This window comes from Burkholderia sp. JKS000303 (genome assembly GCF_002563755.1).
Taxonomy (GTDB): Bacteria; Pseudomonadota; Gammaproteobacteria; order Burkholderiales; family Burkholderiaceae; genus Burkholderia; species Burkholderia anthina_B.
In genome coordinates, this window is the sequence record NZ_PDBZ01000005.1 from 1 (window position 1) to 57,671 (window position 57,671).

Genomic DNA, 57,671 nt, shown 5'->3' on the forward strand with positions numbered 1-57,671 from the left:
CCAGTGCGCGCGATAGAACAGGATCGCGACGACGGGCGCGCCGGGCGTCCAGCGCGCACGCCAGTCGTCGACGCTCGCCGAGTCGCGCGCCGGGTGATACAGCGCCGCGGCCGGCAGCGGCCGCGGCGGCTCGGGCTCGTCGCCGAAACCGAGCGTATGGAATGCAATGCTGCGCAGCAGCGCGGCGGCGTTGTGCAGCCCGCCTTCGCGCAGGTAGCGCCACCACAGCCGGCACAGGTCCGGCGTGACCGTGCTCTTCGCGACGAGGTTCGGGTCTTCCTGCAGGTCGCCCGAGAACATCGCGAGCCGTTGCCGTTGCTTCGACGCGAGCGACACGGCCTGCTCGATCCCGTACGGCCAGTACGCTTCGCCGCCGAGATGGTCGATCACGACCGTCTTCGCGTGACGCAGCACGTCGTCGACATAGAAATCGACCGACGCCGGCTGCCGCAGGAACGTGACGTTCGCGAGCCGTACGCTCGGAAAACCCGCCGGCATCGTCGGCACGACGCTCGCCAGCAGCGACAGCGTCGTGTCGGCCGAGCTCAGGATCACGATGTCGGCCGGCTGCTGGTCGATCCGGACGACGCCCTGCGTATCGTCGACGAAGCCGCCCGGCGTGGTGCGCAGCAAATGCATCGTGCGTTACGCCTGTTGCGTGTGGGCCGCGCACGCGGCGTCGAACGCGCGTTGCAGCGCGGCGGCGTCGAGATCCTCGCCGATCAGCACGAAGCGGCTCGCGCGCGTTTCGCCGTCCTGCCAGCGACGATCGAAATAGCTGTCGAAACGCCGGCCGACACCCTGGATCACGAGCCGCATCGGCGCATCGGGCAGCGCTGCGAAGCCTTTCGCGCGGTAGATCGTGTGCGTCTCGACGACGCGCTGCAGCGCGGCGATCGTCGCTTCGCGCGAACCCGCATCGCCCGACACGACGACCGAGTCGAAATCGTCGTGATGGTGGTCGTGATCGCCGTCGTCGGCCGAGCCGTGATGGTCGTGACGCAGATGGATCGTGTCCTCCGACGCCGACTCGAGCCCGAGCAGCATCGCGAGATCCAGTTCGCCGCGCGTCGCGCGCACGATCTTCACCTGCGGCGGGATGTCTTCGCGGATCGCGGCTTCGACTTCGGCGAACTGCGCGTCGCCGACGAGATCGGCCTTGTTCACGATCACGAGATCGGCCGACGACAGCTGGTCGGCGAACAGTTCGTGCAGCGGCGATTCGTGGTCGAGGTTCGGATCGGCGCGGCGCTGGGCGTCGACGGCCTGCGGATTCTCCGCGAACTGGCCGCTCGCGGCGGCCGGCCCGTCGACGACGGTCACGACCGCGTCGACCGTGAAGCTGTTGCGGATCGTCGGCCAGTTGAACGCCTGCACGAGCGGCTTCGGCAGCGCGAGGCCCGACGTTTCGATCAGCACGTGGTCGATATCGGCGCGGCGCTCGACGAGCGCCTCCATCACCGGATAGAACTCTTCCTGCACGGTGCAGCACAGGCAGCCGTTCGCGAGTTCGTACAGCTGGCCCGACGCTTCGCCCTGCGCGCCGTCCGCGTCCTCGCAGCCGATGCCGCAGCCCTTGAGGATTTCGCCGTCGATGCCGAGCTCGCCGAACTCGTTGACGATCACCGCGATGCGGCGGCCTTCGGCGTGCTGCAGGATGTGGCGCATCAGCGTGGTCTTGCCGCTGCCGAGAAAGCCCGTGACGATCGTGACGGGAAGCTTGCGTAGGGACATGGTAGATCCTGTGTCGAGAATGGAATCAGGCCGGGATCGTCGCGCCGGATGCGGCGCGGCATGTCATCTGGCGGATCGCGGGGATGTCGCGGCGCAGTCCGGACGGACGGCCGCTGAACGTGAACGGACGGAACGACGAATCGGACATGACGCTTCCTTGCGAACGGTCGACATGGTGAATGCCAACACGGCCGTCGCGGGCCCGGCTCCCGCGCCGCCTGCGGTTCGTCGCGTCGGCCCGGGCGCGCGGGCGCGGCGGGCCGATCGGCGAAGAAAGCGGGAAACGCTCGGGCGTCGGGCATGCTGCGGCCGTGGACGATGCGCCGCCTCCCCGCGACGCTGAACCCCAACGTTTCGGCCGGTATCCGGGCTGACGAACACGCCGCTTCGCCTTCCCGGATGCACGCGGCATCCAGTGGCGGTCGTCCGCATGCGGCAGGCATGCGGCGAAGCGGCGCTGCGTGGCGCTTGCGCGCGACGCGTTCGCTTACCGTTGCGGGGGCAGCACAGGTTGGCTCGACTGCGGCGCAGTCACGCTTCCTGTTTCCCGTTTAACTGCGCGCGCCGGAGGAGCGCGCGCGAGCACCAAAACGCGTGCGAGTGTAGGCGGCGGTGCGGGGAGCGTCAAGGCGAAACGGGCCGCCGCCGGGCGTTCGGCATGGCTGCGGCGGCGCCCGCAACGCCGCATCCGGCGCCCGCGCGGCGGGTTCGCGCGGATCGGTCGCTGTGCTATCGTAGCGCCGCGTTCGGTGCTCGCACGCGCATTTCCGCGCATGCAGTTAAACGGGAAACAGGGGGCGGATGTCCGCCCGGCCTGTGCTGTCCCCGCAACGGTACGCCGCCCGCGCGCCGCGCTTGCCGCGCACGCGCCCAGGCCGCCCGCGATGCCACTGCCCTTCAGCGGGCGGGAAGGCTGCGGCCTGGCAAGCGGCCAGCCCGGATACCGGCCGACGCAAGGGGCGAGCCCGATGCTCGCCGAACGCCCGATCCGCGGGGGACGGATGGGGTGCGCATTCCGCCCGCGCTCGCGCGGGCTACGCTCGATCAATCATGTCTTGCCTGTCCGTCGGCCGCCGATGTGCCGCCCGCTTTCCCCTTTCCACTGCTTCGACACGGTGCGCGCCGTGCCGCCCGCGATGAGCCGCGCATGGCTCGTCGGCGCCGGCCCCGGCGACGCCGATCTGCTGACCTTGAAGGCCGTGCGCGCGATCGCCGCGGCCGACGTGCTGCTCGTCGACGATCTCGTGAACCCCGACGTGCTGTGCCATGCGCGCGCGGATGCGCGCATCGAGCAGGTCGGCAAGCGCGGCGGCCATGCGTCGACGCCGCAGGACGCGATCGTCGCCGCGATGCTCGCGCACCTGCGCGCGGGCCGCAGCGTCGCGCGGCTCAAGGGCGGCGATCCGTTCGTGTTCGGCCGCGGCGGCGAGGAATTGCTCGCGCTCGGCGCGGCCGGGTTCCCGGTCGAAGTCGTCAACGGCATCACGGCCGGCATCGCCGCACCGACTGCGCTCGGCATTCCGGTCACGCATCGCGGCGACGCTCAGGGCGTGATCTTCGTCACCGGCCACGGCGCGGGCGCCGACGAACCCGACTGGCGCGCGCTGGCCGCCACGCGGATGACGATCGTGATCTACATGGGCATTCGCCGGCTCGACGCGATCGCGGCCGCGCTGCGCGACGGTGGCCTGGCCGGCGACACGCCGTGCGCGGCGATCGAGAACGCAACGCGTGACGGACAGCGGCATGTGCTCGCGACGCTCGATACGGTGGTCGAACGCGTCGGCGCGGCCGGTATCGGCTCGCCGGCGATCGTCGTGATCGGCCGGGTCGCCGCGCTTGCCGACGATCCGGCGGTGCGCGCGGCGCTCGGCGGCAGCGGCGCATGATGCGCGTCGCGCTCGGCGTCGGTTTCCGCGCGGGCGTGACGGCCGCACAACTCGATGCCGCGATCCGCGCGGCGCTCGCGCGTTACCCGGCCGCCGAGCCGGCCGTCGTCGCGACGCTCGCCGACAAGGCGCACGCGCGTGCGCTGCGCACGCTGTGCGCGCGGCGCGGCTGGCCGCTCGTCGCCTTCGACGCGGCGCAGCTCGCGCATTGTCCCGAACCGGCGCCGAGTGCGCCGTCGGCGGCCGCGCTTGCGCGTTTCGGCGTCGCCGGCGTGGCCGAACCCTGTGCGCAGCTCGCGGCGCCGCATGGCCGGCTGCTCGGCCCCAAATCCATCCTGGGCGGCGTGACGGTTGCACTCGCCGGCCCGCTCTGAACCCTTTGTTTCGCTTTCGACAGGACGACTCCCGATGAAGACCGATGCCGAATCCCATCAACGGATGACCGAACGCCGCCGCGCCGGCCATGAAAAGAAGCAGGCCGCCGCCACGCACGAGAAGGGCCTGCTGATCGTCAACACCGGCAACGGCAAGGGCAAGAGCACGGCCGCGTTCGGCATGGCCGTGCGCGTGCTCGGCCACGGCATGCGACTCGGCGTCGTGCAGTTCATCAAGGGCGCGCTGCACACGTCCGAGCGCGATTTCCTCGGCGCGGTCGCGGAGTGCGACTTCGTGACGATGGGTGACGGCTATACGTGGAACACGCAGAACCGCGACGCCGACATCGCGACCGCCCGCAAGGGCTGGGACGAGGCGCGCCGGATGATCGAAAGCGGCGAATACCGGATGGTGATCCTCGACGAGCTGAACACCGTGCTGAAGTACGAATACCTGCCGCTCGACGAAGTGCTCGCGACGCTCACGGCCCGGCCGGATGCGGTGCACGTCGTCGTCACCGGACGGCACGCGCCCGATGCGCTGATCGACGCGGCCGACCTCGTCACCGAAATGCGGCTCGTCAAGCATCCGTACAAGGAGCAAGGCGTGAAGGCGCAGCGCGGCGTGGAGTTCTGAGCGATGCCGGCCTGCCCCGCGCTGTTCGTCAGCGCACCCGCGTCCGGACAGGGCAAGACATCGGTGACGGCCGGCCTCGCGCGGCTGCACCGGCGGCTCGGCCGGCGCGTGCGCGTGTTCAAGACCGGGCCCGATTTTCTCGATCCGATGCTGCTCGAACGCGCGAGCGGCGTGCCCGTGCATGCGCTGGATCTCGGGATGGTCGGTGAAGCCGGCTGCCGCGCGCTGCTCGCCGAGGCCGCGCGCGACGCCGACCTGATCCTGATCGAAGGCGTGATGGGGCTGTTCGACGGCACGCCGAGCAGTGCCGATCTTGCGACGACGTTCGGCGTGCCGGTCGTCGCGGTGATTTCCGCGAAGGCGATGGCGCAAACCTTCGCGGCAATCGCGTTCGGGCTCGCGCGGTTCCGGCCCGAGGTGCCGTTTCACGGCGTGCTGGCGAACCGCGTCGGGTCGCCGCGCCACGCGGAACTGCTGCGGCAGGCGCTGCCCGACGACTTGCGCTGGCTCGGGCACGTGCCGGCCGATGCAGGCATCGCGCTGCCGGAACGGCATCTCGGGCTGCACCAGCCGGCCGACATCGACGATCTCGACGCACGGCTCGATCGCACGGCCGACGTGCTCGCGCACACCGCGCTTGCCGAGTTGCCGCCTGCCGTCACGTTCGCGGAACCGGACGTTGCCGCCCCACTGCCGCGCGCGCTCGCCGGCAAGCGAATCGCGATCGCCCGCGATGCGGCGTTCTCGTTCATCTATCCGGCCAATCTCGCGCTGCTCGATACGCTCGGCGCGCAGTTGCGGTTCTTTTCGCCGCTTGCCGACGAACCCGTGCCCGACGATTGCGATGCGCTGTTCCTGCCGGGCGGCTATCCGGAGCTGCATGCGGCGACGCTGGCGGCGAATGCCGTGACCGCGCGGACGATTCGCATGCACGCGGCGGCCGGTCGGCCGATCGTCGCGGAATGCGGCGGGATGGTGTATCTGTGCGAATCGCTGACCGACGTGGAGGGCGTCACGACGCCGATGCTCGGACTGCTGTCAGGCCAGGCGACGATGCAGCGCCGGTTCGCGGCGCTCGGCATGCAGCAACTCGATACGTGCACCGGGCCGATGCGCGGTCATACGTTTCATTATTCGCGGCTGGATACGCCGCTGGTGCCGGTTGCGACCGCCGCCCGGCCCGATGGCGAGGCTGGCAGCGGTGAAGCCGTTTATCGCGCGGGCGCGATCGTCGCGACGTACATGCACATGTACTGGCCGTCGAATCCAGATGCGGCGGCGGCGTTGTTCGGCGGGGACGCGTTCTAGTTTGGCCGATGTCGCAATTGCACCGGGACGGTGATTACAGATGCCGCTCGATATCCATGCGCTGATGCAGAATCCGGATGACATCGAGCGTGTCATCCGTTTCGCGATAGAAAACGACGTGTGAACTTACCGCGTACCGGAAATCGCCCTCGCGAACAGCGCAAGCCTGGCCGACCTTTTCTCCGTGCGCCAGTGCTTCCATCGTTGCGATCAGATCGCGGTGGTAATGGTCCGCCCGCGCGAGCGACCAATGCTCGGCGGTATAGCGCCAAATGTCTTCGAGATCGAGTTCCGCCAGCGGGGTCAGCTGAAGCTGCCGACCCTTAACCGCCATGGGATACCCGCATGCGCGTCAGGAACGCCTCGCTATCGAATGGCCTGGGCGCTCCTGAAGCCTCGCCTGCCTTCAACGCTTCTTGCAACGCACGTACCTGCGTTTCATGTGATTCGAGGAGTCGCAAACCGGCTCGGACGACATCGCTCGCAGAGCCATATCGCCCTGATTGCACTTGCGCATCGACGAATTCGGCAAAGTGGTCACCGAGGGAAACGGATGTGTTTCGCGACATGAGTCACCTCCTTTTCAGGGTATTCATCATATACCAAAGTTTGGTATATCTTGTGTTCGGCCGCCGGACAGACTCACCGATGCGCGGCCGCCAACCTCACGCCGCATTCCCCATCACACCAGAAACGTCTCGGCCAGCTTGACCCAGTACGACGCACCGGTCGGCAATGCCGCGTCGTTGAAGTCGTAGCCGGGGTTGTGCACCATGCAGCCGCCCTCCCCGTCGCCGTTGCCGATGATCAGGTAGGAGCCCGGCCGCTGTTCGAGCAGGAACGCGAAATCCTCGCTGCCGGTGAGCGGCACCATCCCGTCGATCAGGTTCGCTTCGCCGACCCACTCGCGCGCGACGCCGCGTGCGAACGCGGTCATCTCCGCATCGTTGACGAGTACCGGGTAGCGCCGCTGGTAGTCGATCGTCGCGGTCGCGCCGAACACGGCCGCCTGCGCGTGAATGACTTCCTTGATGCGCGTTTCGAGCAGGTCGCGCACCTCGGGCTTCAGCGCGCGCACGGACAGGCGCATCTGCGCGCGATCGGGAATCACGTTCGGCGCCTCGCCCGCGTGGATCGCGCCGACCGTGACGATCGCCATGTCGAGCGGCGACACGTTGCGCGACACGATCGTCTGCAGCGCGACGACGATCTGCGCGCACACGACGACCGGATCGATCGCCTTGTGCGGCACCGCGCCGTGGCCACCGCGCCCCTGCACGTCGACGATCACGGTATCCGACGACGCCATGAACGGCCCCGGCAGGAAGCCCAGCTTGCCCGTCGGGAAACCCGGCATGTTGTGCATCGCGAAGATCGCATCGCACGGAAACAGCTCGAACAGCCCGTCGTCGAGCATTTGCTTCGCGCCGCCGAGCCCTTCTTCGGCCGGCTGGAAAATCAGGTTCAGCGTGCCGGAGAAACGACGCTCGCGCGCCAGGTGCTTCGCGGCCGCGAGCAGCATCGCCGTGTGGCCGTCGTGGCCGCACGCGTGCATCTTGCCGGCGATCGTGCTCTGGTACGGCAGGCCGGTCGATTCGTGGATCGGCAGCGCGTCCATGTCGGCGCGCAGGCCGAGGCGCTGCGTGCCGTTGCCGACTTTCAACTGCGCGACGACGCCCGTGCCGCCGAGCCCGCGATGCACCGTGTAGCCCCACCCTTGCAACTGCTCGGCGACGAGGTCGCTCGTTGCGAATTCCTCGAAACCCAGCTCGGGGTGAGCATGGATGCGGTGCCGGATCTCGATCATTTCGTCGGCGAGGCCTGCGGGGATCACGCTGTGCGTCACGGTGTCGTCTCCTGTTGTCCAGTGGGGATGTGCAGGCAAGGATAGTCCGTTGAGCGACAACCGGACAGACAGAAAGTCGTCGCGGCGGCAACTGCTGGTTGCCGGTCGATCACACCGGCGCGGGACGAGGCGCGCGGCGCCCGGAAGCGCTGTCCATCCGGACGACTGCCGCATGCGGTCGGCACACTCGACACTGCATGTTCAGGCTCGATTTTTCATGCGGAGGTCATCGTTGGTTGCCGCTCGACATTCCGAAATAATTCCTTTGCATCAACAGGTTGAGAACGTTTGTTCATTTTTTGACGGTTGTACATTTTTTGTGTACGCTGACAAAACAGTGAACAAGCGATCCTCCGTGATGCCCGCGAACGCCCCTCTCCCGATATCGGAACAGCACGTGCTCGACGAGGCCTGCGCCGCGTTCGCGCGCGCGACCCGGCGCTTCAATGCGCGGCCCGTGCGCGTGCCGGCGGCGTATCGGGCGCGCGCCGGCGCAATGATCCGCTTCGACATCGCCGGGCAGACCTTCGAGATGCCGGCGGCCGTGAGCGTTGGCGTCGAATCGCTGCAGGGCGCGCTCGCGGCACTGCGTCACCGCGGCGGCACGCCCGCGCCGGGCGAACGGCCGCTGATGCTGGTCGCGCCTTATTTTTCTGCCGAACTGGCCGCCCGCCTGACCGAGCACGACATCCCGTTTCTCGATACCGCCGGCAATGCGAGCCTGATCCAGCCGGAGGCCACCGTGATGATCGCCGGCCGGCCGAAACCTGCCCGCACGCCGCGTCGTCAGGCATCGCGCGCGACGACGCCCAAGGGACTCGCCGTGATGTTCGCGCTCGCGACGCAGCCGGGCCTCGTCGCGCAGCCGTATCGCGCGATCGCCGCCGAATCGGGCGTCGCGCTCGGCACGGTCAATCTCGCGATGGACGATCTGATGGCGCGCGGCCTCGTCGCACAGCGGCGCAACGGCGAGCGGCTGCTTCCCGACTGGCCGCGTTTCGTGCAGGAATGGGTCGCGCTGTACCCGAGCCGGCTGCGCGCGAAACTGCCGGGCCGGCGGTTTGCCGCGCTTGCGCCCGACTGGTGGCGCGACTTCGATTTCGCGGCGTGCGATGCACGGCTCGGCGGCGAACCGGCAGCCGACCTGCTGATCCACGACCTGAAGCCGGCCGCGATCACCGTCTATACGCACGGCGCCGTGTCGAACCGCTTGCTGCTCGAGGCGCGCCTGCGTCCGGACGAGCACGGCGACGTCGAGCTGCTCGAAGCGTTCTGGCCGCCGTCGCCGGCACTCGACTGGCGCGAGCGGGATGTGCCGCTCGTGCCGCCGCTCCTGATCTACGCGGATCTCGTCTCGTCCGGAGACAGCCGCAATCTTGCCGCCGCCGAGCAGATCCATGACCGATACCTCGCCCACCCGCCCGCTTGAGGTCGATCCGCGCCGGCCGCTCGAGCCGGCGGCGCTCGCGCTGCTGCAGGCGGTCGGCGCGGCCTGCACCCGGCTCGACGCGGCATTCGTCGTCGCCGGCGCGACCGCGCGCGACATCCTGATGTGGCACGTCCATGGCATCCGGCCGGTGCGCGCGACGCGGGACGTCGACGTCGCGGTGTGCGCGGTGAGCTGGCCGTTTCACGCGCAGCTCGTCGATGCGCTGGTCGCGACCGGGCAATTCGCGCACGCGCCCAAGCATCAGCAAAAGCTGCTGTTCGACAGCGGCACGCAGGGGTTTCGCACGGAACTCGATCTCGTGCCGTTCGGGCCGCTCGAAACACCGCCCGGAGAAATCGCGTGGCCGCCCGGCGGTGAGTTCGTGCTGAACGTGCTGGGTTTCCAGGAGGCGGTCGATACGGCGCTGCCCGTGTCGGTCGGCGCGGGCGTCGTGGTGCCGGTGACCAGCCTGCCGGCGCTCGTGCTGCTGAAACTGCTTGCGTGGAAGGACCGGCGCGCGCGCCAGAACAGCGACGCGTACGACCTGCTGTTCCTGCTCACGCATTTTCACGACGCGGGCAATCGCGAGCGCATCTGGGACGTCGCGCCCGATCTGGTGGAACTGCATGGTTTCCAGCCGGAGCTGGCGGCGGCGGCATTGCTGGCGCGCGATGCGAAGCGGATTGCGTTGCCGCACACGTACGACGCCATTCGCACGCTGTTATCCGACGAAGCGATTTACGCGCTGCTCGGGCAGGATCTGCTGGCACGTGCGTTCGCGCTGTTGCCGGGTGAATTCAACGACGATGCGGACCGGTATCTCGACGCGTTCCGCGGCGCTTTTCTTGCCGGTCCGCCCGCCGGCCACGTGTGACGTGACGCAACCCGGCGAGATGACGACGCTGCCGCCCGTCCGGCTCAAGCTGCCCAGTCTTCGACGGACAACCCCGCGACGCGACCGAATTCACGACTGTTATGCGTCACGAGCACCGCGCCGGCGGCGATGGCATGGCCGGCGATCGACGCATCGTTTGCGCCGATCGGCGTGCCGCGGGCCGCAAGATCCACTCGAATCGCGGTCGTTGCATCAACTGCGGCCGTATCCCACGACAGCACGCCATCCAGCCGTGCGACGAAGGCCGTCACGAGGTCCGCATGCTTTGGCGACGCCTTCTTGCCCACAGCGCCGAATCGCATTTCGGCATAGGTGATCGCCGACACAACGATCCGGTGCTGCGCATTGACGCACGACTGCAGCCGGGACAACACCACGGGCGGCCGCTCGCGCATGATGAACGCGCAGATGTTCGTATCGAGCATATAGAGCGTCGTCACTGGCTCGCCTCCGTCGATGCATCGTCATCGGTGCCGGACAGGTCGAAACGGCCGGTTTCGACGACGGCCGGGCGCTCGACGAGGAAATCGGAATCAGCCAGCGGTTCGCTCGCGAATGACAGCCACGTCGGTCGTACCGGACGCAGCAGCAGCGTATCGCCCTCGCGGCGGATCTCGAGCTCGGTCACACCCTCGAATTCCATGTCCTTCGGGATGCGGATTGCCTGGTTACGGGCGTTCTTGAAAATGGAAACGGTGCGCATGAGCCACTCCACTGGAGTTCGATGCGTCCACTCTAGGCATATGCCGGCATATGTCAACGTTGGGGGGCGCGGACCGGGAAGCGTGTCCCACGCTGTGGCGAGTGTGCTGGCCATATCGTCACGACCTGTCGTGGATGAGAGGGAAATCCGTTCTTCCTCATGCGGCCCGGCTGATCCATATCCCGAACGGCCGATGCCCACCCCGTCAGGCCGCGCGACACGTCACCCGGTCGCCTCGCGCCCCCCGCCCAGTCACGGCAACCGGAAAGTGTCGAAAAACGTTTCGCGCTCCATCACGGTCAGCGCCGCGCGCTTGTGCGGGAAATCGAACTCCTTCAGCGTGTAGAACCCGAGCCGGTGCATGTACGCGATATGCCGCACGTGATCAACCCGCGGCTCGCCCACGAGCCGCTGCGTGCGCGGTTCGTCGACGAACATGTAGTGCAGCACCCCGCTCCACCACGCATGCAGCTTGCCCGCGCTCTGGAACCGCGAGTCGCCGATCAGCAGGTGCAGCCCGCGATCGTAGTCGTGCGCGTCGTAGAACGGCGCGAGACGATCCTCCTTCGCCCAGTAGAACTCGAAATAGCCGAACGGCGTGTCGTCGAAATAGCCGATCATCGGATGCATGTGCGGATCGGCGAGTCGCTCCGTCAGATACGCGGCATGCTCGTCGCGCGTGCCGCGCTGATCCCAGAAATGCGCGACGCGATCGAGGTTCATCCAGTCGCTGAAAAGCTGCGCATGCGTGTCGACGTCGACGGTGCGCAGGCTGAACGTCATCCCGACCTGCGGCATGTAGCGCGCATAGATCTCGCCGGCCGGCGACGGCGGCCGCACCGGATGCCGATGGCCGTTCGTGATCGCATAGCGCAGCGGCATCCCGCTCGATGCGCTCGCCGCCAGCCACGGCCGCGGGTTCTGCCAGAACGTCGCGCGCGACGCATTCAGGCGCAACCGGTCGCCGTCGATCCGCGCGTCGTCGATCACGCCCTCGCGCACCGCGCGGGCGACGTACGATGCAACGGCCGCCGGATCGGCGCCACCGAGTGGCACCGACACCGTCGCCGCATCGTGCCGCGTGTCCGTATTGAACAGCGCGACGAATTCCGCGAGCAGCGCGGCCGGCGGATCGTCGGGCCGCCATGCATCGAGCGTGCGCTCGATGGCAGGCGTCGCCTGCGTCTGCGCGTGTGCCGCGCCGTCGAGCGCCGCGGCCACCTCGCCTTCAACGGCCTCCGCCGCGCCGGCCGGTTTCGTCAGCGTGTATTGCATCACAGTGCTCCCGCGTCGTGGCGGTCGGCGAGGAGGTGCAGCCCCCGCTCGAGCGCCGGAAACAGGCTGCGCTGGAAGTTGTTCCAGCGCAGTTCGAGAATCGTGTCGTCCGGCGCGATCGGCGTGTCGAGCACGTCGCAGATCACTTCGCCGGAATCGATGCCGTTGTCGACGTAGTGGAACGATGCGCCCGTCATCGTCACGGGTTCGACGCGCGCGCTCGCGCCGCTCGTCCAGTCGACCCGCTCGCCGCGCGCACCGTGCAGCGCATCGAGCGTCGCCCACGCGCCGCGCCGCTGGTACGGCGAATCGTCGGCCGTGATGCCGGGGTGGATGTTCGCGATGCGCCGGTGAAAGCGCGCACCGGGCCGCACGAGCTCGTCGAGGATCACGAGCAGCCCGTCGAGCACGACCACGTCGGCGTCGAGTTCGAGCAGGCGTTCGAGCAACCGGCGCTCGAACGCCTGCTTGCCCGTCACGCGTTCGCGTGCATCGCGCGGCAGCCGGCGATACGTCGACGCAATCGTGCAGAACAGGTCGTCGACGAGCCGCCCCTGCACCGTCAGTCCTTCCGGCAGGATCCACGGGCGGCCCGGCGTGCGCGCGAACCCGTAGTCGGCGACCTTCGCGCGGTCGGCCGGCGAGCCAGCGTCGTCGTCGACGATCACGCCCTGGAGCGTATAGCGCTCGCCGAGCGGCGAATCGTTCAGCCGCTCGACGAGGAATTCGAGCGGCGCCTTCATGTAGCGCGTGCCGCCCTGGTAAGCGACCGGTTGGCCGGCGCGATCGGCCGCGCCGTTGCGCAGCGACTGGATATAGACGAGATTTTTCTTCGGCATGGAGGCGTCGTGGAAAAAGCGGACGACGGCGCCGCGGCCCGCGCGGACCGGCCCGCAGGCCGGCCGGCACGCCGCGGCGCACGGCGTCACCAGTTGTATTTCGCGGTGGCGATCACCGTGCGGTCGGTGCCGAAAATGCAGACGCTGGTCGACTGGCAACCGCTGATGTAGTGGCGGTTAAACAGGTTCGTCCCGTTCACGGCAAAACGCCAGTTGCGCATGTCGTAATGCACGCCCGCGTCGAACAGCGTGACGCTCGAGACCGACAGCGAGTTGTCGGACGCACCGGCCGACGCGCTCTGGTAGCGAACGCCGCCGCCGAGGCCAAAGCCCGCGAGCGGCCCCGTGTGCCACGTCCAGTCGGTCCACAGCGACGCCATCTGGCGCGGACGCGGAATGTCGACCGGCCAGTTGTTCAGCGAATCGTCGTTGGCCTTCACGTTCTTCACGTCCTGGTAGACGTAAGACGCGATCACCGACAGGTTGCGCGTGAGCTTGCCGGTCGCGCTCAGCTCGATCCCGCGCGAACGCACTTCACCCGTCTGGATCTGCGTCGTGCCGGCCGGATCGAGATTCGTCGGCGTCGGCGTGAGCACGTTGGTCTGGTTGATCTGGTAGATCGCCGCGTTCAGCATCATGTTCTTGCCGGGCGGCTGCCAGCGCAGGCCGGCCTCGATCTGCTTGCCGCGCGTCGGCTGCGGCAGGCCGCCGCCGTACAGGCTCACGCCGATCAGCGGGTTGAACGACGTCGCGTAGCTGACGTACGGCGACAGACCGTAGTCGCCCTCGTACGTCAGCCCGACGCGGCCCGTGAACGCCGTCACGTCGGCCTTCGACTGCGTGCCGCCCGCGCGGTCGTCCATCCGCATGTTGACCCAGTCCTCGCGCCCGCCGAGCGTCAGCGTCCAGCGGTTCCACTTGATCTGATCCTGCGCGTACAGGCCGAACGTGTTCATCGTCGTGTACGTGTTGGTCCGGTACGTGGAGTTCGGATCCGAGAACACCGACAGCGTGACCGGCGTATAGACCGGGTTGTACAGGTTCAGCGTCGGGGCGGCGGCCAGCCATTCGCTGTCGGTCGCGGTCTGGCGGTTGTACTGGAAGCCGAGCAGCAGCGTGTGCTGGAGCGGGCCCGTCGCGAAGCGGCCTTCGAGGTTGTTGTCGATGTCGAAGCGGCTGTAGTTCATCTGGAACACGCCGGCCCAGCGGTTGACGTCGGTCAGGGTGTCGTCGGCGAAGCCCGCGCCCCACACCGACCCGTTGTCGAGCGACAGGTGCATCAGGCGGGTGTTCTGGCGGAACGTCCACGCCGGCGTCAGCTTCTGCTCGAACTGGTAGCCGAGCGACCACTGCTTCTTGTGGTAGTAGTTGAAGCTGCCGTCGCCTTCGTAGATGTCCTGGTTGATCTGGCCGTTCGGGTTCGGCAGCACGGTGCCCTGCGCCGGCAGGAAGTTCGACGAGATGTCGCCCCAGTCCTGCAGGTACGTGGCGGACAGCGTCAGCGACGTATCCGCGTTCGGGCGCCAGCGGAACGACGGCGCGAGCGACACGCGCTGGTCGTTGTTCGGGCCGGTCACCGCGTTGCCGTCGCGTGCGACGCCGACGAACCGGTACGCATACTGGCCGTCCGGGTCGAGCTTGTCGCCGACGTCGATCATGAACTGCTTGCGCGCATAGTTGCCGATCTGCACGCCGGCTTCGCGCACGCGCTCGCCGTCGGCAGTCTTGGTCTGCACGTCGATGATCGCGCCCGGGTCGCCCGCGCCGTACAGCACCGAGGTCGGTCCGCGCAGCACCGAGATGCTGTCGATCATGTACGGATCGACGCGCCAGCTCGACAGGTTGAGCGTGTTCGGCACCTGCAGCCCGTTCACGTAGGCGGTCGGCGTGAAGCCGCGCAGCGCCGCGTACCAGTCGGAGCGGTTGTCCGAACCGTACGACGAGAAACCGGGCACGTAGCGCAGCGCCGCGTTCACGTCGGTCGCGCCCGTCATCTCGATCTGCTGCGCGGTGACGACGTTGATCGTCTGCGGGATTTCGTTGATCGGGGTGTCGGTCTTCGTGCCGCTGCGGCTGCGCTTCGCGACGAGCCCGACCGTACCGTCGCCTTCCGAGCCCGCGTTGACGTTGATCGCCGGCAGCGTGCCGGACGCTGCGCTGCTCGATGCATTCGCCGCACCGGCCGTCGTATTCGCCGCCGTGCCGTTCTGCGCGCTGCCGACCGACGCCGCAGCGCCTGCGCTCACGGTCGGCGCCGTCTGCGCGAATGCGTGCCCTGCGGCCGCCGTTCCGAACGCCACGCTCGCCGCGGCTGCGATCGCACGCACACGCGTGCCTGTTGCCCACTCCATCTTTCTCTGCTCCAGTTTTTTATGCGGTCTCCGACCGCGCCTTTGTCAAAGAGCGAAAGCCATCCGGCCCGCGCTCACCCCGTTTTGATGTCGTTGTTCATGTGCTGCCCGGGCCGCGCCGTCGTCATGGCCGGGCGCGATCCCGTCTTCGAGCGACGCGCAGATTTCGTCCGCGCGGCGTGCGAGAACCGACAGCAGCGTGTCGGATAAACCGTGGCTGTCTTCGCAGCAGCCTTGCAGGTAGATGCGCGGCGCGAAGTGCTCGGGCGTCGCGAGCAGGTAGTCGCGCGTGACGTCGCCGCGCGTGAGTGCGTCGCCCAGGTACGGTGCGAGCCCCTCGAGCAGCGACGAGTGCGTGTCGCGCCGGTAGCCGGTCGCGAGCACGAGCGCGTCGAAGCGTTCGACGCGCGTGGCGCCGTTCATCCGGTCGCGCAGCGTCAGCTCGATGCGACCGTCGGCGGCACGCACCGCGGCTTCGATCGCACAGTTCGCGAGCAGCGCATGGCGCGGCGTGCCGTCGATGCGCTGCAGGTACAGCATTTCGTAGATCTGCTCGATCAGCGGCCGGTCGACCACCGCGTAGTTGGTGTCGCGATAGCGCTCGAGCAGCGCGCGGCGCGCGTCGTGCGGCTGCGCGTAGACGACGTCGGTGAACGCCGGGCTGAAGATCTCGTTGACGAACGGGCTGTCGTCGGCCGGTTTCAACGCACCGGCGCGCATCACGAGGCTTGCGTCGACGTGCGGGAAGCGGCGCGCGAGGTCGATGAATACCTCGGCCGCGCTCTGCCCTGCGCCGATCACCGCGACGCGGCGGCGCTCGCCGTCCGGCGATGCGACCAGCCGGTCGATGTCGGTCAGATACGACGACGAGTGGATCACGCGGTCGCGGCCGAGCGCGGCGAACGCGTCCGGCACCGCCGGCGTGCCGCCGACGCCGACCGACAGCGCGCGCGTCACGCGCTGGCGCTCGTGGCCGGTGGCATCGCGCGACAGCACGCGCAGCGCGTCGATGCGTGCGCCGTCGCCGTGTACGGGCTCGATCGCCGTGACGGTCTCGCTGTAGTGAACGTGCTCGTCGAACGCTTCGGCGACCCAGCTCAGGTAGTCGTGGAATTCGACGCGGGTCGGATAGAAGTTCTTCAGGTTGACGAATTCGTTCAGCCGGCCCCGTTCGAACAGGTAGTTGATGAACGTATAGCGGCTCTTCGGATCGCGCATCGTGACGAGATCCTTCAGAAACGAGATCTGCATCCGGCAGTCGTCGAGCAGCATCCCGCGATGCCAGCCGAATTCCGGCTGGCGTTCGACGAAGCAATGCGCGAACGGACGCGCACCGCCGCGCTCGGCAAGACGCACGGCCAGCGCCAGATTCGACGGCCCGAAGCCGACGCCGATCAGGTCGAATACGGTTTCTCTCTGCATGTCTCTCAGCTCCCTTGTCGGTGAAACCGGCCCGTCAGACATGACGGCCGGAGAAGAACGTCTCGCGCAGCGTGCGCATCCACAACGGCTGTGCGTCGGCCAGCGCCAGACGGCGCTGCCGCGCGAAGCCATGCTGCGCGAGGAGGTCGACGACCCGCGCGCGGCCGGCCGGAACTGCGCAGCCGAGCGCTTCGGTGCGCGGATCGTCGAGAAACAGGTAATGAACGACGGACGGCAGCCAGCCCGCCACGCAATGCGGGCCGCGCCAGCGCGATTCGCCGACCAGCATCCGCAGGCCGCGGTCGTAGTCGCGCGCGCCGACATGCGGCGCGAGCGGGTCTTCCTTCAGCCAGAACGCTTCGAAATACGCGAACGGTTCGCCGTCGAAGCAGCCGACGAGCGGCGTCAGGTGCGGATCGGCATCGGGCGCCGTGCCGTCCACGCCGGGCTGCGTGCCCGGCCAGCCTTCGCGCACGCGCGGTTCGTCGAACCAGCGTGCGACGCGCGCGGCGTCCTCGCCCGGCTGCCAGCCGCGCAGCGTGAAGCGCACGCCGAGCGCCGGCAGGTCGCGGGCGTACACGTCGCCGCGCGGCGCGGGCGGCCGGCGCGGATGACGCCGGCCGTCGGTCAGCATCGGCAGCGTCGCGCACGGCAGATGCGCACCGACGCGCCACAGGTCCGCCTGTTGCGCCCAGCCTTCGCGCATGCACAGGCCGCCGTCGGCGAGCACGCCGCTCGCGCGCAGCGCATCGAGCGCGACTGCCGGCCACGCGGCCGGGTCGAGCCGGATCGCCGCGCGGCGGACGTCGTCGGAAAATGCCGCGGCGAGCGCGGCCAGCAGCGCACGGCGCTGGTCGGCCGTCGCCGCGCGATGGTTGTAGGCGACGAGGCGCAGCGTGCCGTCGTCCGCGAGTTGCGCGCGCAACACCTGCGCGCCGATGCCGTCGCCATGCGCGACGCGAATCTCCGCGTCGTCACGCGCGGCGAACAGGTCGTCCGCGAAGACGAGGCGGCACGTGTCGGGCATCGTGAAGCCGTCCGGACGCACTTCAGCCAGCATCGCGCACCTCCTGGCCCGTTTGGGTCGGCGCGGCGATGCGTGCGCCTAGCGCCGCGAGCGTCGGCGACGCGAACACGTCGGCGACCGTCAGCGGGTGACCGGCGCGGCTCGCCGCGTCAACGAAGCGCACGACGTCGAACGACGTCGCGCCGGCTTCGAACAGATCGGCGTCGGGCGCAGGCGCGGCAGTCGCGAACGTGTCCGACCACAACGCCGCGAGCGATGCAACGACGTTCGGGGCGCGCGACGATGCCGTGGCCCGAGCCGCCCTGCATGTCGGTGCGGCAGCGTTCGCCGTGTGCGCAGCGAACCGCGCATCGGGCACGCCGAGTGTCGCTTCCGGCGTACCGGCGAAACGGGCGACTTCGTCGTGATACAGCCGGACGAGCGTGTCGACGAACGCGCCGTCGAGCAGTTCGTCCGCATACGAGAACGCGGCGCTCACGCGGCCGTCCGGATGCTCGACGACGTCCAGCTCCAGCGTGAACACGACGCGATGACGCACGTCGTCGAATTCGGCGAGCGACAAACCGGCCCAGTCGCGCGCGGCCGCGCCGCTCGGGCGCAGGTAGTTGAACATCACCTGGAACAGCGGATTGGCCTGCGCCGTGCGCGGCGCGCGCAGTGCCGCGACGACGTCGGCGAACGGCACGCCGGCATGCGCATACGCGGCGAGCGCCGTGTCGCGCACCTGCGCGAGCACGTCCGTGCGGCGGGCTGCCGCGTCGATACGCGTGCGCACGACGACGGAATTGATGAAGAGCCCCAGCGCATCGCGTGCCGCGTCGCCCGTCAGTTCGCGGGTCGACGCGAGCACCCCGACCGGCTGGTCGGCCGCGCCGGTCGCGCGGAACAGCGCGGTGTTGAGCGCCGCGTGCAGCAGCATCGGCAACGTCGCATGCGCGGCCGATGCCGCGTCGCGCGCGGCGCGGATCCGCGACGCATCGAACTCGAACGCGATACGTGCCGCGCGCCATTGCGGGACAGCCGGCGCATCTGCACGCTGCGGCAGCACGCACGACGGCAGATCGGCCAACGCATCGCGCCAGTACGCGACGCGGGCCGGGTGGCATGGCGCGGGCAAGACGAGCGGGATGTTGTCCAACGCGGGCGTCGCTTCACCGCGCACGTTATCGACATAGCGAGCACGCACCGCATCGAGCCACAGCTCGATTGATTCGCCATCCGACACGATGTGATGGATCGTCACCGACAACACATGATCGTCCGCGCCGAGCCGCAGCACGCGTGCGCGCCACAGCGGCGCATCGGCGACGAGATCGAACGGTGCGAGTGCATCCGCATCGGTCAGCGCCGCCGCGCGGGCGAGCGCATCGGGCTGTGCGGACAGATCGACGACCGGCAGCGCGACAGGCGCGGCGTCTTCGATCCGCTGGCCCGGCAGCATGCCGTCGCGCGCGACGAGCCGTGCGCGCAGCGCCGGATGCGCGGCTGCCACAGCGGAAAACGCCGCACGCAGCGCAGCGACGTCGAGCGGGCCGCGCATGCGCAGCGCGACCGGAATGTTGTACGCGGCGCTGTCCGGCTGCGCGCGCCACAGGAACCAGAGGCCGAGCTGCGCGGGCGACAGCGGCCACACGCCCTGCGCATCGGGTTTGACCACCGCGACGCCCGGCGCTGCCGCACCGGCATGGGCAACGCGCGGCGCGTCGGCGACCTGCCGCGCGTATTGCGCGAGCACCGGCGCTTCGAACAGCGCACGCACCGGCACATCGCGGCCGAGCCGTTCGGCAACACGCGTCGCGACGCGCACCGCGGCCAGCGAATGGCCGCCGAGTTCGAAGAAGTGATCGCCACGGCCGACGCGCTCGACGTTCAGCACGTCGCACCAGATCGCCGCGAGCGCGGCCTCGTCGCCGTCGTGCGGCGCTTCGTATGCACGTTCGACGCGCACCGGCGCGGGCAGCCGCGCGCGGTCGACCTTGCTGTTCGCATTGCGCGGCAGCGCATCGAGCACGATCAGTTGCGCGGGCACCATGTAGTCGGGCAGCGTGCGGCGCAAATGCGCGTCGAGCGTCGCGGCTTCGACGGGTTGCGCCGCGGCCTGCGCGTCGGCGGTCAGTTCGACGTACGCGACGAGCTGCGCCTGTGCGCCCTGCCCGTGCACGACCGCACACGCTTCGCGCACCGCATCGTGTGCGGCGAGCTGGGCTTCGATTTCACCGAGTTCGATGCGCAGCCCGCGCAGCTTCACCTGATGATCGACACGCCCGATGAAGTCGAATACGCCATCCGCGCGACGCCGCACGAGGTCGCCGGTGCGGTACAGGCGCGCGCCCGGCGCGCCGTACGGATCGGGCACGAAGCGCTCGGCCGTCAGCGCCGGACGCTCCAGATAGCCTCGCGCGACGCCGATCCCCTCGCCGCCCAGATACAGTTCGCCGATCACGCCGACCGGCAGCGGATGCAGCCGTGCGTCGAGCACGTGCGCGGTGCGCGCGCCGACCAGCGTGCCGATCGGCAGGTACGCGGCGTCGCCAAGCTGGGCGAGATCGTCGTCGGGACGGAACATCCACAACGTCGGCGTGATCACGGTCTCGGTCGGGCCGTAGCCGTTGACCACCCGCACGTTCGGCATCGCGCGGCGCAGCATCGCGAACGCTTCGCGCGACGTCGCCTCGCCACCGACGGTCAGCGAACGCAGCGTCGGCGGTGCGCCGTGCGCGAGCGCCCATTCGGCGAGTTGCGCGGCGCAGCCGGGCGGCACGTAGGTCATCGTCACGCCGTCGCGGACCATCATCGCGCAGGTCTGCGCGGGCGGCCACAGCACGTCGGCCGTCACCGACACGGCGGCGCCCGACAGGTATTGCGAAAACCAGCCTTCGTGCGCGCCGTCGAAGTTGACCGACTGGAACAGCAGGAATACGTCGTGCTCGGTCGCGCCGTAGCGCTCGGCGATCGCCACGCAGTGCCGTGCGAATGCCGCGTGATCGACGATCACGCCCTTCGGCTTGCCGGTCGAACCCGACGTGTAGATCGCGTATGCCGCATGGCCGGGCAGTACGTCCGGCAGTTCAACTTGCGCGGCGTCATCGAATGCGTCGATTTCGTCCGCGCGCCAGATCCGCAGTGCCGGCAGATCGGGCAGCGACGCGGCGCTCGCACCGTCGGTCAGCACGTGCGCGATGCCCGCGTCGCCGACGATCTGTGCGAGCCGTTCGCGCGGATGGGCCGGATCGAGCGGCACGAATGCGGCGCCCGACTTCAGCACCGCGATCAGCGCGACCAGCAGGTCGACCGAACGCTGCAGCGCGACGCCGACGCGCATCTCGGGCCGCACGCCGGCCGCGACGAGATTGCGCGCGATGCGTGCGGCGCGGGCATCGACTTCGCCGCGCGTGAACGCGCGATCGATGTCGGCGACGCCGCGTGCGTCGGGCCGCGCGTTCGCGTGCGCGGCGATACGTGCATGCACCGGCACGAACGGTTCGGCCTCGGCGGCACCGGCCGGCGCGTTCCACGCGAACAGTTGCGCGAGTTCATGGGCGGGCAGCCAGTCGAGATCGCCGATCGCCATGTCGGGGCGCGCGAGCGCGTCGCCGAGCAGCGTGACGAAGCGCGCGGCGAGCCGCGCGATCGCGTCCGCGTCGAACAGGTCGAGCGCGTAGATGAAGGCGGCGTCGAACGTGCCGTCGGGCGTCGCCTCGACGGCGAGCGTCAGGTCGAATTTCGCGGACGGCGTGCCGGACGGCAACAGCGCGGCCGACGCCGCACCCAGTGCGGGCAGCGCGCGGCGCTCGCCATAGGCGGCCATCACCTGGAACAGCGGATGGTGGCTCGCGCTGCGCGGCACGCCGAGGGCGTCGACGACCTGCTCGAACGGCACGTCCTGGTGCATCTGCGCATCGACGAGCGCACGCTGCGTCCGCGCGACCAGCGACGAGAAATCGCCGTGCGCCGGCACGTCGACGTCGATCGCGAGCGTGTTGACGAAGAACCCGATCAGGCCGCCCGTCTCCGCGCGCTCGCGGTTCGCGGCCGGCACGCCGACGCAGATCCGCGCGTCGCCCGTCGCGCGGGCGAGCAACGCATCGAGCGCGGCAAGCAGCACCGCGAACGGCGTCGCACCCGACGCGGCCGCGAAGGCGCGCAGTTGCGCGCCGATACGTGCGTCGAGCGAAAACACATGGCGCGCGCCGCGCGCACTGCGCCGCGCGGGCCGTGCGGCCGCACCCGGCAGCGTGAGCACGCCGCGCTGCGGATCGAGCCGCTCGCGCCAGAATGCGAGCTGCCGGTCGCGTTCGCCGGCGTCGAGCCAGCGGCGCTGCCACAGCGCGTAGTCCGCATACTGGATCGGCAGCGGCGGGAGCGGCACCGGCTCGCTCGATGCATAGGCGCGATAGAACGCCGCGAGCTCGTCGAGCATCACCCCCGACGACCAGCCGTCCGACACGATGTGATGAACGGTCAGCGCGAGCCAGTGATGCGTCTCATCGAAGCGGATCAGGTGGGCGCGCATGAGCGGCGCCGCACCGAGATCGAACGCAATGGCTTCGGCGGCGGTCGCGACGCTGTCGGCGCGCGCGCTGCGCTGCGCGCCGGGCAGCGCTTCCAGATCGGTCTCGCGCCACGGGCAGCGCAGCGGCGCATGGATCGTCTGCGCGACGCCGTCCTCCGCTTCGTCGAAGGTCGTGCGCAGCGCTTCATGGCGCGCGATCAGTGCGTCGCAAGCCAGGCGTAGCGCGTGCGCGTCGAGCGGGCCCGTCAGCGCGAGCCGCTCGGTGATGTGATACGCGTCCGGCGCGTCGATCAGCCGCGCATGCAGCCACAGCCGCGTCTGCGCGAACGATGCGGGCACACGGTCGTGGCGCGCCGTGCGCGGCGGGATCGGCAGCACGCGAAAGTCGATGCCGGCCGCATCGAGCTTGTCGATGAAGACGGCGCGCTGCGCGTCGGGCAGTTGCGCGAAACGCGTCGCGAGCGCGAGCCAGTCGGGTTGAACCTTCGTCATCCGTCGTCCTTATTGGGTTTCCAGTTCGCCGAGCAGCGCGTCGATCGCGCTCGCCGCATCGGTCTCGCCGCGCGCCGTGCAGGCCGCATCGATCGCTTCCGCGCAGCGTGCGAGCGTGCGGGTGTCGAACAGCGTGCGCAGCGGCAGCGTGAGGCCCCAGTGCAGGTTCGCCTGCGCATGCGCCTGCGTCGCGAGCAGCGAGTGGCCGCCGAGCAGGAAGAAATCGTCGTCGCGGCCGAGCGTGTCCACGTGCAGCACGCGTTGCCAGATCGCCGCGAGCGCGCGCTCGGTGTCGGTGGCGAGTTCGACCGCTGCCGCCGCTTCACGCACCGGCGCGGGTAACGCATGACGGTCGCACTTGCCGTTCGGCGTGACCGGCAATGCGTCGAGCTCGACCAGTTGCGACGGCACCATGTACGCCGGCAGTTGCGCACGCAACGCATCGAGCAGCGCCGCGCGGTCGAGCGGACCCGCGTCGCCGCGTGCGACATAAGCGATCAGCTGCTCGTCGCGCACGATCACGACCGCGTCGTGCACGCCCGGCGCCGCACGCAGCAACGCCTCGATTTCGCCCGGTTCGATCCGCTGGCCGCGCAGCTTCACCTGCGTGTCGACGCGGCCCAAGTAGTCGAGCGCGCCGTCGGCACGACGCCGCGCGAGGTCGCCGGTGCGGTACATGCGCGCGCCCGGCACGAACGGATCGGGCACGAAGCGCTCGGCGGTCAGCCCCGGGCGGCCGAGATAGCCGCGCGCGAGGCCCGCGCCGGCCAGATACAGTTCTCCGGTCGCGCCGGACGGTACCGGCTGCCACGCAGCGTCGAGCACGTGCAGTTGCAGGTTCGCGATCGGATGGCCGATCGGCACCGCGATTGCGTTCGCGTCGTCGGGGCCGCAGGTCCAGTGCGACACGTCGATCGCGGCTTCCGTCGGCCCGTACAGGTTCACGAGCGTCGCGTTCGGCAGCAGCCGAGCGACCTTCGCGACGAGCTCGGGCGCAAGCGCCTCGCCGCTCGCGACGATCAGGCGCACGCTGTCGCATTGCGCGGCGGCCGGGAAATCGTCGAGATACGCGGCGAATGCGGCGAGCATCGACGGTACGAAGTGCAGCACCGTCACGCCGTGCGCGTGGATCGCGGCCGCGAGGCGTGCCGGATCGCGGTGGTCGCCGGGTGCCGCGATCGCGAGCTTCGCGCCGAGCGCAAGCGGCCACACGAATTCCCATACCGACACGTCGAAACCGAACGGCGTCTTGTGCAGCACGACGTCGTCGCGCGTGAGCCGGTATGCGTGCTGCATCCACGCGATCCGGTTCGCGAGTGCGCCGTGCGTGTTGCCGGCGCCTTTCGGCTTGCCGGTCGAGCCGGACGTGTAGATCAGGTATGCGAGCTGCGCATCGTCGATGTCGGTCGCGACGCCGGCGGGCAGCTCGCCCGGTTCGTCGGCGAGCAGATCGGCCACCGTCAGCAGTTGGGTCGTCGCGCCTTCGCCGAGGGCTGCCTCGACCTGCTCGCGCAGATGGGCCTGCGTGATCACGACGGCCGGGCGAGCGTCCTGCAGCAGGTACGCGACGCGCTCGGCCGGATAGTCGGGATCGATCGGCAGGTACGCGGCGCCTGCCTTCAGCACGCCGACGAGCGCCGTCACCATGTCGAACGAGCGCTCGACGCACAGCGCGACCGGCGTGTCGGGCCGCACGCCGCGCCGGCGCAATGCGGCGGCGACGCGCGACGTGCTCAGGTCGAGTTCACGATAAGTCGCGCGTTGCACGCGGCCATGCGAGTCCGCGTATTCGAGCGCGATCGCGTCCGGCGTCGCGCGTGCTGCATCGGCGAATTGCCGATGCAGCGGCTGGCGCTGCGCGTCCGGCCACGTTTGTGCGGTGTGCTGCGCGCGAGCCAACGCGTCGCGTGCCGCATCGTCCACGATCGACAGCGTGCCGAGCAGCGCATCCGGCGTGCGGGCCAGCGCGTCGAGCGCACAGGCGAAAGCGCGGTGCCAGGTTTCGACCTGCCGCGCATCGACGCGTGCGGCGTCGTAGCCATAGTCGATCGTCAGCTCGACGCCGCTTTCGATCACGAGCGTCAGCGCGAAATCGGTCGATTCGATGCTGCGCACGTCGCTCAGTGCGAGTGCGCGCGGATCGGCGTCGCGCGCCGTGTCGTCGACCGGGTAGTTCTCGAATACAACCAGCGTGTCGAACAGTGCGCCGCCGGCGCCGCGCGCCCAGCGCTGGATATCGGCCAGCGGCGTGTGCGCATGCTCCGCAGCCGCTGCGTTGTCGCGCTGCAGCGCCTGCAGCCAGTCGACCGCGCGCAGTTGCGGCGCAGGCGTCGTGATCACCGGCAGTGTGTTGATGAAAAGACCGAGCACCGTGTCGACGTCCGCGAGCGCATCGGGACGACCCGCGACGGTCGCGCCGAACGCGACGGCCGGCTGATGCGTCATGCGCTGCAACGCGAGCGCCCAGGCGCCCTGCACCAGCGTGTTCACGGTCAGCTTAAGCGCACGCGCGGTGTGCGCGACCCGTGTCAGCGCATTCGCGTCGAGCGTCGCACGCCACGTGACCATTTCGGCATCCGCACGGTCGGCCGCGCGCTCGGCGATCAGCGTCGGCGCGTCGAGGCGCGCGAGCCGGTCGGTCCAGAAACGTTCGTCCGCGTCGCGGTCGCGCGTGCCGAGCCACGCGATGAAGTCGCGATAGCGCAGCGCCGGGCGGCTCGCGAACGGCGACACCGCATCGGGGTCGCGATAGTCGCGCAGCACGTCCGCGAGCAGGCGCGCGGTGCTCCAGCCGTCCAGCAGCACATGGTGGCGCGTCCACACGACGCGCCATGCGTCGTCGGTCATGCGGATCAGCGTGAGCCGCATCAGCGGCGGCTCGCGCCAGTCGAAGCCGCGTGCGCGGTCGGCTGCGAGCCAAGCGTCGAAATCGGCGTCGAGTGTGTCGCCGTGCGTACGCCAGTCGAGCTGTTCGACCGGCATCTGCGCATGGCGATGCACGCATTGCAGCGGCGCCGCTTCGTCGGGCATCACGCTGGTGCGCAGGATGTCGTGGCGCGCGACCGACGCGGCGAACGCGGCTGCGAGCCGGTCGGCATCGAGCGCCGTCGCGGTCGCGACGAGCTGGTTCACGTAGCTTGCGTGGCCGGGCGCGAACAACGCATGGAACAGGATCCCCTGCTGCATCGGCGACAGCGGATAGACATCGTCGATCGTGCGCCAGTCGAGCGGCGCGCGCTCGATCGCGGCCTGCGTGAGACCGGCCGTCTGCGCGAGCGGGAAATCGCCCGGCGTCGCTCCGCCGCCGCGATGCGCGACACGCGATGCGCAAGCATCGGCAAGTGCGCGCAGCGCGTTCGCAAAGCGTTCGGCGAATGCGTCGATCGTCGCGCGTTCGAATTGCGGTGCGCCGTACACCCAGTGCACCTTGAGCGTGCGGGCGCCGTCGCGATCGGTATCCAGATACGCGTGAATCGCGAGCGTGTTGCCGAGCGGCCCTTGTGGGTCGCGCTCGGTGCCGGTGCCGCCGAAGCGCGGCACGAGCGTCGCGTCACGCGGCGCGTCGAACTGGCCGAGATAGTTGAACGTCACGCGCGGACGCGGTACGGCGGCCAGCGCCGCGCGCGTCGCCGCATCGCCGTAGTGCGCGAGCACGCCGAAGCCGAGCCCCTTGTGCGGCACCGCGCGCAGCGTGTCCTTGACTGCGCACAGCGTGTCGCGCGCGGTCGCGTCGACCGGCAGCGTCACCGGATAGTGGCTCGTCAGCCAGCCGATCGTGCGGCTTGCGTCCGCATCGTCGAACAGCGCCTCGCGGCCGTGTCCTTCGAGTTCGACGCGGCACGAAGCGGCGCCGTTGGCTTCCGTCAGCGCCAGCGCGAGCGCCGCGCCCAGCAGTTCGATCGTCTGCGTGCGATACGCGGCGTGCGCATCGGTCAGCGCCGCACGGGTCAGTGCCGCGTCGATCGTCTGCACGACGACGGCTGCATCGGCGTTCGTCGCCGGTGCATCGGGATGATCGGGTACGAGGTCGTCGCCCGGCGCCATCCCGGCCCAGTACGCGGTTTCGGCGGCGAACGGCGATGCCGGGTCCGTCGCGGCGCGTGCCAGGCGCGCGGCCCATGCGTCCGCACGCAGGCCCGGCTGCGACAGGCGCACCGGCGCGCGCTCGCCTGCGGCGCGATAGGCCGAGTCGAGATCGTCGAGCAGGATGCGCCACGATACGCCGTCGACGATCGCATGATGAATCGCCAGATAGAGCTGCGTCGAACCATCAGGAAGCCGTGCCGCGCATGCGCACGCGAGTGGCCCGCGGCCCAGATCAAGGCGGCGCTGCAGCGCGTCGAAGCGCGCCAGTGCGTCGGCTTCGTCGCGTGCCGCGACTTCGACGAACGGCAGCGCGTCGTACGGCTTCGCCGCCTCGCTTGCATGCCAGTTGCCGTTCGCGTCGCGCGCAAAGCGCTGCCGGAATGCGTCGTGCTGCGTGAGCAGTGCGTCGAATGCGCGTGCGAAGGCATCGGCGTCGAACGGGCCGCGCACGTCGAACGCGACCGACTGGTTCCAGTGGCCCGGATGCGGCACATCGAGCGCGAAGAAGCGCTGCTGCGCCGGTGTCAGGATTGCCGTGGCAGCCGGTGCAGCCGGCGCTGAAGTCGGCGTTGCTGCGGCCACCTCCTCCGTCTTCGCGATACGCGCGAGCTCGGCGACCGTCGGGCCGTCGAACAGTTGCTTCGGCGTGAAGCGCACGCCGCGCTTGCGAGCGCGTGCGATCACCTGCAGCACGAGGATCGAGTCGCCGCCGAGTTCGAAGAAGTTGTCGTCGCGGCCGACGCGCGGTGCTTTCAACACCGCTTGCCACACTTCCGCGAGCGCGGTTTCGACCGGGCCCTGCGGCGCGTCGCCCGACGCAACCGTCACCGGCACGACGGCCAGCTCGCGCAGCGCCGCGCGATCAATCTTGCCGTTCGCAGTGACCGGCAGGCGCGCGAGTGCGACGAATCGCGCTGGCACCATGTAGTCAGGCAACGTCGCCCCGAGGGCCGAACGCACGGCAGCTTCGTCGAATGCCGCGCCGTCGCGCATCACGACGAACGTCGCGAGCCGCAGGCGGCCGTCGTGCTCGATCGCGAGCGTTTCGGCCTGCGCGATCGGGCCCGCTGCGCGTACCGCCGCGCTCACTTCGCCCGGTTCGACGCGGTAGCCGCGAATTTTCACTTGATCGTCGATGCGCCCAAGGAAGGCGATCCGGCCGTCCGCGCGCAGACGCACACGGTCGCCGGTGCGATACAGGCGTGCGCCGGGCGTGAACGGATCGGGCACGAAGCGCTCGGCGGTCTGTGCCGGCCGGTTCAGGTAGCCGCGCGCGACGCCCGGCCCGCCCAGATACAGTTCGCCCGTCGCGCCTGCCGGCACGCATGCGCCGAACGCGTCGAGCACCAGCGCGCGCGCATTCGGCAGCGGTGCGCCGAGCGGTACGCCGCTGGCCGGATCGCGCGCGTCGGCGGCAATCGACGCGGTGTCGCACGCGATCGCGCCGACCGTCGCTTCGGTCGGACCGTAATGGTTGATCACGCGGCAGGCCGGCGCGAGCGCGGCCAGGCGCGCGACGAGCGCCCACGTCAGCGTTTCGCCGCCGGTCACGAGCGCGTGGCGCGGCAGTACGTCGGCCGGCACGCGCGCATCGAGCAGCGCCTGCAGGTGGCTCGGCACGATCTTCAACACGCCGACGTCGCGACGACGCATTTCGTCGGCGAACAGGTCCGGGTCGAACGCGCATGCGGCCGGCAGCAGATGCAGCGTGCGGCCCGCGCACAGCGCGCCGAACAGCGTCGTGTGGCCGAGGTCGGCCGCGACGGTCGACACCATCGCGAACGACGCGTCCGGTGCGAACGCGAGTTCGTCGAGCATGCCCTGCACGTAGTCGGCCAGTGCGCCGTGCGACACGACGACGCCCTTCGGCGTGCCGGTCGAGCCCGACGTATAGATCAGATAGGCGCCCTGTTCGGGATGCGGCGCGACACGTACGCCGGCCGCATGGGCGAGCGTCGCGTCCTGCGCGAGCGTATCGACGTCGAGCGGCTGCGTGGCGCTGCCGGTCGGCCACGCGGCCGTGTCCGCGACGAGCGCCCAGCGCGCACCGCAATCGGCGGCGGCCGCGGCCAGCCGTGCGGCCGGCTGCGCCGGATCGAGCAGCACAGCCAGCGCACCGGCTTTCAGCGCACCGAGCAGGCCGACGACGAAGCGGGCCGAACGCTCGACGCAGACGATCACGGGCGCCTCGGCCGTTACGCCGCGCAGTTTCAGTGCGTGTGCGATCCGGTTCGACGTGTCGTCGAGTTCGGCGAACGTCAGCGCTGCCGATGCATCGGCGAGCGCGACGCGATGCGGATAGGCAGCCGCCTGTCGCGCGAACGCGGCGACGATATCCGCATGCTCGACACGCAACGCCCGGCCGTCACGCGGCTGGCGCGATACCGGCGACGCATCGCACGGCAATGCGGCCGTCGTGCGCTGCGGTTCGTGTGCGGCGGCCGCGACCAGCGCCGCATAGCTGTCGAGCCATGCGCGCGCGGTATCCGCATCGATGCAGTCGGTCGCGTATGCGGCGACCAGTTCGATGCCGTTCGCGTCGTCGGTGAAATCCAGCGCGAAGTCGAAGCGCGCGGCAAGATCGGGGCCCGGCGTCGCCACGGCGGTCGCGCCCGGCAGCACGCTGTCGTGACGCGCATCGAACTGCTGCGCGAATTTCACGCGCAGCCATTCGTCGCCGCGCTTGACGGGCGGCTTCACCGCATCGACCACACGCTCGAACGGCACGTCCTGATGCGCGACCGCATCGAGCGCCGCCGCGCGTGCGGCATCGACGAGCGCGCGGAACGGCTGCGTCGGCGCCACGCGTACGCGCAGCGCCACGGTATTCAGGAACAGTCCGAGCAGCGCGCCGGTTTCCGGGCGCTGGCGATGCGCGACCGGCACCGCGACGACCACGTCCGTCTCGCCGGTCACGCGCGCCAGCCATGCGTCGAGCGCGGCCAGCAGCACGGTGAAGACCGTGGCCTGCGCATCGCGTGCGAGACGCCGCACGTCGGCTGCAACCGCGTCGGGCACGCGGACCGACACGCGTGCGCCCTGCAGCGTGCGCGTCGCGCCCGGCTGCCGGTCGACCGGCAGCGCCAGCGGGCCCGGCACGTCGCGCAATGCACCGCGCCAGTAGTCGAGCTGTCGTTCGCCCTCGCCGCCGGCAAGCATGTCGCGCTGCCAGTCCGCATAGTCCGCGTACTGGATCGGCAACCCGGGCAACGACGGTTCGCGGCCTTCCGCATACGCACGGTACGCGGCCGACAGTTCGTCGAACGCGCAGCGCGAGCTCCAGCCGTCGGTGATCGCGTGGTGTGCGGTCAGCAGCAGCCGGTGGCGATCGTCGGCGAGCACGAGAAGCGTCGCGCGCAGCAGCGGCCCGCCCGACAGATCGAACGGCGCGCCCGCATCGCGTTCAGCCACGCGCGTGGCTTGCGCATCGCGCGCAGCCGGCGGTTGCGTGCGCAGGTCCAGTGTGGCGATCGCAACCGGCAGGTGTGCGTGGATACGCTGTATTACGATGCCGTCGTCGTTGTCGACGAGCGTCGTGCGCCATGCTTCGTGCCGTCCGATCACGTGGTCGAGCGCGCGCTGCAGCGCGTCGCGGTCGAGCGCGCCGTCGATCGTCCAGTGTGCGGCGATGTGATAGGCGGCGCTTGCATCGCGCGTTTGCGCAAGCACCCAGAAACGTTGCTGTGCGAGCGATGCCGCGCGGTCGACGTAGTGTGCGGCCGATGTAGCGGCATCGGCCGCGGTGCGACGTGCGGAGATCGCAACCAGCGGCGCGCCCGTTTCGCGTTCCGCGCGATCGACGTGCGCAGCCAGCTCGGCAAGCGACGGATCGGCGAACAGCGTGTCGAGGCGCAGGTTCACGCGCAAAGCAGCACGAATCGCAGCCTGAAGCTGCATCGCGGCCAGCGAATCGGCACCGAGCGCGAAGAAGCGATCGGCGCGCGACGGAATGACATCGAGACCCAGCAGCGTCTGCCAGACACTGGCGATCTGTTGCTCGGTCGGCGTGTGCGGCGCGTCGCCCGCGTGTTGCGCCGTATCGCGGGCGGCGGCAATGCGCTCGCGCAGCACGGCACGATCAATCTTGCCGTTCAGCGTATACGGCAGCGCGTCGCACCGGACGAACCGGTGCGGTTGCCACGCTGCGGGCAATTGCGCGCCCACGTGCGCCTTCAGCAGCGCATCGTCGGCAGCCGCGCGTAGCGCGACGCACGCGATCAGCCGCGTCGGCCCGTTGCCGGTTTCGGCGATCACGGCCGCATCGGCAACGGCCGGATGCGTGCGCAGGCACGCGGCGATTTCCGCGGGCTCCACGCGCACACCGCGCACCTGAACCTGATCGTCGAGACGGCCGAGGTAATCGAATGCACCGTCGGCGCGCACGCGTGCAAGGTCGCCGGTGCGATATACGCGCGCACCCGGCTCGCCGTCCGCGTCGGGAATGAAGCGCTCGGCCGTCAATGCCGGACGACCGTGATAGCCGCGCGCAACACATACGCCGCCGAGTAGCAACTCGCCCGCTTCGTCGCCATCGATACGCGCGACGCGCGGGCCGATCACGCGACCGATCGGCAGCGACGCATACGCATCGTCCGCCGCGAGCGCCGGCGTTTCGCCCGGCTCGACCGGCCACAGCATCGGCGAGATCACGGCCTCGGTCGGCCCATAACCATTGATCAGGCGTACCGACGGGAACGTCTGTCGCACGAATTCGAACGCCTGCTGCGGCAGCGCTTCGCCGCCGAACGCGAGCACGCGCAATGCCGGCGGCACGCCATCGCGCGCGGCGACGGCCGCGAATTCGCGCAGATACGCCGGCGGGAACGCGGCGACGTTGACCGACTCGCGCACCATCAGCGCATGTGCGGCATCCGGCGCGAACGGCTGCGGCGGCGCAATCGTCACGTTGGCGCCGACCGCGAGCGGTGCGAGCCAGCATTCGTGCGCGGCGTCGAAATTGACCGACGCGAAATGCAGCAGGCAGTCGCCGCGCTCGATCGGCAGCGCGGCCGCAAGCGCGTCGCAGTGCGCGGCGAGCGGCCCGTGCTCGACGACGACCGCCTTCGGCGTGCCGGTCGAACCCGACGTATAGATCATGTAGGCAGCCGAGCGCGGATGCACCGGCGCGTCTTCGTGATCGTCGAAGGCTGCGGCATTCGCGCCGTCGACTGCCACGGCCGTCGCCTCGAACGCATGCTCGAACGGCGTGCCGAGCGCCGCACGGCCCGCCGCATCGACGATCCCGTGCCGCAGTTGCGCGTCCTGCACGATCCAGTCGAGGCGCGCGGCCGGATGGCGCGGATCGAGCGGCACGAATACGCCGCCCGCCTTCAGCACGGCCAGCAACGCGACGAACAGCTCGCACGAGCGTTCGACGCACACGCCGACCCGCACTTCGGCGCCGACGCCGGCCGCACGCAGCTGGCGGGCAAGCTGCGACGCACGCGCGTCGAGCGCGCCGCGCGACAGGCGCAGGTCGTTCTGGAAAGTCGCGGCGAGCGCGGGTGCGTCGGGCGCAACGCGCGCCAGGTCGCGGATTCGGTGATGCAGCGCAGTCGGGAAACTCGTCATGTGCGTGAAGTCCTTCGGTCCGGCCGCTTCGGCCAAGTCTCGGGGCCGCTTTGGGCGGCTTCACTGGTGTGACGAACGGCGCGGCCGATTTTTTACCGTTTTGCGTGCAAATCGCGCACGGGCCCGTTTTCTTGAAGGAATCGCTAAATATTTGCGCGGCCCGTTCGTCTATCAGGAAGGAAGGCCGCAACCGGGCCCGTGCTCGTGCGCTGCCTTCGCGTCAGTTGTTCCGTTTCCGCATGCTTCGCCTGCCCTCTTATTACCGACGTTGCCGATGACAGCCGCCCACGAGCCTTCTTCCCCGCCGTCCCTCGACGCCTCCCCCGGCCGCCCCGCGGCGCGCCTGATCCTCGCGCTGCTGCGCGAAAGCCGCGCATCGCTCGCGCTTGCGCTCGTCGCCTGCGTGCTCAACGGCGTCGCGAGCGTGTTGCTCGTCGCGACGCTGAACCGCGCGCTCGCGCAGCCCGGCGCAGCCGACGCGTCGCTCGCGTGGCGCTTCGCGCTGTGCGCCGTGATCGCGCTCGTCACGCGCATCGTGTCGGGCACGCTGTTCGCGCGACTGTCGCAGGACACGATGGCGCGGCTGCGCGTGCACCTCGCGCGGCGCGTCGGCGCGGCCGAGCTGCGCGACATCGAGCGGATCGGCGCCGCCCCCGTGCAGTCGGTGCTGACCGACGACGCAACCAACGTGTCGATGCTGTTCTTCGCGCTGCCGAACCTGGTGATGCACGGTTCGATCGTGTTCGGCTGCCTCGGCTACCTCGCGTGGCTGTCGTGGCCCGTGTGCCTGCTGGCACTCACCGCGATCGTCGCGGGCTCGCTCGGCTATCACACCGGCGACCGGCGCGCGATCGCGTCGCTCGAAGCGGCCGGCCACGCGCAGGATCGCCTGTTCGGTTATCTCGGCTCGCTGTTCTCCGGCGCGAAGGAGCTGAAGCTGCATGACGCGCGCGCGCGCCAGTTCGTCGACGGCCAGCTCGGCGCCGCGATCGGCGAGGTGCGCGATCACCGCCGCCGCGCGTTCAGCGCATATGCGGTCGGCGTCGGCTGGATCATCTTCCTGTTCTACGTGTTCCTCGGCGCGGCGGCGTTCTGGCCGCAGCTCGGCGTGCATGCCGATGCCGGCACCGCGGCCGGCTACGTCGTCGTGTTCCTGTTCATGCTGGTGCCGCTCGACGGACTGCTGAACAACCTGCCGACCGTCAACGCGGCGCGCGTGTCGCTCGGGCGGATCGAAAGCGTGATGGCCGAATTCGGCGCGCTGCGCACGGTGCCGCCGGCCAGCGACGCGCCCGACGTGCCGCCTGCGGGCGCGGTCACGCTGCGCGACGTCACGCATGCGTATTTCCACGAACGCGACGAACGGATGTTCCGGATCGGGCCGATCAACCTGACGATCCAGCCGGGCGAGCTCGTGTTCATCGTCGGCGGCAACGGCAGCGGCAAGACGACGCTCGCGAAGGTACTGACGGGGCTTTACGAGCCCGAAGAAGGCGCGATCGAGGTCGACGGCCGCACGATCGGCTGGCGCGAGCGTGCCGCGTACCGGCAGCGCTTCAGCGCGGTGTTCAACGATTTCCACCTGTTCGATGCGCTGCTCGGCATCGTCGATCCGGACGATCCGCAGCGTGCGCAGGCCGACGCACGCGCGAACGCGCTCGTCGCGAAGCTCGCGCTCGACCACAAGGTGAAGGTCGTCGACGGCGCGTTCTCGAACCGTGCGCTGTCGACCGGGCAGCGCAAGCGGCTCGCGCTCGTCGTCGCGTATCTGGAAGATCGACCGTTCTACCTGTTCGACGAATGGGCGGCCGACCAGGATCCGTCGTTCAAGGCCGTGTTCTACGAGCAGTTGCTACCCGAGCTGCGTGCCCGCGGCAAGGCCGTGATCGTGATCACGCACGACGACCGCTATTTCGATCTCGCCGACCGGCTGCTGAAGCTCGACAACGGGCAGATCGTCAGCGATACGACGCCTGCGCGCGCGCGTGCGCGGAATGGCGTCGACGCGTTGAGCGCGCAAGCGTGAAGAGGTTGCCGCCTGCATGCTGCAATTGCGGCGCGCGGGCGGTGCATCAAAAATCGGAAGGTCAGAAGGTCCGGCGGAAGGGAATGCGGCCCGACGTGTGCGTGACACCAGCGCAATACGACTCATCCGGCACGACGATGACAGCACCTTCCCGTCGACCCGCTGCCCCGCCCGCCGGCATTCAGTCGCGCGCTCGGCGCACGGCCGGCAGCTTCAGCATCGTATCGGCCATCACGTCGGCCAGCTTCAGCGCCGACATCGGACCGCCAAACCCCCAGATGTTGCGCTCGATCAGCGCGATCCGGTGATCGCGCAACGCCGGCACGAAACGCCACACCGGCGAATCGAGTTTCGCGGACAGCGGCACGTCCATCCCCGTCGCGGTGACGAACAGCACGGCCAGGTCGCGCTGCGTGAGCAGGTCGGCGGACGTCACGTACAGCGTACCTTCGCGCGTCGGCTTCCGCGGCCACGGTTCGAGCCCGAGTGCACGCGCGAGGCCCGCCGACGTGCTGTTGCCCGTATAGGCCCAGTAACGGTCGGGCAACCCGAGATCCTGAAGTAGTGCGATGCGTTCGCCGCTGCGCCCGGCCGCCTTGAGCCGCGACGCATTGCGCGCGATGCCCGCGTCGAGCTGCGCGTCGACCGCCTGCGCACGCGCTTCGCGGCCGGTCACGGTGCCGATCGTCCGGAAAATCTGCCGCATCCAGTCGAGCTGCGTGACGGGCACACCGTCTTCCGACACGTTCGGGCTGAACTGGAACAGGATCGTCGGCGCGATCCGGTCGAGCGCGTCGAAGATCGGCGCATGGCGGAAGCCGACGCCGATGATCAGATCGGGCTTCACCGCGGCGATCGCCTCGAGCCCCGGCTCCTGTCGCGAGCCGATGTCGGTCACATGCGCGAGCCGGTCGCTCTCGTAGCCGAGCCAGCCCGGATAGAACGCGGTGTCGGCCATGCCGACCGGCACGATGTCGAGCGCGATCACGCTTTCCGCGAACATGAAGTCGAGTGCGACCACGCGCTGCGGGCGTACCGGCATCGTCTTGCTCGCCTGCGACACGACCGGATTGCCGGCGAGCGAGCGGCCCGGTTGCGAAGTCGTGCCGCGTGCATCATCCGCGGCTGCCGCGCTGACGTTCGGTACGACGAACGCGCCGCAGCACGCGGCGCCGAGCGCGGCCAGCGCGCCGAGCGCATGACGGCGGCCGGTATGCATCACCGGATCGCGTCCTGCCCGGCCAGCGCCGCGTCGTCCATCGTCAGTAGCAGGGGGCAGCTTCCACACAGTTGCGTTTCTCCAGGAATTTCATAGCGCAGGCAGCACACGCGGCGCGCGCGAAACGGCGTCGGCAGCAGCGACGAGCGCGGCACGGCATCGCGCACCGGCAGACGCAGCGGATTCGGCTCGTCGTGCATGCAGGTCGCACCGAACAGCCAGTCCGCATCGCGCACCGGATCCGCGCTGCACGGCAGCGACCGGTACGTGTCGAGCAGATAGTCGAGCAAGTTGCCCGCGTTGCTCCACAGCACGCGCGGCGTCACGCGACCCATCGCCGCGAGCAGGTCGATCACCGTGCCGAGGTGTGCGACGAGCCCCGCGTATCTCGATGCGGGTTCATCGCACGGCGCGCCGAGCGCGTCCGGCGCGAAATACAGCGCGGCAGGCATCCCGTCGTCGAGTGCGACGAAGGTGCGCTCCGGCGTCATGTCGAGCGGCCGGCCGAGCGTCAGCGCGGCGATCACGCCGGCGGGCGCGGCACGACCGAAGTAGTACTTGCTCCATTGCGACATCAGCGCACGCGCATGCCGCGCCGGGTCGCCGCCGTAGTGACGGACCATCGCGTCGAGCACCGCGTCGCGATGCTCGGGCAGCGCGCTGACGGGCACGACGATGCGTGCCGGCGCCGCATGGGCGTCGGCGGGCATCCCGAGCCACACGACGTCGAGATGCTCGGCAAACACGGCCGGCGCGAACGCCGAAAACCGCGTGGCGCGCGCGCCGTCGAGCACCGGCGTCATCGTCCCGCGCGCCGGGCGCGGCGCCCCTCGAGAATCAGTAGTCCGAGCAGATACGGTGCGCCGATCAGCGCGGTCAGCACGCCCGCCGGCACTTCGCGCGGCGCGACCACGGTGCGGGCCGCCAGATCGGCGACGCCGAGAATCAATGCGCCGCATGCCGCCGCGAGCCACAGGCGCGTGCGGTGCCGGCGGGCGCCGAGCATCGTTGCGACATGAGGCGCCATCAGCCCGATGAAACCGACCGGACCGACCGCCGCGACGGCCGCGCACGCGGCGAGCGTGGCGATCGTCAGTGCAAGCGGCCGCAGTGCGGCGACCGGCAAGCCGAGCGCGGCCGCCTGGTCGTCGCCGAGCGCGAGCATGTCGAGCGGCCGCGCGAGCCATGCGAACACGGGCACCGCCAGCACGCACCATGGCAGCAGCATCGACACCTCGCCCCAGCTGCGGCCATAGGTGCCGCCGACGAGCCAGACGACGAAGCGCGCGGGCTGCACGCTTTGCTGCGTGATCAGCCACTGCGCGAGCGTGGTCCACAGCGCGCCGATCACGATGCCGGTCAGCGCGACGGCCAGCGGCGCATAACGATGCCGGTGATTCAGCGCGAGCGTGATCGCGAGCGACAAGCCGCCGCCGATCAGCGCGGCCGCGGCGAGCGTCACGTGCCCCATCAGCGGCCACGTCGACAACGCGAACAGCGTGACGAGCCCCGCGCCCTGCGTGACGCCGAGCACTTCGGGGCCGGCGAGCGGGTTGCGCACGACGCTCTGCATCGCGACGCCGCTCACGGCGAGCAGCGCACCCGCGAGAAGCGCGCACAGCAAGCGCGGCATGCGCAGGTCGATCATCATCCGCGCGACGGCATCGTGGCCCGACAGCGCGGCGGACCAGCGCGCGGGCGACAACCATTCGGGGCCGGCCGACACGCCGACGAACACCGCGAGCACGGCGAGTGCGACGAACAGCCCCGTACGCAGCGGCCAGCCGAGCCGTTCGAGCCAGCCGACCACGCGCGTCGAGCCGCTGCCCGCCGCGCGTTCGCCCTCCGCGTGCAGCACGCCCGACCACGCTGCACCGCGCCGGATCATCGCGAGCATCAACGGCGTGCCGACGAGCGCGATCGCGACGCCGGTCGACAACGTCGCGTCGAGGCCCGATGCGAGCACGGCGCTGTCGGTGACGAGCACCAGCGCGCCACCCACGAGCGCGGACAACGGCACCAGCACGCCGAGCCGCGCCGCGCGTGCGCCGCGCACCTGACGCAGCAGGTTCGGCGCCACGAGACCGACGTACGACAGCGGACCCGCGATGCTGACAGCCACGCTCGTGAACGCGACCGCGACGATCGTCGCGGCGAGCCGCGTCGCGTCGACGCGCACGCCGGCCGCGGCCGCCGCGTCGTCGCCGAGTGCGAGCGGATTCAGCGGCCGGATCACGAACGGCAGCGCGACCAGCGGCACGACGAGCCACCGCGCGGCGAGTGCAAGCCCCGCCGCGCCCGGTTGATAGAGGCTGCCGTTGGTCCAGAGCGCGGCGCCCGCGATGTTCTGCTCGAAGAATGCAAGCACGAGCGTCGACAGCGCGGCGAACAGCAGCATGCAGACGCTGCCGGCGAGCACGAGCCGCAGCGGCGTCGCGCGCCAGCCGCCGGCCGCGACGATCGCGCACGTGGCGGCGATCAGCCCGCAGACGAACAGCAGCGGCACCGAAGCAACGCCCGCGAGCGCCGGGACCAGCATCGCCGCCAGCAGCCCGAGCTGCGCGCCGCCCGTCACGCCGAGCAGATCGGGCGATGCCAGCGGATTGCGCGTGAGCGACTGGAACAGCGCGCCGGCGATGCCGAGGCAGCCGCCCGCGACGAGCGCGGCCGCGACGCGCGGCAAATTGAGGTCGAACAGGAACACGTGGGCGAGCGCGGCGGCATCGCTGCCCGGCGCCGCATTCCACCACACCCGCAGGTCGGGAGCCACGCGCAGTACCGCCAGCACCGCGATCAGCGCGACGAGGCCGAGCGCAAGCGCGCCGGCCCGGCGCCCGGACGCGGCGCCCTGCCCGTTCGCCGCGAGGCGCTTGCGTATCGCGAACGTCGTCATACCGCGACGTCCCGGTCGAGTGCGCCCGCCGCGTGCGATGCGCCGGCCGCCACCGGCCCGTAGGCCGGCACGCACATCGGCGCGCCCGTCTGCGGATGCGCGAGCTTCAGCATGTCGACGCCGAACGCCGCACGCAGCCGCGCGGGATCGAGCATCGCGTCGGGCGTGCCCTGCGCGACGAGGCGGCCGGCCCGCATCAGCACGATGTCGTCGCTGTACGCGGCCGCCTGGTTCAGGTCGTGCAACACCCACACGATCGTCAGCCCGCGCGTGCGGTTCAGCGTGCGCAGCGCATCGAGGATGTCGAGCTGGTGATGGATGTCGAGATAGGTCGTCGGTTCGTCGAGCAGCACGATCGGCGCCTGCTGCGCGAGCGCCATCGCGATCCACGCGCGCTGCCGTTCGCCGCCCGACAGTGCGCCGACGTCTCGCTCCGCGTCGCCCGCGAGGCCGCTCGTGTCGAGCGCCTCGTCGATCGCCGCATGGTCGGCGCGCGACAGCCCGCGCAGGAAGCCGCCGTACGCATAGCGCCCGTAGGCGACGAGCTCGCGCACGGTGAGCCCCGACGGAATCTGGTTGAACTGCGCGAGCATCGTCAGCTCGCGCGCGAGCGCGCGACGGCGAAACGACGCGAGCGGCTGGCCGTTCACGTTGACCTGCCCGGCAAGCGCGGGCTGCAGGCCGGCGAGCGTGCGCAACAGCGTGCTCTTGCCGCAGCCGTTCGGCCCGCACAGCGCCGTCACGCGGCCGGCCGCGATCGACAGGTCCAGCCCGTCGATCACGACATGGTCGCGATAACCCACCGTCAGCCCGCGCGCGGCAAGCGCGGCGGGACTACGCGTCATCGGTCCTCCATTCGGTCGCCGTGTAACTCTGCGCCATCGCGACGACGACCTTGCGCGGCCCTTCGAACGGGTCGCGCGCATGCGCGGTCAGCATGTTGTCGAGCATCAGCACGTCGCCCGTCTGCCACGGAAACACAATGCGCTGGCGATCGAGCACGCCGCGGATCTCCGCGAGCGCGTCGGCCTCGAGCGGTGCGCCGTCGCCGTAGTACACGTTGCGCGGCACGTTCTCGAGCCCGACCGCGTCGACGAGCGCTTCCTGCATGTCGTCGTCGAGCGCGGACAGGTGAAACAGGTTCGCCTGGTTGAACCACACGCGCTCCCCCGTGCGCGGGTGACGCGCGACGGCCTGGCAGCGTTCGCGGGTGCGCAGCAGCAGCTCGCCGTCGTCGTCGGTGCGCCAGGTGCATTCGATGCCGCGCACCGCACACATCCGTTCGACCTCGGCCGGTTCGTCGGTGCCGAACGACTGCTGCCACGGCAGGTCGAGCCCCTGGCCGAAGTTGCGCACGTACAGCAGCTCGCGCTGCTCGAAGCGCGCAACCAGCGCCGGATCGAGCGCGCGATAGACGGTACGGCTGTTCGCGATCGGCGTCGCGCCGCCCTTGGGCGCCGCCAGCGCGCAATGGAACCAGATCCGCAGCGGCCATTCGCGCGTGTACGACTGCTCGTTGTGCAGCGGAATCGCGCGATGCGGCGGATATTCGGTCGACGTGTAGACCGCGCCTTCGACCTGGCTGCGCGGCGTCGACGCGTATTCATAGCCGATCAGCGGATCGCCGAACGATGCCGCGAACTGCTGGAACGCGTCGATCGACGGCACGTGAAAGCCCGTGAACAGCACACCGCCCGCCCGTTCGAGCGTGTCGGCCACGATGGCGTGCGCGAGCGGCGCAACCTCGTCGATCGACATGCCGTCGGCGCTGCGCGGCGACACGACGGTGGGCAGCCCCGGCTCGATACGCAGGTCGTCGAGCGTCGGCAACGAAAGCAGGGTCATGCAACGTCCTCTTCAGGTGGTGCGCCGGAAACGCGGCGCAGCGGGTCACGACGCGCGCGATGCGCGCTCGCCGTCCATCGCGCGGCGCAGGCTCGCCGGGCGCATGTCGGTCCAGACGGTTTCGATGTGCGCGAGGCACTCTGCCTTGGTGCCGCGCACGCCCACCTCGCGCCAGCCGGCCGGCACGGGCCGGAACGTCGGCCAGATCGAATACTGTTCTTCGTCGTTGATGACGACCGTATGGACCAGGTCGTCGATGTCGGCGGAAGGCGTCGTGGCTTGCGTCATGATCGGAAATAGGCGGAAGACGGTTGAAGGAGGCGAAGCGGCGAACGGTCGAGAACTGCCGAATTGGCCGCTCCTGCCTTGAAGACGATTGGCCGGCGCGATTTTTTACCGCCGCCGCGCACGACCGCCGAGAAACACTGGGCACGCGACGCCGCGATGGCACGCGTCGAGGCATTCCGCGCAGTGCCGCTCCGCGTCGCGCACCATGAAATGCACAAGCGTCTGCGACACGTTCAGCGCGCGCGCCGCGGTCTGCAGCGTTTCCTCGCGTAATCGCACCATCTCGAACGCCGCGCGGCTGCGCGCCGGCAGGTCGTCGAGCGCGGCCCAGACGCGGCGCAGCGTGTCGCGCGTCAGCAGCGCGGCTTCGGGCGTCGGCTCCGGCGACGGCACGTCGAAGCCATCGTCCTCTTCCGTGTGATAGACGTTCTCGAGGCTTTGCCGGCGGCACGCGTCGATCGACGCGTTGCGCACCATCCGCGTCACGTACGCGACCGGCTGGCGCACCGCATCCTGGTTCGGGAATTCGACGAGCTTCACGAACACGTCGTGCACGACGTCCTCGGCCCGGCTCGCGCAGCCGACGAAGCCGCGCGCGACGTTGACCAGCATCGCCCGATGGGAAATCAGCACGTCGAGCAGCGCGCCCTGCGCCTGCCGCTCCGCGGCCCGGTTCGCACGCGGCGCGGAGCGCGGCGGCAGGTCCGGATAACTGCCAAGGAACGGGTTTGCCGTTGCCGTTACCGGCCGTTCGAGCACTTCCGCCATCGCCATCGTTCTGCTCCGTCCAATTCAGAGATAGCGCAATTTAACGTAAACGCAAATCATTCTCAATCACATTACCCAATCCCCCTGCTGCTTATCTGGATTTGTCTGATCAATTGGCGAAATCGTCGTCCGGGCGGATGTGTATCCGTCGTCGATCGGCGCGTGCGGAGTAGCTTTCCGACTGAAAGGAACCGCGCGGCGGCCGATACGCATCGAACATCCGCGCCCGACCAGCATTGCGCATGGCATGCGGCGAATGTCGCGATCGCGCGACCGCCTTGCGCGACGCCGACACGATCTTTCAACCCGCCGACGATGCGGGCTGCCTTGTCATTTACGGTAGCAACTTATTACGACGTGAAATTTTGGGGGCTCGTACGATCGAGTTGCCGTTTCCAAGGGAGAACAACATGAAGACCATCGTGTTATCCGCAGTCATGGTTGGCGCGCTGTCGAGCGTGATGCTGACCGGGTGCGTTGCGTACCCTGCCGGCCCGGCCGAGGTAACGATCGGCTGGCATGGCGATCGTTACTGGGACGGACACCGCTACTGGGAGCGCCGCGACTGGGAAGCACAGCATCCCGGCGGGCGTGACGATCATCGCGACGACCGCCGTGACGATCAGCGGCCGCAGTCGCAGTGGTAATGCCTTTCCCTTCCCGTGATCCGATACTCAACGACAGGACCTCAACATGAAGACGCTACTCAAGACCCTGACCGCAGCAGCCGTTGCCGCAGCCGTGCTCGTGCCGGCCATCGCCGAAGCCCATCCGCACCGCGTGTGCCACTTCGAGCATCACCATCACAAGGTGTGCCGCATGGTGCGTTGAGCATCGCGCAGCAGGTTTGAAAAAAGCGCCGGCATGCCGGCGCTTTTTTCATAGCGTGCGCGCGAACGTCAGTAGATGAACAGGCGGATCGTCGCCGTGCCGTTGAACGGACCGATCTTCGGCGGCCCGAACGCCTTCAGCACGGCGTCGAGCGTCACGCTCTGGTAGCTCACGTTGCCCGGCATCTGCGCGAGCACGAACTGCTCGTTGAACGGGATGGCCGTCCCGTTGCGGTCCTCGATGCCGATGCCGAAGTTGCTCTTCGGGTCCGGCACGAGCAGCCCGTTCTGCACGGTCTGCGAGGTCTCGAAGTAGCCGTCCACCCGCACCGGCACGCTGCACTGCTTGGTCAGCGCGAGACTGAACGGCCTGCGCGGCACCGCGGGCACGAAGCCGTTGCCCGTCGCCTGGACCTGGCCGAACTTCACGACGCCCGGCTCGGGCGTGACCTTCACGTCGACCATGCACGGTGTCGGTTTCAGGTTCTGCAGGCCGCTCAGCTTGTAGCGGAAACTTCCCTTGCTGTTCAGCCCGCGCTCGCCGTCGAACTGGAACACCGCGTAGATGTCCGACGGCGGCCGCACCCATGACCCCTTCTTGCGCACGACCACCTGATACACGATGCTGATCGGCCATTTCGGGCACATCCCGGCGTCCACCTGCCGGTCGGTCATCTCGCAGATCTTCACGCTGCGGTTCGTGTCGATGCCGTTGCCCGGCTGGCTGCTGCGCCCGTAGTAGTCGGTGCCCTCGAAGCGAATGCCGATTTCGAGCCCCCATGCGGCCGGGTTCTGCCGCTCCGGGTTCGCGTAGAAGTAGATCTGCTCGGGAAAGTCCTGCAGCCCGCCGATGTCCTTGTAGCAATAGCCGGTCGTCGTGCGCGGCGGCGACACCCAGATCACGTAGCCGTCCGGCGCGTCGGTCGGATACGACGCGACGTTGCCGATCGATTCGGTCAGCATCATCCCGCCGTTGTCCGCGATGCATTTGAGCGCCCACGCCGGCTGGGCCAGCGCGACGAACAGCGCGAGCACGCTCCACCTGAGCCACGCAGGCAGCCGCGCCGCCCTGGCGTTGCGTCGCACGCCGCTCATTTCTTCACGCTCTTGCACGCGCCCGCGCCGCACGCGTATTCGACCGCGACCTGGCCGCCGAAGTCGTCGATATGCGTGACGAACAGCGTCGACGGCATCGCGGCCTTGAACGGCACGTCCGCCGTGCTCATCGGGCTCACCATGACCGGATCCATCGGCACCGGCGTCTTCTGCGCGCCCGAGCTCACGTCGACCACCGTCACGTGGTACGGCGTCGGGTTGTCGAACACGAGCTTGTGCGCGGCCGCATCGACGCGCAGCGTCATCGGCAACGTCCAGTCTTCGTCGCGCGCCGGCTGCACGGCCTTCGGCCGGTAGAACAGCTTCATCTGCGTATGCAGCGCGATCTGCAGCGCGTTCGGCGTATCCGTCTTCGGCGGCACTTCGCGGATGTTCAGGTAGAACACCGACTCGCGATCGGCCGGCAGGGCGGCGCCCGGCAGCTTCGCGATCCGCAGCACGTTGCGCTCGTTCGCCTCGATGCGCTGCAGCGGCGGCACGACCATCAGCGGCGACGTGATCTTGTTGCCCTTCGCGTCTTCGAGCCAGGACTGCACCAGATACGGATACGTCGTGCTCTGGTTCGAGATCGTGACGATCGCGGCCTGTTCGCCTTCGTTGAAGATCACGCGCGTGCGGTCCGGCACGATCGCGGCATGCGCGAGCCCGGCGACCAGCGTCGTGGCGGCTGCGAGCATGCCCGATGCGCGCCGCAGGAAGGAAAGGGAGAAAGCAGGGTTCATCGCGGAATCCGTGGAATCAGGGTTCGTTCCGGCTGGCCGCTGCGTGCGACTCGCCGGGCGTCTGGCACGTCACCGGAATCGGCGTGCCTTCGAGTTGGAGCTGGTTCGGCAGCACGTCCACCGTGCACAGCGTGCGTTCGCCCGCGCGCACCGCGAGCACGGATTTCGGCTGAACCTGGGTCAGGAACGCGGCGCCGCCCTCGCCGACGATGCCGAGTTCCTTGCCGTTCGCCGCGTCCTGCACCGAGGCGCCGAACGGCAGCGGCTTGCCCGTCGTGTCGGTCAGCGTCAGGTACAGGTTGCTGCCGCGCGCAGTCGAGAACTTGACGAAGCCGATCGCGCCGTCGGTCAGCACCATGCGCTGGATCGGGTTCGATACCTGCACCTCGAGCGGCAGTTTCTCGACGTTGACGGCCGCGTCGTACACGTTGTACGGCGAGATCCCGTCGAGCACCGCATAGCCGCGCGAATCGGTGTGCGCGAGCGTGCCGGACAGCGGCACGTCGCGCACGCCGTCGGTCGACACCAGCAGGCGCGTATCGCCCGCGTTGCCGTTCGCGTGCGCGGTCAGCCCGTACTGCGTCGCGACGAACGAGCCGTCGACCTCGAGCGACGCGGCCGCATACGCATTCGCGACCGTCGATGCCTGCGCGGTCAGCTGGTACGTCGACGCGCGCTGGCGGAAGCTCGCATTCGCCGATGCGCGGCCGTCGGTCGCGCCCGCGTTGACCTGATAGGTGCGGCCGTCCGGATCGTCGTAGATATAGCCCGCGTTGACGCTGGTGCTGCCGCTGCCCGTCGTCAGGTTCGACGTGACGGTATGACGGCCGCCGATCGGCAGCGACGCGGTCACCGAGAACTGGTTGCCGCTCGCCCCCGCGCTCTGCGTGCGGAACATCGACATGCTGACGTTCAGGTTGCGCAGCGCCCCGATCGAGAACGCCCGCGTCAGCGTGAGGCCGACGCGCTGCTCGGACGTGCGCGCCCAGTAGGTCGTCTGGTCGTACGAGAAATAGGTCGACGTGGCGCCGAAACGCTTCGACAGCGTCGCCGAGTAGCGCTGCTTGCTGTTGGCGAGACCGTACGCGGTCGGGTCGCCGGAGAACTGCGCGAAATTCGTGTATTCACGCTCGGAAAAGCGGTAGCCGAAGAACCGCACGTCGGCATCGAGCGTATCGAAGTGCTTCGAATAGTTGATACGGTACGAGTTGCCGTTGCGCGTCGTGCCGTTCCACCACAGGCGTGCGCGCGCATGCGTGATGTCGGCCGACAGCGCGCCGAACGTGCCGAAATCGCGGCCGACGCCGAACGCGATCGACGTATAGCCAGACGCGGCGATGAAGCCGCCGTAGAGGGTGAAGTCGAGCGGGAGTCCGTACGCCGCTTCGCCGAAGCCGAAGAACGGCGTGATGCCCGCGCTGTCGAACAGGCGCGGCTTGCCGATCGCGGCCTTGTAGCGCAACTGCCCCGTGCGCGCGAGGAACGGCACCGCGGCCGTCGTCACCTGGAAACGCTGCACGCTGCCGTCCTCTTCCTGGACCGCCACGTCGAGCGTGCCCTGCACGCTCGTGTTGATGTTCTGCAGTGCGAACGCACCCGGCGACACGCGCGTCACGTACAGCACGCGGCCCGCCTGCGACACGGTCACGGTCGCGTTGGTACGCGCGACGCCCGAGATCAGCGGCGCATAGCCGCGCAGCGAAGGCGGCAGCATGCGGTCGTCGCTGCGGATCGACGCGCCGGTCAGCGCGAACGTGTCAAAAATGTCCGACGTCAGGTAGTCGTCGCCGAACGTCACCGTCGACTGGATCGACGGCAGCGCACGAAACGCGTAAAGCCGGCTGAAGCGGAACGAGCGGTCCGCGTAGGCTGCGCCGCCCACGTTCGACTGCGCCTGGTAGTCGCCGCGAACGCGCCAGGCATCCCAGTTCGCACCGATCGTTCCGTAGGCCTGGATCGAATTCGTTTGTTCGCCGCCCGAACCGAAGCTGCGGTTCGTGTTCGCGATCACGCGATAGTCGAGCATCGCGCCCGAAATACCTTCGGACCAGCGTGCCGGCGGCAGGTAGTTCGAATCGGTGAACTCGAGCGCGGCCTGCGGGATCGTGATCTTGAGGCGCCCGTCGCTTTTCAGGTAACGCACCGTCGAGCCTTCGATCGCGCCCAGGTCGACGCAACGCCCGCCCTGGAAGCGCGGAAGATCCTTGACGAGCGACGGCTTCAGCCCGAACTGCGCGACCAGCTCCGGGGGCAAACACGGCTTGCCCGCACCGGATGCGTCGAGCGCGATGAACTGGATCGCCTGCAGCCCGTAGTACAGGTCGTTGACCTGCACGTCGAGCATGTACTCGCCCGGCAGCGTGAAATCGGCCTGCGCGAACTGCGACAGGTCGACGTTGCTCGTGCCGTCGATGTCGAGGAACGACGAATTGAATTCCGTCGCATGGCTCTGGCTGCCGACGACCAGCACGGAGACGCAAAGGAAGGAATGTCTGATTCGCACGCGGCGCTACCGGAAGTCCAATGAGAGGGAAGCGGGAAGGAAGGAGAGGGAGGAAGGTAGTCACGCCCCCTCCTCCGGTACGGACGCTTACTGGTAGCTGACCGTGAAGTTCGCGACGCCGTCGGCCGTACCCGGCGTGACGCCGGCTGCCGTCGCTTCGTAGCGTGCGGCGAAGCGCACCACGTTGTCGCCGTTCGACAGCTGGGTCGCCCCTGCTTGCTCGACGCCGTTGTCGAGGTCTTCACCCGACGCGCTCTGCAGGCGGATGCCGACGTTGGTCGCGGAGCCGATCGTCGCGAGCAGCTTCGGCTGCGTCGGGTTCGACGTGCCCGTGAACGTGAATTTCGCCGTGTTCGAGATGCTGGTGTCGCAGTTGGTCAGCTTGATGTCGAAGGGAACCGGTTCCGACTTGTCGCCTGCCTTCGTGAACGTGTGGGTCGGCACCTTGCCGAGTTGCACGGTCTGGTTGACCGAACCCGAATCGATGCCGCATGCGCCTGCGACGATCTCGCCCGTGAAGTTGATCGTGCCGGTGCCCGCTGCGAAGGCCGAGGTGGACAGGGCTGCGAGTGCGACAGCGGTCAGGAGGGATTTTTTCATCATGGTTTCCGTGTAGTTGCAATGCGAATGGACGACGTGGCGGATACAAAAGGCAGCGTGTGGTTGGCTCCCGTCCGACACGAGGCGGCATTATCGAGATAACAATGAAAGAATTCTGTAAAGCATTGTTAAATTGGAAATGACATTGTTGGACCTTCACTCTTTCAGGCGAATTGCCTCCCCACCTTTTTCAATGCCGGCATTTTCTTTTGCAGTCCTTTTTAATTTCATCAAGTCACTTGAAAATCAAAGGCTTTTCCGGATCGAGGCCGCGCATCACCCGCGCTCCCTTGCGAACATTGGCTCGGGAGAACGCATACACCTAAATGACAAAACCCTGTCCGATGCCGCCATCGTTGTCGAACCACAACGAAAACCCCCGGCGATTCTCAAATGACAGGAAATTAACGACCGATTTACACGAACTCAAATCCGGCGCGCAAACGATTGCGAATCAATACAAACGTTTTACCGCGACACTTTGTCGCTCACATTATTTTCAATACGTAAATTAATCGAATCGTCAATTCAGTTTATAAAAGCGTGCGTAATGCCCCGTGCTACCGGGGCAATTGGCGCATTGATACGGAGGAAGAGAAAGGAAGGCAGTCGGAACGGATTCGTGCCGCGACGACGCGATCGGTCGCCGCACCGCGGTCGAGCCGAAGGTGGCCCGTCAGGTCGATAACCGGAAGGAAAAACGGGGATGACGACGACGCACGGCTGCGCGCATCGCCGAGGTCTGCCGATGCGTCAACGGCAGCAATACCCAACGAACGAGGACAGCGACGACGCGTCACCGCGCGTCGCTGTCCGTTGGCCGCTCACGGCGACGACATCACGCGGCAGACGCGTCGGACGATGCCGGCGCCCACCCGCCGCCCAGCGCGCGATACAGCGCGATTGCGTTCGCGAGCCTGAGCGCCTTGAGCCGGATCAGCTCCTGCCCCGACTCGTACGTGCTGCGCTGCGCGTCGAGCAGTTCGAGATAAGTCGCCACACCGCCCGCATAGCGGCGCTCGGCGAGCTTCAGCCGCGCACCGTCGGCCGCATGGACGTCCTGCTGCGCGTCCAGTTGCCGGTCGATCCAGTCGCGCGCGGCGAACGCGTCGGCCACTTCGCGGAATGCAGTCTGCACCGTCTTCTCGTATTCGGCCACCGCGATGTGCTTGCGCGCAGTCGCGACATCGAGATTCGCGCGATTGCGCCCGCCCGCGAAGAGCGGCAGCGTGATGCGCGGCGCGAACGTCCACACGCTCGTGCCGCCCGCGAACAGGGTCGAGAACGCGTCGCTGACCGAGCCGTAGTCGGTCGTCAGCGCAATGCGCGGGAAGAACGCCGCGCGCGCCGCGCCGATCTGCGCGTTCGCGGCCTTGAGCCGCGACTCGGCCTGCCTGATGTCCGGCCGCCGTTCGAGCAGCGCGCTCGGTGCGCCGGGCGCCACCGGCGCAATCGCGAACGTATCGAGCGCGCTGCCGTCGGCCGGCACGTTGCGCGCGAAGTCGCCCGCGAGCCATTGCAGCGCGCGCACGGCCTGCGCATGTTCGCGCGCCAGCGCGGCCTGCGACGCACGTGCGGACGCAACCAGCATCTGCGCCGAACGCAGTTCGATCGCATCGCTCGTGCCGGCCGCGTAGCGACGCTGCGTGAGCGATGCGATGTGCTCCCGTGCGTCGAGCGTGCGCCGCGCCAGCGCCAGTTGCTCGTGCAACGAACGCTCCGACACGTACGCACCGGCGACTTCGGCAATCACGCCGATGCGCACCGTACGCTGCGCGTCGGCCGTCGCGAAATACTCGGCCAGCGCCGCATCGGAAAGACTGCGCACGCGGCCGAACAGGTCGAGTTCGTACGCGCTGATGCCGACGCCCGCGCGATACAGCCCGCTCACCGCACTCTCGCGCACCACCGGGTCGTACTGGCGCGTGCGCTCGTAGCCGAGATTCGCATCGACCGACGGCATCAGGTCCGCACGCTGCACGCCATACAGTGCACGCGCTTCGTCGAGTCGTGCGGCCGCGATCCGCAGGTCGCGGTTGTTCGCGAGCGCCGCGTCGATCCATGCCTGCAGCGCCGGATCGGTGAAGTACGCGCGCCAATCGTCGAGCAGCGCGGCATCGGCCGACGCCGCGGCGGTGGCCGCAGTGCCGTCGTCGGGCGGCGCGTAGCTGCCCGGCACAGGAGCTGCCGGCCGCTCGTAACGCGGCGCGAGCGAGCAGCCCGCGAGCGCCAGCGCCGCGGCCAGCGCCAGTTGAACCTGCAGCGCCGCGCGTGCATTCCACGCAAACATCATTGCGAACCCTCCATCGTCGCCGGCTGCGCACCGCCGCGCCGGCGCGGGCCGACGTTGAACAGGCGCCCGACGATCACGAAAAACAGCGGGACGAGAAACACCGCGAGCACCGTCGCCGTGATCACGCCACCCAGCACGCCGGTGCCGATCGCCATCTGCGCGCCGGATGCGGCGCCCGACGCGAACGCGAGCGGCAGCACGCCGACCCCGAACGCGAGCGACGTCATCACGATCGGCCGCAGCCGCAGGCGTGCGGCCTCGAGCGCGGCGTCGACGAGCGACATGCGCTGCGCGACCAGGTCCTTCGCGACTTCGACGATCAGGATCGCGTTCTTCGCGGACAACCCGATCGTCGCGATCAGCCCCACCTTGAAATAGATGTCGTTGGGCATCCCGCGCAGCGTGACGCCCAGCACCGCGCCGATCACGCCGAGCGGGACGACCAGCATCACCGCGAACGGGATCGACCAGCTCTCGTACAGCGCCGCGAGCGCGAGAAACACGACGAGCACCGACAGCGCGAACAGCATCGGCGCCTGCGAACCCGACAGCCGCTCCTCGAACGACTGCCCCGACCACGCGTGGCCGACGCCGGCCGGCAGCTTCGCCGCGAGCCGCTCGATCGCGCTCATCGCTTCGCCGCTGCTGTGGCCCGGCGCGGCCGAGCCGTTGATCGTGAACGACGGATAGCCGTTGTAGCGCGTGAGCTGCGGCGGCCCGAGCGTCCAGTGCAAGGTCGTGAACGCGGCAAGCGGCACCATCTCGCCACGCGCGTTGCGCACGCGCAGCTTCTTCACGTCGTCCGGATCGAGCCGGTGCAGCCCGTCGGCCTGCACGACCACGCGGCGCACCTGCGTGCCGTGCATGAAGTCGCCGATATAGTCGGAGCCGAACATCACCGCGAGCGTCGTGTTGATCTCGTCCATCGACACGCCGAGCGCCGACGCCTTCGCGCGATCAATGTCGAGCTTCAGTTGCGGCGCGTCCTGCGTGCCCGCGAACATCAGGTCGGTGAGCGCCGGATCCTTGCCGCCCGCCGCGAGCAACTGCTCGCGCGCCGCGCTGAATGCCGCATAGTCGAGCCCGCTGCGGTTCTGCAACCGGAAGTCGAAGCCGCTCGTCGAACCGAGATCGGGCAGCGCCGGCGAGTTCATCGCGAACACCGTCGTGTTCGGCGTGTGCGCGAAGCGCTCGTTCACGCGCGCGACGATCGCCTGCACGTGATCGCGTTCGGCCTTGCGTTCCTTCCAGTTCTTCAGCGTGACGAAGATCATCCCGCCGTTCGGCCCTTCGCCGTACAGGTTGAAGCCGCCGAGCGCAAACGTGTAGGCGGCCGGCTCGTCGCGCCGGATGTACGCCTCGACCTCGCGCACGCTTTGCATCGTTTCCGCGAGCGGCGTGCCTTGCGGGCGGATCACCATCACCATGAAGTTGCCCTGGTCCTCGTCGGGCAGGAACGCGCTCGGCAGCTGCGTGAGCATCAACGCCGCGGCCGCGGTCAGCGCGCCGTACACGACCAGCCAGCGCAGCGGCTTCTTCAGCATCGTGCCGACGCGCGTCGCATAACGCTGCGTCGAACGCGCGACGAAGCGGTTGAACCAGCCGAAGAAGCCGCGCTTCTCGTGATGGTCGCCGGACACGGGCTTGAGCAGCGTCGCGCACAACGCGGGTGTCAGCGACAGCGCGAGGAACGCGGAGAAGCCGATCGATACCGCGAGCGCGAGCGCGAACTGCCGATAGATGTTGCCGACCGCGCCGCCGAAGAACGCCATCGGCACGAACACCGACGTCAGCACCACCGTGATGCCGACGATCGCACCGCTGATCTGCCGCATCGCCTTCACGGTCGCGTCGTATGGGCCGAGCCCTTCCTCGACCATCAGCCGCTCGACGTTCTCGACGACGACGATCGCATCGTCGACGAGGATGCCGATCGCGAGCACCATCCCGAACATCGTCAGCACGTTGATCGAGAAGCCGGCCGCATACATCACGCCGAACGTGCCCGCGAGCGCGACCGGCACGACGAGCGTCGGGATCAGCGTCGCGCGCAGGTTCTGCATGAACAGGAACATCACGAGGAACACCAGCACGCCGGCCTCGATCAGCGTCGTGACGACCTTGTTCATCGACACGCGCACGAACGACGACGTCTCGTACGGAATCTGGTATTTCACGCCCGGCGGGAAATACGCGGACAGTTCGTCCATCGCCGCGCGCACGCGCCGCTCGGTCGCCACCGCGTTCGAGCCCGGCGCGAGCTTGATGCCCATGCCGGTCGCGACCTTGCCGTTCACGTACGACGGATAGTTGTAGTCGTTGCCGCCGAATTCGACGCGCGCGACGTCGCGCAGGTACAGCGCCGAGCCATCGGGTTGCGTGCGTAGTGCGATCGCGCCGAAATCGGCCGGCGTCTTCAGCGGCGCGTCGGCGAACACCGTCGCCGCGATCGGCGCGCTGTCCGGCACCGCGCTGCGGCCGATGTCGCCCACCGTCACGCGCGCGTTGTGCGCGCGCACGGCCGACGCGATGTCGGAGGCGGTGAGGTTGTGCCCGGCCATCTTCACCGGGTCGGGCCAGATCCGCATCGCATATTCGGCGCCCCAGAACTGCACCTTGCCGACGCCGTCGACGCGGCGCAGCGCCTGCACGACGTTCGCCGATGCGTATTCGCCGAGCTGCACGTCGGTCATGCGGCCGTCGTCGGACGTCAGCGACACGACGAGCTGGATGTTGTCGGCGGCCTTCTCGACCTGGATGCCGTCGCGGCGCACGGGTTCGGGCAGGCGCGCCTCGACCGTCTTCAGCCGGTTCTGCACTTCGACGGCCGCGAGATCGGCGTTCACGCCCTGCTTGAACGTCAGGTACAGCGACGCCATCCCCGCGCTGCTCGTCGCGGACGTGTACAGCAGCCCCGGTGCGCCGTTCATCTCGCGCTCGATCAGCGCGGTCACCGATTCCTCGACGACCTGCGCGGACGCGCCCGGATACGTCGCATAGATGCTGACGACGGGCGGTGCGATGTCCGGGTACTGCGCAACCGGTAGCGCACGAATCGCGAACGCGCCGCCGAGCATGATGAAGAGTGCGATCACCCATGCGAACACGGGGCGATCGATGAAAAAACGTGCCATGTTGGTTTATCCGGACCGGTCAGGTTTGACGGGCGGCCGCCTGCGATGCGGCCTGCGTCGGCGATGCCTTTTCGACGGGCTTGACGGACGTGCCGGGCGCGAACTGCGCGGCGTTCTCGACGATCACGCGCTCGCCGCCCGCGAGCCCGCGCGTGATGCGCCAGTCGCGGCCGCTCATCTGGTCGGCGACGACGTCGACGTCCTTCACGTTGCCGCTCGCGTCGACCACGCGCACCGACGTGCGATCGGTCGTGCGCAGCAGCGCATCGCGCGGCACGAGGATCGCGCGCTGGTCGACGGCCGTATCCAGCGCGATCCGCACGTACGCGCCCGGCAGCAGCTCGCGCTCGGGATTCGGGAACAGCGCGCGCATCGCGACCGTATCGGTGGTCGGGTCGACGGCGAGATCGCTGAACAGCAGCTTGCCCTTCAGCGAATACGCCGTGCCGTCGGCGCGCAGCAGCGTCACCGCGACGTCGTGCTGCGCGATGCCCGTCGCGCGTCCGCTTTTCACCGCACGACGCAACGCGTCGACGTCGGCGGCCGGCTGCGAGAAGTTCACGTAGATCGGGTCGAGTTGCTCGACGGTCGTGAGCGGCGTTGCCTGATCCTGGCCGACGAGCGCGCCTTCGGTGACGAGTGCACGTCGTGCGCGGCCCGCGATCGGCGCCGTGACGGTCGCATAGTCGAGCTGCAGTTGCGCGCGGGCGAGTTCCGCCTTCGCGGATGCGACGTCGGCCTTCGCCTGCGTATCGTCGGCGACGGCCTCGGTGTGATCGCGCTCGCTGACCGCGCGGTCGCGCACCAGATCGTCGTAACGGCGACGCTTGTCGCTTGCCGCGAGCGCGGCAGCCTGCGCCTTCGCGAGCGCGCCCTGCGCGGCGTCGCGCGCGGCTTTCAACGGCGCGGGGTCGATGCGGAACAGCACCGCGCCCTGCTTCACTTCCTGGCCTTCCTCGTAAGTGCGTGCGGTGACGATGCCCGCGACCCGTGCGCGCACTTCCGCCTGTCGATAGGCGTCGAGCCGGCCCGGCAACTCGACGGTCAGCGGCACGGCCGTCGGACGGACCGTCACGACCGTCGCGTTCTGCATGGCCTCCGGCGCCTTGTCCTTTTCGCCCTTTCCGCATCCGGCCATGACCAGCAGGACTGCGAGCGCGAACGGCGCCAGCCGGGCGCGGCGCGACAACGAACGTTTGTTGTTCATCTATGTGATCTCGATCGTTCGCCACCGATACAATGCGGCGGCTCAGGGTGGCCGATTATAATCAGTCATGACTGATTAAATATGTGCATTTGTAATCCGTCCGTCATACTGTCTCAATAAAACGACAGCGAACTGTAAGGAAATTCACGACATGGCCCGCAAGACCCGGGAAGAATCGCTCGCCATCAAGCACCGGATCCTCGACGCTGCCGAGCTCGTGCTGCTCGAGAAAGGCGTCGCGCAGACGGCGATGGCGGATCTCGCCGAAGCCGCCGGCATGTCGCGCGGCGCCGTCTACGGCCATTACCGCAACAAGATGGAAGTGTGTCTGGCGATGTGCGACCGCGCGTTTGCGCGCACGTCCGAAGGCTTCGACGCGGGCGACAGCCTCCCCGCGTTCGGCACGCTGCGCCGCGCCGCGTCGCACTATCTGCAGCAATGTGGCGAGCCCGGCGCGATGCAGCGCGTGCTGGTGATCCTTTATACGAAGTGCGAACAGAGCGAGGAGAACGGCGCGCTGCAACGGCGCCGGATGCTGCTCGAGCTGCAGATGCTGCGCATCTCGAAGGCGCTGCTGCGCCGCGCGATCGCGGCCGGCGAGCTCGCGGCCGATCTCGACGTGCATCTCGCGGCCGTCTATCTGGTGTCGCTGCTCGAAGGCGTGTTCGCGTCGATGATCTGGACCAACCGGCTGCGCGGGAATCTGTGGAACGACGCCGAAGCGATGCTCGACGCCGGGTTCGATGCGGTTCGCACCTCCGGCGCGCTGCGGGTGCGCGCGCAAAAATTGCCAGGCTGACGAAAAACGGCGCAATAAATGCCGATCACACCCGATTTACCGCAGTGCGAAACGAATGAGCCGACCCTCTTTAAAATTTTTAACATTTCGCGGAACATCGGTAGACTGACGCGGTCATCTTTCTTTAGCGTCTTCGTGATAAATCGGGTTCGACCCGGCAAACTCACGCCGCCGTTCGAAGCGGGCCTGCCCGCGAGTTGGGTCGAACGGAAACGACACAGGCCCTTCGGAGGGCCTGTTTTGTTGCACGCCCGTCGCCCGCCCCGTCGTCGCCCGACGGATGTGCCGCCGATGGCTCCTGCCCACACCTCTTTGAACCGCTTTCCTGGATGTGGACACCTTTGGTCAAGCCTGCCGCAACCCCTGATGCTTTCGCGCCCGGCCGCGCGCAGCACCTCGTGCGTGCGCTCGTGCCGGCCGCCGTGCTCGGCGCCCTCGCCGCCTTTGGTCTCGCCGCCGCGCTGCCGGCCGTCTCGCAACTGCCGGGCGCCGTCGATTCCGGCACCGCCGCGCTGCCGCAGCGCGTGCTGTCCGACACACCGTTTCCCACCGCGCAGCATTTCGTGACGAGCGAGCTCGCGCGCACGATCGGCGAGCGTAACGAACTCACCGGACGCAACGACCGGAACCCGCAGCCTGGCCTGTTCGCACCGCTCAGCGCGCACCGCAACGACATGCTCGGCTATGCGAGCCTGTTCCAGTTCGCGCCGCCCGAACACCAGCACGGGATGCGTGCGGGCAACATCGAACTCACGCTGTCGGATACGCTGAACCGCCTGGACGTGCCGCCCGAAGTGCGCATCCAGCTCGGCGATATCGTCACCGGCAAGGTCGCGATGCGCGCAAGCGCGCACCGCGGCGACTACTACCGCATCGCGTACGACACGGACAACGACACGCCGCACCTCACCGCGCTCGAGCTGCGCGTCGCGGGCCGCACGTTCGGCGCGATCTGGTTCCGCGCACCGGGCGCCGAGCACGGCGCGTACTACACGCTCGACGGCGCGCCGCTCGAAGCGGCCGCGTTCACGATGCCGGTCAAGTGGACGCGCATCAGCTCGTTCTTCGGCGAACGCATCCACCCGTTGTCGCAGGCGATGGCGTTCCATACCGGCGTCGATCTCGCCGCGCCGACCGGCACGCCCGTCACTGCGGCGGCCGACGGCGTCGTGTCGTTCGTCGGCACCGATCCGGGCGGCTACGGCCACTACGTGATCGTCGATCACGCCGACGGCTATTCGACGTACTACGCGCACCTGTCCGCGTACGCGCGCGGGTTGAAGACGGGCGAGACCGTCAAGCAGGGTCAGCGCATCGGGTCGGTCGGGATGACCGGCGCGGCCACCGGCCCGCACCTGCATTTCGAAGTGCGGATCGCGCACGACCCGGTCGATCCGCTCGTCGCGCTCGCGAACGCGCAGACGGGGCTCTCCGACATGCAGCTCACCGCGTTCCGCCAGGAAGCGGCGCAATGGCGCGGCCGCCTCGCGTCGATCAATACGTCGCCGTTCGCGTTCGCACAGGGCGACGGCCCGCTGTGGGGCGACTTCGCGACCGATCCGTCCACGCTGCGCGCGGTCTTCAACACCCACTACAGCCCCGCTTGAATAAAGGCGGCACGGGAAAAGTGACGCCAAAAACAACGCTGCACTATTGCTGTGTCAGGCAGACGTTCCGGACGTAGTCCTGCAGGGCTTCGAGCTGGCCCTGCGCTTTGGTCAGGGCGTCCCGGAGGGTGAAATAAGCGCGTCGAGCGCTTGGCGCAAGTTCGGCGGGGGTTCCATTGTCCATGCCGGCGGCGCCGGAACCACCGGGCACGTCGTTGCCACCGGCTGCGCGGGCGGCTTGGACGGCGATGCGCAGCCGCACACGGCCATCGTCAACAGCGTGGAGCAGCCGATCGTTTTCAGCTTGGGCATTTTTCATCTCCTGGGAATGGCTCGCGTCGATCGACGCGAGCCGGTGCTGCATGTTCTGCTGGGCCAGCAGCGCGTCGTTTGCGGCCTTCGCCGCGGCGTCCGACACAGCCTTCAGGTCGGAGGTGTGGGCGGCCTTCTCGTCAGCCAGCTGAATCCTGCCTTCCTGGATCTGGGCGCCGTAATGCACTGCGTCCACCTTGTGCGTGGCAACGCCGCCCGTGGCAGCGCCGAGCGCGAACACCGCGACATAAAGCCAGAAATCCCCAGCGAAAGGGGCGAGCAGTTTGGTAATCAGGCCCATATCAGTCTCCGTCGGGGATGATGGCGCGCTGCCCTTCGTCCACTTCGATCGACTTCAGGCAGTGGTCTTTCTGGAAGATGTTGAGGAATCGGCAGAGCACGCAGCCCCAGGCGCGGCCGTTCTGCATCGCCTTGCCGGCGCGGCTGCTGATCGTCTCGCGCGGGTCGCCGCCGGCGACGGCATTGCCCAGGCAATCCAGCGAGTAGAAGCAGCTGTGGACGTAACCGTCGCCGTTCGGTCGGTAGATGCCGAGCGCCGCGAGCTGCAGGTTCCAGACGGCGATAGCCAGGTTGGCGATATAGGCGGCGACGATCATGGTCAGCTCCCGCAGACGCGCTGCCCCCAGGCGAGATACAGCGGCTGGTGTTTGAACAGAATCCACCGGGGGTACAGGCGGCTGTACTCGAAGTTCTTCGCGCTCTGCCCCGCGTTGACGTACTCGGTAGTGCCGAACCAGCGCCCAGGCATCGACGATCGCTTCTGCGCGCGCTGCACGTAGCCGACTCCCGCGTTGTAACCTTTCAGGGCGGCCGCCCACCTGTCGCATGGCGTGCCCCCCTTGACGCGGGCAAAGAGCCACTGGTCGTAACGCACCAGCGCGCGGATGGCCCACACCGGGTTGTACGGGTCGGGGGCGCCCAGCTCGGGAAAGACGCGCGAGATCATCGTGGCGGTGGCGTCCATGAACTGCGCGAGCCCGCGGCCGTTGTCCCACGCCGTCACGTCGGCACGCCAGTTGGACTCCTGGCGGATCTGGCCAGCGAACATCGGCACCGGCGCGCCGACGCCGTACACGAACTGGGCTTCGCGGATCAGC

Annotated in this window: 44 protein-coding genes and 2 riboswitches (1 of these 46 running past the window's edge); of the genes, 12 read left to right on the plus strand and 32 right to left on the minus strand. The window is 68.9% G+C overall.

What is annotated here, in order from left to right; all coding sequences use genetic code 11:
* The 3 genes from BX604_RS36335 to BX604_RS39860 all read right to left on the minus strand — a co-directional run.
* On the minus strand, nucleotides 1-639 hold a 639-nt coding region (locus tag BX604_RS36335), incomplete at its 3' end, for a cobaltochelatase subunit CobN (protein WP_179894951.1).
* 6 nt (nucleotides 640-645) lie between these two features.
* On the minus strand, nucleotides 646-1,734 hold the full coding sequence (gene cobW, locus BX604_RS36340; RefSeq protein ID WP_098556615.1) for a cobalamin biosynthesis protein CobW: 1,089 nt from the start codon (nucleotides 1,732-1,734) through the stop codon (nucleotides 646-648).
* A gap of 25 nt (nucleotides 1,735-1,759) precedes the next feature.
* Nucleotides 1,760-1,882 carry a hypothetical protein gene (locus BX604_RS39860; RefSeq protein WP_257146506.1) on the minus strand — a complete coding sequence of 41 codons (123 nt, stop codon included), beginning with the start codon at nucleotides 1,880-1,882 and terminating at the stop codon, nucleotides 1,760-1,762.
* 191 nt (nucleotides 1,883-2,073) lie between these two features.
* Nucleotides 2,074-2,339, minus strand: a riboswitch (cobalamin riboswitch).
* A 124-nt stretch (nucleotides 2,340-2,463) separates the two neighbouring features.
* Nucleotides 2,464-2,700: riboswitch (cobalamin riboswitch) on the plus strand.
* Nucleotides 2,701-2,810: 110 nt separating this feature from the next.
* Here BX604_RS39860 and cobA point away from each other — a divergent pair.
* Genes cobA through BX604_RS36360 form a run of 4 tightly spaced genes read left to right on the plus strand, consistent with a single transcriptional unit; the run spans nucleotide 2,811 to nucleotide 5,942 of the window.
* The gene (gene cobA / locus BX604_RS36345; protein WP_179894952.1) at nucleotides 2,811-3,623 is read left to right on the plus strand and encodes a uroporphyrinogen-III C-methyltransferase; all 813 of its coding nucleotides are present in this window, start codon (nucleotides 2,811-2,813) and stop codon (nucleotides 3,621-3,623) included.
* Nucleotides 3,620-3,997, plus strand: a complete 378-nt coding sequence (locus BX604_RS36350; RefSeq protein WP_098556618.1) for a cobalamin biosynthesis protein — start codon at nucleotides 3,620-3,622, stop codon at nucleotides 3,995-3,997. The genes cobA and BX604_RS36350 overlap by 4 nt, the downstream gene beginning before the upstream one ends.
* A gap of 34 nt (nucleotides 3,998-4,031) precedes the next feature.
* The gene (gene cobO / locus BX604_RS36355) at nucleotides 4,032-4,634 is read left to right on the plus strand and encodes a cob(I)yrinic acid a,c-diamide adenosyltransferase (RefSeq protein WP_098556620.1); all 603 of its coding nucleotides are present in this window, start codon (nucleotides 4,032-4,034) and stop codon (nucleotides 4,632-4,634) included.
* Between the two features lie 3 nt (nucleotides 4,635-4,637).
* Entirely contained in the window at nucleotides 4,638-5,942 is a 1,305-nt protein-coding gene (locus BX604_RS36360; protein ID WP_098556622.1) for a cobyrinate a,c-diamide synthase, read from the plus strand.
* Between the two features lie 34 nt (nucleotides 5,943-5,976).
* Here BX604_RS36360 and BX604_RS36365 read toward each other — a convergent pair whose 3' ends face one another.
* The 3 genes from BX604_RS36365 to BX604_RS36375 form a co-directional block, all read right to left on the minus strand.
* Nucleotides 5,977-6,276: a type II toxin-antitoxin system RelE/ParE family toxin gene (locus tag BX604_RS36365; RefSeq protein ID WP_098556624.1), complete on the minus strand. Its 300-nt coding sequence runs from the start codon at nucleotides 6,274-6,276 to the stop codon at nucleotides 5,977-5,979.
* Nucleotides 6,266-6,511: a type II toxin-antitoxin system ParD family antitoxin gene (locus tag BX604_RS36370; protein ID WP_098556626.1), complete on the minus strand. Its 246-nt coding sequence runs from the start codon at nucleotides 6,509-6,511 to the stop codon at nucleotides 6,266-6,268. Before BX604_RS36370 ends, BX604_RS36365 begins: the two co-directional genes overlap by 11 nt.
* A gap of 113 nt (nucleotides 6,512-6,624) precedes the next feature.
* On the minus strand, nucleotides 6,625-7,788 hold the full coding sequence (locus BX604_RS36375; protein WP_098556628.1) for a M20 aminoacylase family protein: 1,164 nt from the start codon (nucleotides 7,786-7,788) through the stop codon (nucleotides 6,625-6,627).
* 358 nt (nucleotides 7,789-8,146) lie between these two features.
* Between BX604_RS36375 and BX604_RS36380 the strand changes: the two genes are divergently transcribed.
* The gene (locus BX604_RS36380; protein ID WP_098556630.1) at nucleotides 8,147-9,217 is read left to right on the plus strand and encodes a type IV toxin-antitoxin system AbiEi family antitoxin; all 1,071 of its coding nucleotides are present in this window, start codon (nucleotides 8,147-8,149) and stop codon (nucleotides 9,215-9,217) included.
* Complete coding sequence (locus BX604_RS36385) at nucleotides 9,186-10,091, plus strand: nucleotidyl transferase AbiEii/AbiGii toxin family protein (RefSeq protein ID WP_098556632.1); 906 nt, start codon at nucleotides 9,186-9,188, stop codon at nucleotides 10,089-10,091. The genes BX604_RS36380 and BX604_RS36385 overlap by 32 nt, the downstream gene beginning before the upstream one ends.
* A 44-nt stretch (nucleotides 10,092-10,135) precedes the next feature.
* On the opposite strand, the gene BX604_RS36390 is transcribed toward BX604_RS36385, so the two are convergent.
* The 9 genes from BX604_RS36390 to BX604_RS36430 all read right to left on the minus strand — a co-directional run bounded on the left by BX604_RS36390 (nucleotide 10,136) and on the right by BX604_RS36430 (nucleotide 32,391).
* The gene (locus BX604_RS36390) at nucleotides 10,136-10,552 is read right to left on the minus strand and encodes a PIN domain-containing protein (protein ID WP_098556634.1); all 417 of its coding nucleotides are present in this window, start codon (nucleotides 10,550-10,552) and stop codon (nucleotides 10,136-10,138) included.
* Nucleotides 10,549-10,815, minus strand: a complete 267-nt coding sequence (gene vapB, locus BX604_RS36395; RefSeq protein ID WP_096505350.1) for a type II toxin-antitoxin system VapB family antitoxin — start codon at nucleotides 10,813-10,815, stop codon at nucleotides 10,549-10,551. The genes BX604_RS36390 and vapB overlap by 4 nt, the downstream gene beginning before the upstream one ends.
* Before the next feature lie 252 nt (nucleotides 10,816-11,067).
* Nucleotides 11,068-12,090 (minus strand): GNAT family N-acetyltransferase, encoded by a 1,023-nt coding sequence (locus tag BX604_RS36400; RefSeq protein ID WP_098556636.1) that lies wholly within the window; start codon nucleotides 12,088-12,090, stop codon nucleotides 11,068-11,070.
* A complete protein-coding gene (locus tag BX604_RS36405) occupies nucleotides 12,090-12,929 on the minus strand; it encodes a formyltransferase family protein (protein WP_098557121.1) in 840 nt (279 codons plus the stop codon). Before BX604_RS36405 ends, BX604_RS36400 begins: the two co-directional genes overlap by 1 nt.
* 86 nt (nucleotides 12,930-13,015) lie before the next feature.
* Nucleotides 13,016-15,280: a TonB-dependent siderophore receptor gene (locus BX604_RS36410; protein ID WP_098556638.1), complete on the minus strand. Its 2,265-nt coding sequence runs from the start codon at nucleotides 15,278-15,280 to the stop codon at nucleotides 13,016-13,018.
* Nucleotides 15,281-15,325: 45 nt separating this feature from the next.
* Nucleotides 15,326-16,702 (minus strand): lysine N(6)-hydroxylase/L-ornithine N(5)-oxygenase family protein, encoded by a 1,377-nt coding sequence (locus BX604_RS36415; protein ID WP_098556640.1) that lies wholly within the window; start codon nucleotides 16,700-16,702, stop codon nucleotides 15,326-15,328.
* 34 nt (nucleotides 16,703-16,736) lie between these two features.
* Entirely contained in the window at nucleotides 16,737-17,762 is a 1,026-nt protein-coding gene (locus BX604_RS36420) for a GNAT family N-acetyltransferase (protein ID WP_098556643.1), read from the minus strand.
* A complete protein-coding gene (locus tag BX604_RS36425) occupies nucleotides 17,752-22,734 on the minus strand; it encodes a non-ribosomal peptide synthetase (protein ID WP_098556645.1) in 4,983 nt (1,660 codons plus the stop codon). The genes BX604_RS36420 and BX604_RS36425 overlap by 11 nt, the downstream gene beginning before the upstream one ends.
* Nucleotides 22,735-22,743: 9 nt before the next feature.
* Nucleotides 22,744-32,391: a non-ribosomal peptide synthetase gene (locus tag BX604_RS36430; RefSeq protein ID WP_098557123.1), complete on the minus strand. Its 9,648-nt coding sequence runs from the start codon at nucleotides 32,389-32,391 to the stop codon at nucleotides 22,744-22,746.
* A 274-nt stretch (nucleotides 32,392-32,665) separates the two neighbouring features.
* On the opposite strand from BX604_RS36430, the gene BX604_RS36435 reads away from it, so the two are divergent.
* Entirely contained in the window at nucleotides 32,666-34,417 is a 1,752-nt protein-coding gene (locus tag BX604_RS36435) for a cyclic peptide export ABC transporter (protein WP_098556647.1), read from the plus strand.
* 181 nt (nucleotides 34,418-34,598) lie between these two features.
* Here BX604_RS36435 and BX604_RS36440 read toward each other — a convergent pair whose 3' ends face one another.
* The 7 genes from BX604_RS36440 to BX604_RS36470 form a co-directional block, all read right to left on the minus strand.
* Nucleotides 34,599-35,639 carry an ABC transporter substrate-binding protein gene (locus BX604_RS36440; protein WP_098556649.1) on the minus strand — a complete coding sequence of 347 codons (1,041 nt, stop codon included), beginning with the start codon at nucleotides 35,637-35,639 and terminating at the stop codon, nucleotides 34,599-34,601.
* Nucleotides 35,636-36,439, minus strand: a complete 804-nt coding sequence (gene fhuF, locus BX604_RS36445; RefSeq protein WP_098556651.1) for a siderophore-iron reductase FhuF — start codon at nucleotides 36,437-36,439, stop codon at nucleotides 35,636-35,638. The genes BX604_RS36440 and fhuF overlap by 4 nt, the downstream gene beginning before the upstream one ends.
* The gene (gene fhuB, locus BX604_RS36450; RefSeq protein WP_098556653.1) at nucleotides 36,436-38,529 is read right to left on the minus strand and encodes a Fe(3+)-hydroxamate ABC transporter permease FhuB; all 2,094 of its coding nucleotides are present in this window, start codon (nucleotides 38,527-38,529) and stop codon (nucleotides 36,436-36,438) included. The genes fhuF and fhuB overlap by 4 nt, the downstream gene beginning before the upstream one ends.
* Nucleotides 38,526-39,374: an ABC transporter ATP-binding protein gene (locus tag BX604_RS36455; RefSeq protein ID WP_098556655.1), complete on the minus strand. Its 849-nt coding sequence runs from the start codon at nucleotides 39,372-39,374 to the stop codon at nucleotides 38,526-38,528. The genes fhuB and BX604_RS36455 overlap by 4 nt, the downstream gene beginning before the upstream one ends.
* Nucleotides 39,364-40,374, minus strand: coding sequence for a TauD/TfdA family dioxygenase (locus BX604_RS36460; RefSeq protein ID WP_098556657.1), 1,011 nt, complete (start codon nucleotides 40,372-40,374; stop codon nucleotides 39,364-39,366). Before BX604_RS36460 ends, BX604_RS36455 begins: the two co-directional genes overlap by 11 nt.
* A 45-nt stretch (nucleotides 40,375-40,419) precedes the next feature.
* Nucleotides 40,420-40,662: an MbtH family protein gene (locus tag BX604_RS36465; protein ID WP_098556659.1), complete on the minus strand. Its 243-nt coding sequence runs from the start codon at nucleotides 40,660-40,662 to the stop codon at nucleotides 40,420-40,422.
* A gap of 105 nt (nucleotides 40,663-40,767) precedes the next feature.
* Nucleotides 40,768-41,436, minus strand: coding sequence for an RNA polymerase factor sigma-70 (locus tag BX604_RS36470; RefSeq protein WP_098556661.1), 669 nt, complete (start codon nucleotides 41,434-41,436; stop codon nucleotides 40,768-40,770).
* A 404-nt stretch (nucleotides 41,437-41,840) separates the two neighbouring features.
* Here BX604_RS36470 and BX604_RS36480 point away from each other — a divergent pair, with 404 nt between their 5' ends.
* Both BX604_RS36480 and BX604_RS39265 read left to right on the plus strand, forming a co-directional pair.
* Nucleotides 41,841-42,077, plus strand: coding sequence for a hypothetical protein (locus BX604_RS36480; protein ID WP_098556665.1), 237 nt, complete (start codon nucleotides 41,841-41,843; stop codon nucleotides 42,075-42,077).
* Nucleotides 42,078-42,123: 46 nt separating this feature from the next.
* A complete protein-coding gene (locus BX604_RS39265) occupies nucleotides 42,124-42,261 on the plus strand; it encodes an HHHH-motif protein (RefSeq protein ID WP_175688136.1) in 138 nt (45 codons plus the stop codon).
* Between the two features lie 68 nt (nucleotides 42,262-42,329).
* Here the strand turns inward: BX604_RS39265 and BX604_RS36485 are convergent, their stop codons facing one another.
* The 4 genes from BX604_RS36485 to BX604_RS36500 all read right to left on the minus strand — a co-directional run bounded on the left by BX604_RS36485 (nucleotide 42,330) and on the right by BX604_RS36500 (nucleotide 47,201).
* On the minus strand, nucleotides 42,330-43,355 hold the full coding sequence (locus BX604_RS36485) for a fimbrial protein (protein ID WP_098557126.1): 1,026 nt from the start codon (nucleotides 43,353-43,355) through the stop codon (nucleotides 42,330-42,332).
* Entirely contained in the window at nucleotides 43,352-44,098 is a 747-nt protein-coding gene (locus BX604_RS36490; RefSeq protein ID WP_098556667.1) for a fimbrial biogenesis chaperone, read from the minus strand. Before BX604_RS36490 ends, BX604_RS36485 begins: the two co-directional genes overlap by 4 nt.
* Before the next feature lie 16 nt (nucleotides 44,099-44,114).
* Nucleotides 44,115-46,568, minus strand: coding sequence for a fimbria/pilus outer membrane usher protein (locus BX604_RS36495; protein ID WP_098556669.1), 2,454 nt, complete (start codon nucleotides 46,566-46,568; stop codon nucleotides 44,115-44,117).
* A 120-nt stretch (nucleotides 46,569-46,688) separates the two neighbouring features.
* Entirely contained in the window at nucleotides 46,689-47,201 is a 513-nt protein-coding gene (locus tag BX604_RS36500; protein ID WP_098557129.1) for a fimbrial protein, read from the minus strand.
* Nucleotides 47,202-47,346: 145 nt separating this feature from the next.
* Here BX604_RS36500 and BX604_RS38795 point away from each other — a divergent pair, with 145 nt between their 5' ends.
* Nucleotides 47,347-47,598, plus strand: coding sequence for a hypothetical protein (locus BX604_RS38795; protein ID WP_143748176.1), 252 nt, complete (start codon nucleotides 47,347-47,349; stop codon nucleotides 47,596-47,598).
* Between the two features lie 441 nt (nucleotides 47,599-48,039).
* Here BX604_RS38795 and BX604_RS36505 read toward each other — a convergent pair whose 3' ends face one another.
* The 3 genes from BX604_RS36505 to BX604_RS36515 are packed head-to-tail and all read right to left on the minus strand — an operon-like array spanning nucleotide 48,040 to nucleotide 53,835.
* Nucleotides 48,040-49,491, minus strand: a complete 1,452-nt coding sequence (locus BX604_RS36505) for an efflux transporter outer membrane subunit (protein ID WP_098557132.1) — start codon at nucleotides 49,489-49,491, stop codon at nucleotides 48,040-48,042.
* Complete coding sequence (locus BX604_RS36510) at nucleotides 49,491-52,628, minus strand: multidrug efflux RND transporter permease subunit (RefSeq protein WP_098556671.1); 3,138 nt, start codon at nucleotides 52,626-52,628, stop codon at nucleotides 49,491-49,493. Before BX604_RS36510 ends, BX604_RS36505 begins: the two co-directional genes overlap by 1 nt.
* 19 nt (nucleotides 52,629-52,647) lie before the next feature.
* Nucleotides 52,648-53,835, minus strand: coding sequence for a MexX/AxyX family multidrug efflux RND transporter periplasmic adaptor subunit (locus BX604_RS36515; RefSeq protein WP_098556673.1), 1,188 nt, complete (start codon nucleotides 53,833-53,835; stop codon nucleotides 52,648-52,650).
* Between the two features lie 151 nt (nucleotides 53,836-53,986).
* On the opposite strand from BX604_RS36515, the gene BX604_RS36520 reads away from it, so the two are divergent.
* Together BX604_RS36520 and BX604_RS36525 are read left to right on the plus strand one after the other, a co-directional pair.
* Nucleotides 53,987-54,634, plus strand: coding sequence for a TetR family transcriptional regulator (locus tag BX604_RS36520; protein WP_098556675.1), 648 nt, complete (start codon nucleotides 53,987-53,989; stop codon nucleotides 54,632-54,634).
* A gap of 329 nt (nucleotides 54,635-54,963) precedes the next feature.
* Entirely contained in the window at nucleotides 54,964-56,241 is a 1,278-nt protein-coding gene (locus BX604_RS36525; RefSeq protein ID WP_098556677.1) for a M23 family metallopeptidase, read from the plus strand.
* A 43-nt stretch (nucleotides 56,242-56,284) separates the two neighbouring features.
* Here the strand turns inward: BX604_RS36525 and BX604_RS36530 are convergent, their stop codons facing one another.
* The 3 genes in view from BX604_RS36530 to BX604_RS36540 are tightly spaced (at most 2 nt apart) and all read right to left on the minus strand, a layout consistent with a single transcriptional unit that may run on beyond the window.
* Nucleotides 56,285-56,854 (minus strand): lysis system i-spanin subunit Rz, encoded by a 570-nt coding sequence (locus BX604_RS36530; protein WP_098556679.1) that lies wholly within the window; start codon nucleotides 56,852-56,854, stop codon nucleotides 56,285-56,287.
* Nucleotide 56,855: 1 nt separating this feature from the next.
* Nucleotides 56,856-57,170, minus strand: coding sequence for a hypothetical protein (locus BX604_RS36535; RefSeq protein ID WP_257146507.1), 315 nt, complete (start codon nucleotides 57,168-57,170; stop codon nucleotides 56,856-56,858).
* A 2-nt stretch (nucleotides 57,171-57,172) separates the two neighbouring features.
* Nucleotides 57,173-57,671: the 3' portion of a transglycosylase SLT domain-containing protein gene (locus BX604_RS36540; protein WP_143748177.1), read on the minus strand. 110 nt of this gene lie beyond the right edge of the window; the window shows 499 of its 609 coding nt (coding positions 111-609); the start codon falls outside the window, past its right edge; its stop codon occupies nucleotides 57,173-57,175.

What these genes read in the sequence shown, in the direction of transcription:
- BX604_RS36485 (WP_098557126.1), bottom strand. Translation starts at nt 43,355, where the DNA reads ATGAGCGGCGTGCGACGCAACGCCAGGGCGGCGCGGCTGCCTGCGTGG.
- BX604_RS36365 (WP_098556624.1), bottom strand. Translation starts at nt 6,276, where the DNA reads ATGGCGGTTAAGGGTCGGCAGCTTCAGCTGACCCCGCTGGCGGAACTC.
- BX604_RS39860 (WP_257146506.1), bottom strand. Translation starts at nt 1,882, where the DNA reads ATGTCCGATTCGTCGTTCCGTCCGTTCACGTTCAGCGGCCGTCCGTCC.
- vapB (WP_096505350.1), bottom strand. Translation starts at nt 10,815, where the DNA reads ATGCGCACCGTTTCCATTTTCAAGAACGCCCGTAACCAGGCAATCCGC.
- BX604_RS36525 (WP_098556677.1), top strand. Translation starts at nt 54,964, where the DNA reads ATGTGGACACCTTTGGTCAAGCCTGCCGCAACCCCTGATGCTTTCGCG.
- BX604_RS36420 (WP_098556643.1), bottom strand. Translation starts at nt 17,762, where the DNA reads ATGCTGGCTGAAGTGCGTCCGGACGGCTTCACGATGCCCGACACGTGC.
- BX604_RS36480 (WP_098556665.1), top strand. Translation starts at nt 41,841, where the DNA reads ATGAAGACCATCGTGTTATCCGCAGTCATGGTTGGCGCGCTGTCGAGC.
- BX604_RS36470 (WP_098556661.1), bottom strand. Translation starts at nt 41,436, where the DNA reads ATGGCGATGGCGGAAGTGCTCGAACGGCCGGTAACGGCAACGGCAAAC.
- BX604_RS36360 (WP_098556622.1), top strand. Translation starts at nt 4,638, where the DNA reads ATGCCGGCCTGCCCCGCGCTGTTCGTCAGCGCACCCGCGTCCGGACAG.
- BX604_RS36415 (WP_098556640.1), bottom strand. Translation starts at nt 16,702, where the DNA reads ATGCAGAGAGAAACCGTATTCGACCTGATCGGCGTCGGCTTCGGGCCG.
- BX604_RS36460 (WP_098556657.1), bottom strand. Translation starts at nt 40,374, where the DNA reads ATGACCCTGCTTTCGTTGCCGACGCTCGACGACCTGCGTATCGAGCCG.
- BX604_RS36515 (WP_098556673.1), bottom strand. Translation starts at nt 53,835, where the DNA reads ATGAACAACAAACGTTCGTTGTCGCGCCGCGCCCGGCTGGCGCCGTTC.
- cobA (WP_179894952.1), top strand. Translation starts at nt 2,811, where the DNA reads ATGTGCCGCCCGCTTTCCCCTTTCCACTGCTTCGACACGGTGCGCGCC.
- BX604_RS36455 (WP_098556655.1), bottom strand. Translation starts at nt 39,374, where the DNA reads ATGACGCGTAGTCCCGCCGCGCTTGCCGCGCGCGGGCTGACGGTGGGT.
- BX604_RS36400 (WP_098556636.1), bottom strand. Translation starts at nt 12,090, where the DNA reads ATGCAATACACGCTGACGAAACCGGCCGGCGCGGCGGAGGCCGTTGAA.
- cobW (WP_098556615.1), bottom strand. Translation starts at nt 1,734, where the DNA reads ATGTCCCTACGCAAGCTTCCCGTCACGATCGTCACGGGCTTTCTCGGC.
- BX604_RS36505 (WP_098557132.1), bottom strand. Translation starts at nt 49,491, where the DNA reads ATGTTTGCGTGGAATGCACGCGCGGCGCTGCAGGTTCAACTGGCGCTG.
- BX604_RS39265 (WP_175688136.1), top strand. Translation starts at nt 42,124, where the DNA reads ATGAAGACGCTACTCAAGACCCTGACCGCAGCAGCCGTTGCCGCAGCC.
- BX604_RS36510 (WP_098556671.1), bottom strand. Translation starts at nt 52,628, where the DNA reads ATGGCACGTTTTTTCATCGATCGCCCCGTGTTCGCATGGGTGATCGCA.
- BX604_RS36530 (WP_098556679.1), bottom strand. Translation starts at nt 56,854, where the DNA reads ATGGGCCTGATTACCAAACTGCTCGCCCCTTTCGCTGGGGATTTCTGG.
- BX604_RS36370 (WP_098556626.1), bottom strand. Translation starts at nt 6,511, where the DNA reads ATGTCGCGAAACACATCCGTTTCCCTCGGTGACCACTTTGCCGAATTC.
- BX604_RS36410 (WP_098556638.1), bottom strand. Translation starts at nt 15,280, where the DNA reads ATGGAGTGGGCAACAGGCACGCGTGTGCGTGCGATCGCAGCCGCGGCG.
- BX604_RS36465 (WP_098556659.1), bottom strand. Translation starts at nt 40,662, where the DNA reads ATGACGCAAGCCACGACGCCTTCCGCCGACATCGACGACCTGGTCCAT.
- BX604_RS36500 (WP_098557129.1), bottom strand. Translation starts at nt 47,201, where the DNA reads ATGAAAAAATCCCTCCTGACCGCTGTCGCACTCGCAGCCCTGTCCACC.
- BX604_RS36430 (WP_098557123.1), bottom strand. Translation starts at nt 32,391, where the DNA reads ATGACGAGTTTCCCGACTGCGCTGCATCACCGAATCCGCGACCTGGCG.
- fhuF (WP_098556651.1), bottom strand. Translation starts at nt 36,439, where the DNA reads ATGACGCCGGTGCTCGACGGCGCGCGCGCCACGCGGTTTTCGGCGTTC.
- BX604_RS36385 (WP_098556632.1), top strand. Translation starts at nt 9,186, where the DNA reads ATGACCGATACCTCGCCCACCCGCCCGCTTGAGGTCGATCCGCGCCGG.
- fhuB (WP_098556653.1), bottom strand. Translation starts at nt 38,529, where the DNA reads ATGACGACGTTCGCGATACGCAAGCGCCTCGCGGCGAACGGGCAGGGC.
- BX604_RS36490 (WP_098556667.1), bottom strand. Translation starts at nt 44,098, where the DNA reads ATGAACCCTGCTTTCTCCCTTTCCTTCCTGCGGCGCGCATCGGGCATG.
- cobO (WP_098556620.1), top strand. Translation starts at nt 4,032, where the DNA reads ATGAAGACCGATGCCGAATCCCATCAACGGATGACCGAACGCCGCCGC.
- BX604_RS36405 (WP_098557121.1), bottom strand. Translation starts at nt 12,929, where the DNA reads ATGCCGAAGAAAAATCTCGTCTATATCCAGTCGCTGCGCAACGGCGCG.
- BX604_RS36535 (WP_257146507.1), bottom strand. Translation starts at nt 57,170, where the DNA reads ATGATCGTCGCCGCCTATATCGCCAACCTGGCTATCGCCGTCTGGAAC.
- BX604_RS36425 (WP_098556645.1), bottom strand. Translation starts at nt 22,734, where the DNA reads ATGACGAAGGTTCAACCCGACTGGCTCGCGCTCGCGACGCGTTTCGCG.
- BX604_RS36520 (WP_098556675.1), top strand. Translation starts at nt 53,987, where the DNA reads ATGGCCCGCAAGACCCGGGAAGAATCGCTCGCCATCAAGCACCGGATC.
- BX604_RS36380 (WP_098556630.1), top strand. Translation starts at nt 8,147, where the DNA reads ATGCCCGCGAACGCCCCTCTCCCGATATCGGAACAGCACGTGCTCGAC.
- BX604_RS36350 (WP_098556618.1), top strand. Translation starts at nt 3,620, where the DNA reads ATGATGCGCGTCGCGCTCGGCGTCGGTTTCCGCGCGGGCGTGACGGCC.
- BX604_RS36435 (WP_098556647.1), top strand. Translation starts at nt 32,666, where the DNA reads ATGACAGCCGCCCACGAGCCTTCTTCCCCGCCGTCCCTCGACGCCTCC.